This window comes from Spirillospora sp. NPDC048819 (assembly GCF_040650055.1).
Classification (GTDB): domain Bacteria; phylum Actinomycetota; class Actinomycetes; order Streptosporangiales; family Streptosporangiaceae; genus Spirillospora.
The window spans coordinates 178945-236615 of the sequence record NZ_JBEZGN010000005.1 but is presented as its reverse complement, the minus strand read 5'-3'; the positions used below and the strand labels follow the sequence as shown (position 1 = coordinate 236615).

44 protein-coding genes and 1 pseudogene (2 of these 45 only partly in view) are annotated in these 57671 nt (G+C 72.5%); 20 read left to right on the top strand and 25 right to left on the bottom strand.

Annotated elements, in window-relative coordinates; translation table 11 throughout:
* The 4 genes from AB0C35_RS10390 to AB0C35_RS10375 form a co-directional block, all read right to left on the bottom strand.
* Window positions 1-656, bottom strand: the 5' portion of a protein-coding gene (locus AB0C35_RS10390) for a 4-(cytidine 5'-diphospho)-2-C-methyl-D-erythritol kinase (RefSeq protein WP_358452911.1). 265 nt of this gene lie to the left of the window's left edge; 656 of the gene's 921 nt are visible here — the first part of the coding sequence; its start codon is at window positions 654-656; its stop codon lies off the left edge, out of view.
* Between the two features lie 76 nt (window positions 657-732).
* A complete protein-coding gene (locus tag AB0C35_RS10385; RefSeq protein WP_358452788.1) occupies window positions 733-1845 on the bottom strand; it encodes a hypothetical protein in 1113 nt (370 codons plus the stop codon).
* Between the two features lie 104 nt (window positions 1846-1949).
* Window positions 1950-2831: a 16S rRNA (adenine(1518)-N(6)/adenine(1519)-N(6))-dimethyltransferase RsmA gene (rsmA, locus tag AB0C35_RS10380; RefSeq protein WP_358452786.1), complete on the bottom strand. Its 882-nt coding sequence runs from the start codon at window positions 2829-2831 to the stop codon at window positions 1950-1952.
* A gap of 17 nt (window positions 2832-2848) precedes the next feature.
* Window positions 2849-3628 (bottom strand): transglycosylase family protein, encoded by a 780-nt coding sequence (locus tag AB0C35_RS10375; RefSeq protein ID WP_358452784.1) that lies wholly within the window; start codon window positions 3626-3628, stop codon window positions 2849-2851.
* A 339-nt stretch (window positions 3629-3967) separates the two neighbouring features.
* On the opposite strand from AB0C35_RS10375, the gene AB0C35_RS10370 reads away from it, so the two are divergent.
* Window positions 3968-4948: a hypothetical protein gene (locus tag AB0C35_RS10370; protein ID WP_358452782.1), complete on the top strand. Its 981-nt coding sequence runs from the start codon at window positions 3968-3970 to the stop codon at window positions 4946-4948.
* A gap of 37 nt (window positions 4949-4985) precedes the next feature.
* On the opposite strand, the gene AB0C35_RS10365 is transcribed toward AB0C35_RS10370, so the two are convergent.
* Window positions 4986-5810 carry a TatD family hydrolase gene (locus AB0C35_RS10365; protein ID WP_358452780.1) on the bottom strand — a complete coding sequence of 275 codons (825 nt, stop codon included), beginning with the start codon at window positions 5808-5810 and terminating at the stop codon, window positions 4986-4988.
* Window positions 5807-7609, bottom strand: coding sequence for a methionine--tRNA ligase (gene metG, locus AB0C35_RS10360; protein ID WP_358452778.1), 1803 nt, complete (start codon window positions 7607-7609; stop codon window positions 5807-5809). The genes AB0C35_RS10365 and metG overlap by 4 nt, the downstream gene beginning before the upstream one ends.
* Before the next feature lie 128 nt (window positions 7610-7737).
* On the opposite strand from metG, the gene AB0C35_RS10355 reads away from it, so the two are divergent.
* Window positions 7738-9387 (top strand): glycosyltransferase family 39 protein, encoded by a 1650-nt coding sequence (locus tag AB0C35_RS10355; protein ID WP_358452776.1) that lies wholly within the window; start codon window positions 7738-7740, stop codon window positions 9385-9387.
* On the opposite strand, the gene AB0C35_RS10350 is transcribed toward AB0C35_RS10355, so the two are convergent.
* Entirely contained in the window at window positions 9384-11309 is a 1926-nt protein-coding gene (locus AB0C35_RS10350) for a hypothetical protein (RefSeq protein WP_358452774.1), read from the bottom strand. The genes AB0C35_RS10355 and AB0C35_RS10350 overlap by 4 nt on opposite strands.
* A gap of 209 nt (window positions 11310-11518) precedes the next feature.
* Entirely contained in the window at window positions 11519-12898 is a 1380-nt protein-coding gene (locus AB0C35_RS10345) for a glycosyltransferase family 2 protein (protein WP_358452772.1), read from the bottom strand.
* 311 nt (window positions 12899-13209) lie between these two features.
* On the opposite strand from AB0C35_RS10345, the gene AB0C35_RS10340 reads away from it, so the two are divergent.
* Window positions 13210-15081, top strand: coding sequence for a glycosyltransferase family 39 protein (locus AB0C35_RS10340; RefSeq protein ID WP_358452770.1), 1872 nt, complete (start codon window positions 13210-13212; stop codon window positions 15079-15081).
* Window positions 15082-15130: 49 nt separating this feature from the next.
* Here the strand turns inward: AB0C35_RS10340 and AB0C35_RS10335 are convergent, their stop codons facing one another.
* Both AB0C35_RS10335 and rsmI read right to left on the bottom strand, forming a co-directional pair.
* Window positions 15131-15466: a hypothetical protein gene (locus tag AB0C35_RS10335; protein WP_358452768.1), complete on the bottom strand. Its 336-nt coding sequence runs from the start codon at window positions 15464-15466 to the stop codon at window positions 15131-15133.
* 191 nt (window positions 15467-15657) lie between these two features.
* The gene (gene rsmI / locus AB0C35_RS10330; RefSeq protein ID WP_358452909.1) at window positions 15658-16491 is read right to left on the bottom strand and encodes a 16S rRNA (cytidine(1402)-2'-O)-methyltransferase; all 834 of its coding nucleotides are present in this window, start codon (window positions 16489-16491) and stop codon (window positions 15658-15660) included.
* Window positions 16492-16573: 82 nt separating this feature from the next.
* On the opposite strand from rsmI, the gene AB0C35_RS10325 reads away from it, so the two are divergent.
* Window positions 16574-18265, top strand: a complete 1692-nt coding sequence (locus AB0C35_RS10325; RefSeq protein ID WP_358452766.1) for a phospholipid carrier-dependent glycosyltransferase — start codon at window positions 16574-16576, stop codon at window positions 18263-18265.
* A 15-nt stretch (window positions 18266-18280) separates the two neighbouring features.
* Here AB0C35_RS10325 and AB0C35_RS10320 read toward each other — a convergent pair whose 3' ends face one another.
* Window positions 18281-19483, bottom strand: a complete 1203-nt coding sequence (locus AB0C35_RS10320; protein WP_358452764.1) for an MFS transporter — start codon at window positions 19481-19483, stop codon at window positions 18281-18283.
* A 134-nt stretch (window positions 19484-19617) separates the two neighbouring features.
* Here AB0C35_RS10320 and AB0C35_RS10315 point away from each other — a divergent pair, with 134 nt between their 5' ends.
* The 4 genes from AB0C35_RS10315 to AB0C35_RS10300 all read left to right on the top strand — a co-directional run bounded on the left by AB0C35_RS10315 (window position 19618) and on the right by AB0C35_RS10300 (window position 24136).
* Window positions 19618-20673 carry a LacI family DNA-binding transcriptional regulator gene (locus AB0C35_RS10315; RefSeq protein ID WP_358452762.1) on the top strand — a complete coding sequence of 352 codons (1056 nt, stop codon included), beginning with the start codon at window positions 19618-19620 and terminating at the stop codon, window positions 20671-20673.
* Between the two features lie 35 nt (window positions 20674-20708).
* Window positions 20709-21788, top strand: coding sequence for a magnesium transporter CorA family protein (locus AB0C35_RS10310; protein ID WP_358452760.1), 1080 nt, complete (start codon window positions 20709-20711; stop codon window positions 21786-21788).
* Window positions 21789-21894: 106 nt separating this feature from the next.
* Complete coding sequence (gene bla, locus AB0C35_RS10305) at window positions 21895-22878, top strand: class A beta-lactamase (protein ID WP_358452758.1); 984 nt, start codon at window positions 21895-21897, stop codon at window positions 22876-22878.
* A gap of 7 nt (window positions 22879-22885) precedes the next feature.
* Entirely contained in the window at window positions 22886-24136 is a 1251-nt protein-coding gene (locus tag AB0C35_RS10300; RefSeq protein ID WP_358452756.1) for an MFS transporter, read from the top strand.
* 14 nt (window positions 24137-24150) lie between these two features.
* On the opposite strand, the gene AB0C35_RS10295 is transcribed toward AB0C35_RS10300, so the two are convergent.
* Window positions 24151-25800: a penicillin-binding transpeptidase domain-containing protein gene (locus AB0C35_RS10295; RefSeq protein ID WP_358452754.1), complete on the bottom strand. Its 1650-nt coding sequence runs from the start codon at window positions 25798-25800 to the stop codon at window positions 24151-24153.
* A 125-nt stretch (window positions 25801-25925) separates the two neighbouring features.
* Between AB0C35_RS10295 and AB0C35_RS10290 the strand changes: the two genes are divergently transcribed.
* The 4 genes from AB0C35_RS10290 to AB0C35_RS10275 all read left to right on the top strand — a co-directional run bounded on the left by AB0C35_RS10290 (window position 25926) and on the right by AB0C35_RS10275 (window position 32642).
* Window positions 25926-27053 (top strand): LysR substrate-binding domain-containing protein, encoded by a 1128-nt coding sequence (locus AB0C35_RS10290; protein WP_358452752.1) that lies wholly within the window; start codon window positions 25926-25928, stop codon window positions 27051-27053.
* Window positions 27050-27970, top strand: coding sequence for a serine hydrolase (locus AB0C35_RS10285; RefSeq protein WP_358452750.1), 921 nt, complete (start codon window positions 27050-27052; stop codon window positions 27968-27970). Before AB0C35_RS10290 ends, AB0C35_RS10285 begins: the two co-directional genes overlap by 4 nt.
* Window positions 27971-28078: 108 nt before the next feature.
* Window positions 28079-31045: an AAA family ATPase gene (locus AB0C35_RS10280; RefSeq protein WP_358452748.1), complete on the top strand. Its 2967-nt coding sequence runs from the start codon at window positions 28079-28081 to the stop codon at window positions 31043-31045.
* Between the two features lie 52 nt (window positions 31046-31097).
* Complete coding sequence (locus AB0C35_RS10275) at window positions 31098-32642, top strand: toprim domain-containing protein (protein WP_358452746.1); 1545 nt, start codon at window positions 31098-31100, stop codon at window positions 32640-32642.
* A gap of 245 nt (window positions 32643-32887) precedes the next feature.
* Here AB0C35_RS10275 and AB0C35_RS10270 read toward each other — a convergent pair whose 3' ends face one another.
* Window positions 32888-34174 (bottom strand): amidase, encoded by a 1287-nt coding sequence (locus AB0C35_RS10270; RefSeq protein WP_358452744.1) that lies wholly within the window; start codon window positions 34172-34174, stop codon window positions 32888-32890.
* Between the two features lie 568 nt (window positions 34175-34742).
* Between AB0C35_RS10270 and AB0C35_RS10265 the strand changes: the two genes are divergently transcribed.
* The gene (locus AB0C35_RS10265) at window positions 34743-37163 is read left to right on the top strand and encodes a phosphoketolase family protein (RefSeq protein ID WP_358452742.1); all 2421 of its coding nucleotides are present in this window, start codon (window positions 34743-34745) and stop codon (window positions 37161-37163) included.
* Between the two features lie 14 nt (window positions 37164-37177).
* Window positions 37178-38260, top strand: a complete 1083-nt coding sequence (locus tag AB0C35_RS10260) for an acetate/propionate family kinase (protein ID WP_358452740.1) — start codon at window positions 37178-37180, stop codon at window positions 38258-38260.
* A 175-nt stretch (window positions 38261-38435) separates the two neighbouring features.
* On the opposite strand, the gene AB0C35_RS10255 is transcribed toward AB0C35_RS10260, so the two are convergent.
* Window positions 38436-38582: a hypothetical protein gene (locus tag AB0C35_RS10255; RefSeq protein WP_358452738.1), complete on the bottom strand. Its 147-nt coding sequence runs from the start codon at window positions 38580-38582 to the stop codon at window positions 38436-38438.
* A gap of 1285 nt (window positions 38583-39867) precedes the next feature.
* Between AB0C35_RS10255 and AB0C35_RS10250 the strand changes: the two genes are divergently transcribed.
* On the top strand, window positions 39868-41130 hold the full coding sequence (locus AB0C35_RS10250; protein WP_358452736.1) for a DUF222 domain-containing protein: 1263 nt from the start codon (window positions 39868-39870) through the stop codon (window positions 41128-41130).
* Between the two features lie 219 nt (window positions 41131-41349).
* Here the strand turns inward: AB0C35_RS10250 and AB0C35_RS10245 are convergent, their stop codons facing one another.
* From AB0C35_RS10245 to AB0C35_RS10235, 3 genes are all read right to left on the bottom strand, one after another.
* Window positions 41350-41979, bottom strand: a complete 630-nt coding sequence (locus AB0C35_RS10245; RefSeq protein WP_358452734.1) for an alpha/beta hydrolase — start codon at window positions 41977-41979, stop codon at window positions 41350-41352.
* A 5-nt stretch (window positions 41980-41984) separates the two neighbouring features.
* Entirely contained in the window at window positions 41985-42419 is a 435-nt protein-coding gene (locus AB0C35_RS10240) for a hypothetical protein (protein ID WP_358452732.1), read from the bottom strand.
* Between the two features lie 184 nt (window positions 42420-42603).
* Window positions 42604-43005 carry an acyl-CoA dehydrogenase family protein gene (locus tag AB0C35_RS10235; RefSeq protein ID WP_358452730.1) on the bottom strand — a complete coding sequence of 134 codons (402 nt, stop codon included), beginning with the start codon at window positions 43003-43005 and terminating at the stop codon, window positions 42604-42606.
* A 265-nt stretch (window positions 43006-43270) separates the two neighbouring features.
* On the opposite strand from AB0C35_RS10235, the gene AB0C35_RS10230 reads away from it, so the two are divergent.
* Window positions 43271-43483 (top strand): hypothetical protein, encoded by a 213-nt coding sequence (locus AB0C35_RS10230; protein ID WP_358452728.1) that lies wholly within the window; start codon window positions 43271-43273, stop codon window positions 43481-43483.
* Here the strand turns inward: AB0C35_RS10230 and AB0C35_RS10225 are convergent.
* From AB0C35_RS10225 to galE, 8 genes and pseudogenes are all read right to left on the bottom strand, one after another.
* Window positions 43439-43735 (bottom strand): annotated as a pseudogene (locus AB0C35_RS10225) (acyl-CoA dehydrogenase family protein); the annotation flags it as partial. The gene AB0C35_RS10230 and the pseudogene AB0C35_RS10225 overlap by 45 nt on opposite strands.
* Complete coding sequence (locus AB0C35_RS10220; protein ID WP_358452726.1) at window positions 43732-44940, bottom strand: acyl-CoA dehydrogenase family protein; 1209 nt, start codon at window positions 44938-44940, stop codon at window positions 43732-43734. The pseudogene AB0C35_RS10225 and the gene AB0C35_RS10220, both read right to left, overlap by 4 nt.
* A gap of 34 nt (window positions 44941-44974) precedes the next feature.
* Window positions 44975-46192 (bottom strand): phosphotransferase, encoded by a 1218-nt coding sequence (locus tag AB0C35_RS10215; protein ID WP_358452724.1) that lies wholly within the window; start codon window positions 46190-46192, stop codon window positions 44975-44977.
* Window positions 46193-46383: 191 nt separating this feature from the next.
* Window positions 46384-47103: a TetR/AcrR family transcriptional regulator gene (locus AB0C35_RS10210; protein ID WP_358452722.1), complete on the bottom strand. Its 720-nt coding sequence runs from the start codon at window positions 47101-47103 to the stop codon at window positions 46384-46386.
* Window positions 47104-47110: 7 nt separating this feature from the next.
* On the bottom strand, window positions 47111-48370 hold the full coding sequence (locus tag AB0C35_RS10205; RefSeq protein ID WP_358452721.1) for an acyl-CoA dehydrogenase family protein: 1260 nt from the start codon (window positions 48368-48370) through the stop codon (window positions 47111-47113).
* Window positions 48371-48488: 118 nt separating this feature from the next.
* Entirely contained in the window at window positions 48489-48986 is a 498-nt protein-coding gene (locus AB0C35_RS10200) for an Lrp/AsnC family transcriptional regulator (RefSeq protein ID WP_358452719.1), read from the bottom strand.
* A 313-nt stretch (window positions 48987-49299) separates the two neighbouring features.
* A complete protein-coding gene (locus AB0C35_RS10195; RefSeq protein ID WP_358452717.1) occupies window positions 49300-50403 on the bottom strand; it encodes a hypothetical protein in 1104 nt (367 codons plus the stop codon).
* A gap of 1591 nt (window positions 50404-51994) precedes the next feature.
* Window positions 51995-52999 carry a UDP-glucose 4-epimerase GalE gene (galE, locus tag AB0C35_RS10190; protein ID WP_358452715.1) on the bottom strand — a complete coding sequence of 335 codons (1005 nt, stop codon included), beginning with the start codon at window positions 52997-52999 and terminating at the stop codon, window positions 51995-51997.
* A gap of 321 nt (window positions 53000-53320) precedes the next feature.
* Here galE and AB0C35_RS10185 point away from each other — a divergent pair, with 321 nt between their 5' ends.
* From AB0C35_RS10185 to AB0C35_RS10170, 4 genes are all read left to right on the top strand, one after another.
* Complete coding sequence (locus AB0C35_RS10185) at window positions 53321-53983, top strand: response regulator transcription factor (protein ID WP_358452713.1); 663 nt, start codon at window positions 53321-53323, stop codon at window positions 53981-53983.
* Between the two features lie 125 nt (window positions 53984-54108).
* Window positions 54109-55542, top strand: coding sequence for a hypothetical protein (locus AB0C35_RS10180; RefSeq protein ID WP_358452711.1), 1434 nt, complete (start codon window positions 54109-54111; stop codon window positions 55540-55542).
* A gap of 4 nt (window positions 55543-55546) precedes the next feature.
* The gene (locus AB0C35_RS10175; RefSeq protein WP_358452709.1) at window positions 55547-56695 is read left to right on the top strand and encodes a DegT/DnrJ/EryC1/StrS aminotransferase family protein; all 1149 of its coding nucleotides are present in this window, start codon (window positions 55547-55549) and stop codon (window positions 56693-56695) included.
* Window positions 56696-56697: 2 nt separating this feature from the next.
* On the top strand, window positions 56698-57671 hold the 5' portion of the coding sequence (locus tag AB0C35_RS10170) for a polysaccharide biosynthesis protein (protein WP_358452708.1). It continues 229 nt past the right edge of the window; only the first 974 of its 1203 coding nucleotides appear in the window; the start codon lies at window positions 56698-56700; its stop codon lies beyond the right edge, outside the window.

Below are 57671 nucleotides of genomic sequence, written 5' to 3'. Positions count from 1 at the left end.
CCGGTGGCGAGCGCGGTCATCAGCTCCTCGGACACGCCCGGCCGCGGCGCGCCCTCCCCTTCGGCCTCGCGGATCCGGTCGCATTCGGCGTAGACGGCGGGGGTGGACAGGCCGCCGTCGGCCGTCGCGAACACCCAGTGGAAGGTTCCGCGGGTGAGGGCGGAGGTGAGGCGCTCGCCGCGTCCGACACCGACCGCGGTGCCGCCGAGGACGGCGAACGGGACGTCGCTGCCGATCTCCGCGCCGAGCTCCATCAGGTCGTCCCTGCCGAGAACGGGCTGCTCCCGGTCGTCCCACAGCCGCGCGCAGGCGACGAGCGCGGCGGCGGCGTCGGCGCTGCCGCCCGCCATGCCGCCCGCGACGGGGATGGCCTTGCGGATCCGGAGCGCGACGTTCGGCTCGACGTCCAGCCGCGCGGCGACGAGCCTGGCGGCCCTGGCGGCGAGGTTGTCGTCGTCGTCGGGGACGCCTTCGACCGCGACCCGCGAGTGCGGGGCGGCCTGGACGCGCACCTCCAGCCGCCCGGCATGCGCGGCGGTGACCTCGTCGAACAGGGACACGGCGTGGAACACGTTGACGAGGTCGTGGTAGCCGTCATCGCGGATCGGCCCCACGCCGAGCTGAAGGTTGACCTTGGCGGGGACGCGTACGGTCACTGCGCTCACGCCCGAAACCCTACGGCCTGTTGATATTTCCCGGGCACGTCCCCCCGCGACTCACACCGCCCGCGGGTCAGCCGCCGCTGGTCACCGGCAGGTTGCGGGGGTTGAAGTAGGGGGTCGTGGCGAGCTCGCGGAGCGCGGAGACGGCGTGCTTGTCACCGGTCACCGAGTAGGCGCGGCGCTTGTCGCGGGCGTTCTCGGCCTGCTCGTCGGAGTTGAAGTAGACGACGGCCTTGACCTGCGGGTCCTGGAGCGTCTTGGCCGCCTCACGGAACCATTCGGCGCGGCGCTCACCGTAGGACCGCGGCACGCCGAACTCGGCGATCATGATGGGCTTGGGACGTTCCCGCGCCCACTCCATGAACGACTTCACGTCCTCCGACAGGTCGCGGTAGTCGGACCCGCCGGTCCGGGCGTCGGCGCAGATCCAGTCGACGTGGTCGTCGCCGGGATAGAAGACGCCGGCGCCGTCGGCGCCGCCGAACCCGCGGGCGGTGGGGCACCACACCCAGGCGACGTTCTGGACCCGCTCCTGTTCGAAGATCCGCCGCAGGTGCTTCCACGCGGCGATGAAGTCCGCGGGCGAGTGGACCTGCTTCCTCGCGGGCGCCGCGTCCATGTTCCGCGACCAGCGCAGGAAGATCGGCTTGCCGAGGTCCTTGACGGCGCGGGCGCGCCGCTGGATCAGCGCGTCGTACTCACCCTGGACGATCTTCCTGGTGTCGGCGCCGCCCCAGGTCAGCAGCAGGTAGCGGTTGCCGTCGACGACGGACTTCTCCAGCCCCGCCGGGAAGTCGGACGTCCAGCCGCGGTAGCTGTGCACGACGTCGAGCCGCCGCCCGAGTTCCCCCTCGAAGCGGGCGATCGGCGCCATGCCCGGCTTGCCGGCCTCATCGCCGGACGGTGAACCCGGCGGCGACTCGGAAGGGGACCCGGACGGGGACTCGGTCGGGGACCCGGACGGCTTCGCGGACTCCTCCGGCGGCACCCAGGCCCCGAAGTAGGCGCCCTCCTCCGGCGGGACCGGCGCCACGCCCGCCCGCGCCGTCGTCGTGATCGTCGGTGCCGCGCCCGCGCCGTCACCGCAGCCCGCCGCCACCGTCGCGATCATCGCCGCGGTGGCGAGCAGGGCCGTCCCCGCGATCGGCAACCTCGCCCGCGCCGTCCGCGAACGCGCCTTCACCATCGACCTCCGCTTGTACCGATGTCGGTGTCCCCGGAGCGATGTGTCGCCCAGTCCACCTCGTAACACGCCGGCCGCATTGCGCACCAGCTTCAAAAACACATCTAGGGAGCCTCGGGATCAACTGCCCGGACTGAAGGACCATACTCGGCAATGCGGGCGAAGGCGGCCACGTCCAGAGCTTCGCCCCGCGCGCGCGGGTCGACGCCCGCGGCGCGCAGCGCCTCCTCGGCGGCGGCCGGGGATCCGGCCCAGCCGGCGAGGGCCGCGCGCAGCGTCTTGCGGCGCTGCCCGAACGCGGCGTCGATCACCGCGAACACCTGCTCGCGGGTCGCCGTGGTCGGCGGCGGCTCACGTCGGGTGAACGCGACGAGCCCCGAGTCCACGTTCGGGGCGGGCCAGAACACCGCCCGCCCGACCGCCCCGGCGCGGCGCGCCTCGCCGAACCAGGCGAGCTTCACCGACGGCACGCCGTAGATCCGGCCGCCGGGCGGCGCGACCATCCGGTCGGCGACCTCGGCCTGCACCATGACCAGCGCGGAACGCAGCGACGGCAGGGTCGCCAGCAGGTGCAGGACGACCGGCACCGCGACGTTGTAGGGCAGGTTCGCGACGAGCGCCGTGGGGCCCGGCCCCGGAAGATCTGTGATCTTCATCGCGTCGGCGTGCACGACCTCCAGCCGTTCCGCGCGGCCCGGGGCCCGCGCCGCGGCCGTGGCGGGCAGCTCGGCGGCGAGCGTCGCGTCGATCTCCACGGCGACGACGCGCCGTGCCTCCGCCAGCAGCCCCAGCGTGAGCGATCCGAGCCCGGGCCCGACCTCGATGACGACGTCGTCCGGGCTCAGCCCGGCGGCCCGGACGATCCGCCGGACGGTGTTGGCGTCGATGACGAAATTCTGCCCGAGCGTCTTGGTCGGCCTGATGCCCAGCCGCTCTGCCAGCTCCCGCACGTCCGCCGGCCCGAGCAGGCTCGATGTCTCCCCCACAAGACAAGTGTCCCAGCTCAGGAGAACAGGAACTTGCCGCAGTTGGGCCACTGCCCCTGCCAGCGGCCGTTCACCTTCTTGTAGAGGAGCTGCGCCCGGTAGGTCTGCTCGCCCGCACTGGCGTCGGACGGCCGGCCCTTGCCGCCGACCGACTGCCACGTGGCCATGGAGAACTGGTAGAGCCCGTAGTACCCGGCCGGGTTCACGGCCTTCGGGTTGTTGCCGGACTCGCATTTGGCCAGCCCGCGCCAGTTCAGCCCGGCGGCTGCGCCGCTGCCCGCCGACTTCGGGCCGACGGCGAGGATCCGCGCGACGGGCTTGCGCTTCACCTTCTGCGCGAGGACCTTCGCGACCCTCCTGGTCTTGCCCTTCTTGTCCTTGCGCGGGACGTACGCCCACTGAATCACCTTGATTCCGGGCTTGCCCTCGCGCAGCACCTTCTCGCTCCACGGCGGCACGGAGGAACTGCTCTTGCGGATCGTCTTGGCGGGCGTCTTGACGGTCTTCAGCTTCGGCTTCGACAGCAGCCGCACGATCTTCACAAGGTCCCCGGCGGGCTGGTCGACCGCCGGTTTGACCAGGTCGTACGGGTTAAGTGTGATCTTGGCCTGGTCGAGGACCTCCCGGACGGTGGTGCCGGTCGTCATCGTCTGCGTCTTCTCGCCGTCGACCACGATGAGGACCTGGCGCGGCGCGGGCGCGCTGGTGCGGGGGGCGTCAGCGGCGGCCATGCTCTTCGGGTCCGTCCCGCCTCCGCCGCAGCCCGCCAGCAGCGCGGCCGCCACCAGGACGGGCACCGCGGGAGCCAGGGAGCCGCGGCGCCCCCTGCTCCAAAGCGCCCTGTTCCGGGGCACGGGGTTCGGGGGCACGGGTTTCCAAGGCACGGGTTTCCTCCAGGGGGGCCGGGCTCGGGGGCGCCCGCTCAACGGCCAGAGATTAGAGCCACCCGCCCGTCCTCCGCCACCTCATCACCCACATGCGCCCCCGCCGCACCCCGGAAATCGCCACAGAACCCGATTGATCCGGAAACGGAACGCTAGGCTACCGGCCCGTGGTCCGGTGGCTCGCAGCGGCCGGCAGGCCCGCTCAGCCGCACCGCCGCGGAACCTCCCCGTGAGAGGCCACGTCCCAGGATCATGCGCCGCCGACTTCTGATCACCGGGCTCTTCGTCATCGTCTTCTGCGCCTGGGCGTTCTATCCGGCCGTCCTGGCGTACACGTTCACCGGCGGCGAGCGCGCCACCGCCACCGTCGCCGAATGCTCCGGGGGCGGCGGGGGGCCGCGGCCGACCACCGCGACCTGCCACGGCACCTGGCGCACCGAGGACGGAGAGCGCGGCGAGGGCGAGATCTACGGGCTCGACTACGACCAGACCCATGGCCGCGACGACGACGCCGTCCCCGTCCGGATCGGCCCGCTGGGCCCCCACGCGAACGGGTGGGGCGGCTCATGGAACTACTTCCTCAGCCTGCTGCCGATCCTGCTCTTCACGTTCCTGTTCGCCTGGACCCGCCGGCGGTTCATCCTCCCCGGGCGAAGGCTCGCCGAATCGCTGCTCACCGCGTCCGGCGACGTCCTCGTGATCTCCGAAAGCGAAGGGGTCCGCCGCCCGGACGGCTCCCCGTACGCCACCGTCACCACGAGCCTGGAGCCCCCGCCCGGCCACCGGCGCCTCCAGTTGCCGGGCCGCCCCCCGTACACCCGTGACCAGCCGACGCTGGGGTCGCGCGACAGCCTGCACCGGTTCCAGCCCGTGGTGGACGCCGCCGGCCGGCCGCTGATGCATCTGGAGCACCGCTCCGACCGCGGGCTGCACCCCGAGCACGTGCTGCTCGACCCGTCGGGCGCCCCGAGGCTGCTCATCCGCCCGGACACCGAGCGGGGCCCCTTCCGCTACCGGCTGCTGGACCCCGCCGGTGCCGGTGTCGGCACCGCCGGGCCCGCTGAGAACGGCAACATGACGACGCTGGAGGTCCGCGACGCCGGCGACAGGCCGGCCGCCACCGCCGCCAAGCTCCGCCGCCGGCGGGTGCTGCGGATCGAGGACGGCGTGCCGCCGCTCCTGCGGAACGCCGCCATCGCCCTCGTCCTCATCAAGTTCGTCAACATCGACTGACGCCGGCTGACACCCGCCCGCCCCGGACCGGGGGGGCTCACCAGGGACCGAAGACGCGTTCTCCGTTCGCGGCGATCGCGGTGCACAACTCGGCCACGTCCACGCCCTTCACCTCCGCCATCGCCCGCACCGTGTGCGGGATCAGGTACGAGGCGTTCGGCTTGCCCCGGTGCGGGATGGGCGTCAGGAACGGCGCGTCGGTCTCCACCAGCAGCAGGTCGAGCGGGGCCGCCTTCAGGGCCTCGCGGAGCGGCTCGGCGTTCTTGAACGTGACGTTGCCCGCGAAGCTCATCACGTAGCCGTGCTCGACGCAGATCTCCGCCATGGCGGCGTCGCCCGAATAGCAGTGGAAGACGACCTTGTCGGGCGCGCCCTCCTCGCTCAGGACGCCGAGCACGTCGTCGTGGGCGTCGCGGTCGTGGATGACCAGCGCCTTGCCGGTCCGCTTGGCGATCGCGATGTGCGCACGAAACGCGCGGTGCTGGTCGTCCTTCGGCGCCCAGTCGCGGTAGTAGTCCAGGCCCGTCTCGCCGATGGCGCGGACCTTCGGGTGCGCCGCCAGCCGCTCGACGTCGTCGAGGACGGCGGCGGACACCCCGGTCGTCTCGTTCGGGTGGATCGCCACCGCCGCATACACCTCGTCGAACTCGCCGGCGGCCTCCACCGCGAAACGCGACGACGGCAGGTCGCAGCCGATCGTGACGATCCGGGCGACGCCCGCCGCCTTCGCCGACCTGAGCTGCTCCTGCACCGGCGTGTCGACGATGTCGAGGTGGCAGTGGCTGTCGAACACGTCGACCGGAAGGCGTTCGGGAAGCGGCGGGAACGAGCGTGAGCTCTGCCCGTCCCCGTCGGGGCTCACCGGTTCTCCAGCCGGGCGAGTTCCTCCTCGACCACGGACGTGTCGAGCTTCTTGAACAGCGGCGTCGGTTTGGTCAGCGGAACGCCCGGCTTGATCGGCATCGACTCCCAGCGCGCCTCCGTGGCGTAGTCGCCGGTCAGGATGCGGTAGTCCGGCCCGCCCTCCTCGGAGACCGTCTTCAGGTCCGGCATGCCGCTCCACACGCCCCGCCCGCCGAGCATCTCGTACACCTTCTGCGACGAGTTCGGCAGGAACGGCGTCAGCAGCGTCTTGGCGTCGTCGACGACCTGCAGCGCGGTGTGCAGGATCGACTGGACGCGGGCCGGGTCGTCCTTCAGCTTCCACGGCGCCTGGTCCGACAGGTACCGGTTGGCGTCGCGGACGACGTCCAGCGCCTCGGTGATCGCGTTCTTGAACCGGGACCGTTCGAGTTCGGCGCCCACCGCCCGGAACGCGTTGCGGCTGCGCTCCATCAGCGCCCGGTCGGCGTCGGTGAGGTCGCCCGCCTCCGGGACCGCGCCGAAGTTCTTCGCCGCCATGTTCACCGAGCGGTTGACGAGGTTGCCCCACGCGGCGACCAGCTCGTCGTTGTTGCGGCGGACGAACTCCGCCCACGTGAAGTCGGTGTCCTGGTTCTCCGGCCCGGCGATCGCGACGTAGTAGCGCAGCGCGTCGACGTCGTAGCGCTCAAGGAAGTCCTGCACGTAGATGACGACCTGGCGGGACGAGGAGAACTTCTTGCCCTCCATCGTCAGGAACTCCGACGACACGACCTCCGTCGGCACGTTCAGCGCCCCGAGCGAACCGGCCGTGCCGCCCTTGTCGCCCTGGCCGGAGTAGCCGAGCAGCATCGCCGGCCAGATCTCGGCGTGGAAGACGATGTTGTCCTTGCCCATGAAGTAGTACGACAGGGCATCCGGGTCCTGCCACCAGGCGCGCCACGCCTCCGGGTCGCCCGCGCGCCGCGCCCACTCGACGGACGCCGAGAAGTACCCGACGACCGCGTCGAACCACACGTACAGCTTCTTGGCCGGGTTGTCGCGCCAGCCGTCCAGCGGGATCGGCACGCCCCAGTCGAGGTCGCGGCTGATCGCCCGCGGCTGCAGGTCGTCCAGCAGGTTCAGCGCGAACTTCAGCACGTTCGGCCGCCACGCCAGCGACCCGCCCTGCTTGCCGCGCAGGTACCGGCCGAGGACCTCGGTGAACGCGGGCAGGTCGAGCATGAAGTGCTCGGTCTCGACGAACTTCGGCTTCTCCCCGTTGATCCGGGACACCGGGTTGATCAGGTCGACGGGGTCGAGCTGGTTGCCGCAGTTGTCGCACTGGTCGCCGCGCGCCCCGTCGTACCCGCAGATCGGGCAGGTGCCCTCGATGTAGCGGTCCGGGAGCGTGCGGCCGGTGGACGGCGAGATCGCGCCCATCGTCTTCTGCGGGAAGATGTAGCCGTTGTCGTGCAGGCCCTTGAAGATCTCCTGGACGACCGCGTAGTGGTTCAGCGTGGTGGTGCGGGTGAACAGGTCGTAGGACATGCCGAGGCCGTGCAGGTCTTCGGCGATGACGCCGTTGTAGCGGTCGGCGAGCTCGCGGGCGGTCACGCCCTCCTTGTCGGCCTGCACCTGGATCGGGGTGCCGTGCTCGTCGGTGCCGCTGACCATCAGGACCTTGTTGCCCGCCATCCGCTGGTAGCGGGCGAACATGTCGGCGGGCAGCGCGAAACCGGAGACGTGCCCGATGTGACGGGGCCCGTTGGCGTACGGCCATGCGGGCGCGGTCAAGATGTGACGGCTTGACGAGGACATGGAATCAAGGGTAGTCGCGTCACGGGGGCCCATGTACGCGAGTAGCCTGGTCCGGCGTCCCGGCGGGACGCCCGCCCCGTAAGAGCAGGCTCCGCGAGTCGCACGACGCTGGAAGGCAGAAGCGAGGCATGGCCCACACGCAGGCCGACCAGCAGGCCGACCAGCAGGGCGTCGCGCAGGCGGCGGGAGCGGGAGAGGACCGGAGCCCCGGCGGACACGGGCGGTCGCTGACCGGGCGTGTGATCTCCCGGTTGCGGCGGACGCGCCGGGTGGTGTGGCTGACCCTGCTGGTGGCGGCGTCCGCGGTGCTCGTGCAGTGGGTGATCATGACGCCGCCGCTGTACTTCGACCCGTACTACGTGTGGCTCGCCGCCCGCTCCTGGCCCGACATCCCGCTCACGACGTGGCCGTACGACGAGGTCCCCCACCAGGTCACCCGGATCGGCCTGGTGCTGCCCGCGCGGCTCGTCCAGGAGGTTCTCGGGCCCGGCGAGGCCGGCTACTTCGCCGTCGCGGCGCTCGGCGGCTGCGCGTTCTTCGCCGGGACGTACCTGGTCGTCCGGTCGCTGTTCGGGGACGCGGCGGGGCTGGCGTCCGCGGCGATCCTGCTCGTCCACCCGTTCTTCACGATGACGAACCCGTTCGGCCACGAGATCACCTGGTCGACCGGGGTGGTGCTGCCGGACATGCCGGGCGCCGGGCTGTTCGCGATCGGGATGGCCGGCCTCGTCGTCGCGAGCCGCAGGACCGGGCGGGCGCAGACCCGCATGCTGCTGGCCGCCGGGGTGTTCCTCGGCGCGTCGTTCCTGGTCCGGGAGTTCCTGGCGTTCCTGTTCCTCGCCATCCCGGTGTACCTGGCGCTGCTGCGGATCCCGTGGCGGCGCAACGTCACGGTCGGCGCGCCGATGCTCGCGATCCTGGTGGTCAACCTCGTCCACAACCAGCTGGTCTGGGGGACGCCCCTCGCCGGCCTGGTGTCGGCCGCCACGCACGGCGGCCAGTCCCGCGACTACGTGACGCGCGAACTCGCGCTCCGCTCGTTCACGCGCGCGATGCACGACTGGCATCCGCTCGGCCTCGTCTTCACCGTCGCGCTGGCGCTCACGATCGTCGGCTGGGCCGTCACCCGCGACCGGCGGCTCGCACTGGTGCTGGTGTGGTTCTTCACGCTCGCCGTCCCGCTGACGCTGTTCTCCGGCGTCCTCGACCCGAACGACATCAAGCTGCGGGCGTGGCTGCAGCGGTACTGGTTCGCGGTGCTGCCCGCGCTCCTCGCCGGCGGGTTCGGGTCGCTGATCCTGATGCTGCGGATGCTGCCCGCCGGGCTCATGTCCCGGCTGCGCCCGCTCGCCGTCGTGCTCGTCGGCACCGTGCCGGTCGCGCTCGGCGGAGCGTACGCGGCCGCCGCCGTCCGCGCCGTCCCCGACCTGCCGCGCGACACGGCGTGGGACGAGTTGCGCGGCTACATCGGCGAGCACCGCGAGCTCACGCTGATCTGCGCGGACCGGCGGCTCGCGCAGACCCTCACGTTCTACACGCGGGACGTGTGGGGCGACCCGGTGTGGCGCGGCGAGATCCGCGACTTCCCGCACTACCTGCCGAAGGTGCCGAGGAACGCGACCGAGGGCCCGATGCTCTACACCCGCTGGCGCGGCATGGAGTCGCAGATCGGCGGCGGCTGGCGGCCGTCCACCGAGCAGGGCTGGACGCTGATGTGGCGCTCCTCCGACGGCGTCCTCCAGATCTGGAACCCGCCGCCCTCGCCTCCGGAGGACTAGCGGGACCAGGCGACCCAGTCGCCTTCGACGGTGCGGCGGCTGTCGACGACGCGCCAGCCGGGCGGGGCGCCGTGCGGCCAGGACGCGGTCGCGGGGACGTCCTTCGGCCACGCCAGGACGACGACGTCCGCGTTCTGCGGCGGCGGGGTCCACCGGGCGTTGAAGACGCCGCCCTCGCTCCACCACGCCCAGTAGTAGTGCGAGAGCCGGATCGTCCACGGGACGTTCCAGTCGATGGCGATGGACCGCTGGGCGGGCAGGTCGACGCTCGGCCGGATGTCGGTGTGCGCGGTCGCATCGCGCACGAGCGGGCGCGCGATGCGGTCGGTGGCGGTGAGGCACATCCCCACGGCGACGACCGCCAGCACGACCGCGAGCAGCAGCGGGCCGCGGCGCCGCAGCCGGACGAACACGACGGACGCGAAGAGCAGCACCAGGCCGGCCAGGGTGGCGTGCCACAGGCGGAACGCCGTCCAGTCCCAGGTGAGGAACGCCGTCTCGGGAAAGTCGTAGGCCGTGTAGGTGTACTGGGTGAGCAGGTCGCCCGCGTACCACTGGACGATGCACGCGGCGGTGAGCGTCAGGGTGACCGCCGCGGCCGACGCCCACAGCAGCGCCCGCTGCGACGCGCGCAGCAGGACCGCGACGCCGGCGATGAACAGGACCGGCGTGATGCAGGCGAGGTAGCGGCCGTACACGTAGTTGCCGATGCGGTACTCGACCGGCAGGGCCGCCGAGGTGGCGAACGCGATGCCCGCCACGATCGCGACGACGGCGAGCGCAAGCGCCCGCGTCCGCCCGGACGCGCCCGAGGTGCCGGACGCGCCCGAGGTGCCGGACGCATGCGCGCCGGGCGCGCCGGGCGCGCCGGGCGTGCCGGGTGTGCCGGGTGTGCCGGGTGTGATCGACAGGGCGGACGCTGCGGCGGCGGGGCGGATCGCGACGAACGCGACGGCGACGAGGCCGACCGCGGCCATGCCGCCGGTGGCGACGGCCTGGTACCAGACCTGGCCGGTCCCGAGCGACAGCATCCAGGCCCACCCGTCCACGCTGGTGAGCCGCCGGGCGACGTTGCCGCCGAGGTCGTTGTCGCCGTGCGGGTACATGTGCGGGAGCAGCGAACGGTTCAGCAGCGTCGCCGCGGCCGTCCCGGCCGCTGCGGCGAGCGCGGCGGCGGACACGCCCCGCCACGACCGCCACCGGAGCAGCAGTGCGGCCGCCAGCAGCGCCGCGTGCACGACCAGCAGGATCGCGCCGCGCGAATGGCAGGCGTAGGCGTAGGCGGCGAGGAGCGACGCGCCCGTCCCGGCCAGGTGCAGGCGGGCGGCCGAGCGGCGGTCCGCCGGGGGCGGGGCGTTCAGCCAGGTGTGGACGAGCAGCAGCCAGCCGGTCAGGATCAGCGGCAGGATCGCGTCGGTCAGGACGAACGCGGAGTAGAACAGGACGCTCGGCAGCATCGCCGTCACGTGCGCGAAGACGTACGACCAGCGCCGGCGGACCCGAAGGCGGCGCAGCAGCAGGAAGGCCAGCGGCAGCATCGCCGCGCTGACCAGCGCGTTGATGAACAGGGCGCCGCGGTAGACGCCGACCGGGTCGTCGCCGAACCAGAACGCGGGCGTCAGCAGCAGCGGGTATCCGCCCCGGTAGATCGTCCCGGACGACATGTCGGCGTCGGGTCCGCCGGTCAGGACGCGGGCGGCGAACAGGTAGCCGGACTCGTCCGGTGTCGCCACCGGCACCGTCTGCCCCGAGCTCAGCCAGAGCCGCACCGCGACCTGCGCGATCCAGCCGAGGGCGAACAGCCAGGCCCAGCGGCGGCGGCTCGTCCCGGCGCGGGCGGCGGCCGGATCGGCGGGGGCGACGGGTGGGCGTGCGACGGCCGGGGACGTGGTGCCGGCGTCCGCCGGTATTCGCGTGCTCATCGACGTACGGGCCCCCCGGGCACGGACTGGCAGAAAAACGAAGATCCCTCGCGAGTCAAAGCCTGGCACAGCCCGGGCGGGGCACCGGCCCGGGTCGGGGGAACACTCAGGGACTTGTCGGAATTCGCCACGGTGTGCCCTGGCGCGATCTCAGCTGGTGACGATCATTCGCCGGGGCACCCGCGGCGCTCCGCGTGGCGGGCCGTCCGTCAACTCCCGGACGGGCCGTCCTCGTCGCCGTCGCCCTTGGGCGCCCGCACGCCCGTCTTCGCTGCGGCGCGCCCGGCGGGGACCTTCGCCGCGGCGGCCTTCCCCGCGGGGACCTTCTCCGCCTCGGTCTTCTCGGCGGCTGCCGCGGCGTCCTCGGCCTCGCCCTTGGCGACCTTCTGCGCGGCGGCGTCCACGACCCCGGCGGCCTCCTCGGCCGCGTCGGTGAGCGGCGGGTGCTGGCGGCGGCGGATGCCGAGGATGCTGACGAACAGCGAGGCGAAGATGGCCTGGAAGCTCATCACGAGCGCGGTCGCGGCGGGGACGACGATGCGCAGCGACTCGCGCGGGTCCAGTTCGCCGAAGCTGTTGACCCGCCAGTGCAGCAGCGACGCGACGAGACCGGCCAGACCGGCGGCCGCGAGCAGCCCGCCGAGCAGGAGCCCGCGTTCCAGGCTCCACCAGTCGATGATCTTCTGGACGCGGCCGTCGTGCGGCAGGAATCCCTCCTGCATCGCGTACACCTTCGTCAGCAGCGCGAACAGCACCGCCTGGAAGCCGATGACCAGCGCGGCGCCGGCGCCGACGAGGGTGTCGACGTCGAACGCGATCTCCCCGACGGTGACCGGCCCGGTCGACAGCGCGATTCCGGCGACGAGTCCGAGAGTCATGAAGACGAGACCGGGGATAAGGAACAGCCAGCGCGGGCTGTAGAGCATGAGGAAGCGGAGATGACGCCACCCGTCACGCCAGGTGTTCAGGTGCGGGGCACGCGTCCGGCCGTCCGGCGACAGCGTCGTCGGGACCTCGCGGATGTCGTATCCCTGCAGGGTCGCCTTGACGACCATCTCGCTGGCGAACTCCATGCCGCCGGTCTGCAGCCCGAGCCGCAGGATCGCGTCCTTGTCGAAGGCGCGCAGCCCGCAGTGGAAGTCGCCGCTCTTGCTGCCGAAGAACAGCCGGCCGACGAAGCTGAGCACCGGGTTGCCGAGGTAGCGGTGCAGCGGCGGCATGGCCCCGTCGGCGATGCCGCCCTTGAAGCGGTTGCCCATGACGAGGTCGGCGCCGTCGCGCAGTTCGTCGAGGAACGGCCCGAGGGTGGCGAAGTCGTAGGAGTCGTCGGCGTCGCCCATGGCGACGTACCGGCCGCGCGCGGCGGCGATCCCGCCCATCAGGGCGTTGCCGTAACCCTTGTCGATCACCGGCACGACCCGGGCCCCCGCGTCGCGGGCGAGCTGCTGGCTGCCGTCGGTGCTGCCGTTGTCGGCGATGACCACCTCGCCGTCGATGCCCTTGTCCTCGAAGAAGCCGATCGTCTTGCGGACGCAGGTCTCGACCGTCTCGGCCTCGTTCAGGCATGGCATCACTACGGAGAGTTCCACGCGATCTCCTTCGTTACCCCTGGTGACCGTCTGCGGTGTTTTCCACTAATCTCTTGGGTTCCGCGGGGCGGCCCGTCGTCAGTTCATGATGCCTGCCGGGGACGGGTAATGATGGCCGCTCTCGTCAAGAGCACCCGTATCGTGTTGCTCACTTGCAACCGAAAGACCCTCTCCGCCACGGTCGCGGGCGGCAGGCTAGGACGTCAAGCATACGGGCACAGCGGCCCGGAAAGGTTGGGTCGGCTGTGACGCGCGCCGGAGAACGCAGTGCCACCGGACCGGGGGCCGGACACCGAAGGGGAGGTGCGGCAGTGGCGGGCGAATCGCCGCAGGGCACGGCCCTCGGCACGGCGCCGGGCACGGCGCTCGACGGCCCTGCGTCGCGCGGGGACACGTCGGGCGGCGACGCGGGGGGCGGCGGCGACGCGGGCGCCGGGGACGGATCCGCCGAGGTCACCCCCGCCTTGCGGCCGGGCGTGGCGGACACCGCGGCACGCCGCGACACGCCCGGTGGGACGACGACCGCCGGAAAATCGGCCGACGGCATTAAGGACGGGCCGAAATCGGCCATACGACCCGACCCCCAGTCCGGTCCGGTGCGCACCGCGGACACCGGCGACGGGCCAGGCCCAGGCGGCGACACGCCTGACGAGAGCGCGGATTCCGGACGCCGGCGACGCGCCCGCGGGCTGTGGACGCTGGCTCGCCGGCATCCGGCCTTCAGTGTGATCATTGCCATAGCGGCGCTGCTCCGGGTCGTCGCGATGCTCGGCTACCAGCCGGTGATGTTCTTCAACGACAGCTTCGACTACCTGCACGTCGCGACCGACCCGTACCCGCACCCGCTGCGTCCCGACGGGTACGCCTTCCTGCTCCTGCTGCTCAAGCCGTTCCACAGCTTCGCGCTCGTCGCCGCCGTCCAGCACCTCATGGGCCTGGCCATGGGCGTGATGATCTACGCGCTGCTGCGGCGAAAGTTCCGGCTGCCCGGCTGGGGCGCCGCGCTCGCCGCCGCGCCCGTCCTGCTGGACGCCTACCAACTGCAGCTCGAGCACCTGGTGCTGTCCGACACGATGTTCATGTTCCTGGTGATGAGCGCGGTCACGCTGCTGCTCTGGCACGACCGCCCGTCCTGGCGGATCGCGGCGGCGGTCGGGCTGATCGTCGGGCTGTCCTGGCTGACCCGCTCGGTCGGGATGCCGGTCCTGCTCGGCGTGCTGGTGTTCATGCTGATCCGGCGCAGCGGCTGGAAGATGATGGGCGTCACGCTGGCGGCCTGCATGCTGCCCGTCCTGTCCTACATGGGCTGGTACAAGCTCGACAGCGACAAGTTCGCGATCACCGAGAGCAACGGGATCTTCCTGTACGCGCGGGTCTACAAGTTCGCCGACTGCCACCGGATGGACGACCTGCCGGTCCGCGAGTACCCGCTGTGCACCGAGCCGGCGAACCGGCTGCCCAACTCCCAGGACGGCATCTGGAACGCCCAGTCCCCGCTGAACCGCTACACCGGCACGCGGTTCGGCCCCGAGAACAACGCGCTCGGCAACGACTTCGCCAAGCGGGCGATCATCGCGCAGCCCGCCGACTACCTGCAGGTGGTCGCCTACGACTTCTTCCGGGTCTTCCGGTGGGAGCGGACGGTGTTCCCCGACCCGGACACCTACCGGCAGTACGAGTTCCGCACGACCACCAGCAGGACGCTTCCCGACTGGAAGATGGACGGCAACTCGATCGCGTCCGCCGAGGCGAAGGCGTACGAGAACGGCGACGCCGAGACCCGGGTCGTCGAGCCGTTCGCCGGTGTCGCCCGCGGCTACCAGGACGTCTTCTACCTGCGCGGGACGATGGTCGGCGGCATCCTGCTCATCGGCCTCGCCGGGCTCGTGCCGCTGTGGCGGCGCTTCGGCGGCCCGGCGCTGCTGCCGTGGACGCTCGCGACCGGGCTGCTGCTGGCCCCGGCGGCCACCGCCGAGTTCGACTACCGGTACATCCTGCCCGCCGTCCCGCTGGCGGCGCTCGCCGCCGGGATGGCGTTCGCGCCGGAGGTCCGCGGCACGGTCGCCGGGTGGGGACGCCGGCTGCGGCGCGGGGCCGGTTCGGGCACGGCCGCGGCCCCGGACGCGCCCGAGGTCCCGGCCGAACCCGCCGAGCCCAAGATCCCGGAGGTCGCGGCCAAGTAAGCCCGGCCGCGGCCAAGTGAGCCCGGCCGCGGCCACCAGGCGTGCGCGGCTACCAGGCGTGCAGGCGGCGGAGGTGGAACACCATCGCCACGTCGTCGCCGCTGCGCGCCTCCGGCACCTCGCCCCGCTTGGCCGGTACCGCCGACAGCGCCTTGACGTTCTGGCTCTGGCAGCGGGGGCAGCACCGGTCCATCCAGGGCGTCATGCAGGGGTGCCCACCGCGCTCGTAGATGACGGCCTCGTGCCCGTGCCCGTCACCGCAGTGGCGGACCTCCAGCTCCTCGTTCCAGGTCGTCGAGCAGTTCAGACACTCGAAGACCCACGCTTCATGGGTCGACCATGCCTCCCGCACGGCCATCACCCCCTCGGTGACGCCCTCTCCCACATGTCGCCTTCCACGGATCCGTGTTCCCCGTCCGCGGAAGGCCCGTGACGGGCGCACACCGCGCCCGCCGTCCGCCGCTTCCACGTTATTCCCAGGACGAGCCGATTGGATCGCTCCGAAGCCGGTCAGTTTCCTAGCGGCACTGCCAGCATTTCCCAGCCGCGCTGCCAGCAGGACCGCGTCCGGCGGGGTTACTTCTTCGCCTGGACGACGGCGTCGTAGACCACGCGTTTCGGGGTGCCGTTCTCCTTGGCGACGTCCACGATGGCCTGCTTGCGGGGCGTCCCGGCGTCCACCCGCGCGGCGACGGCGGCCGCGAGGTCGGCCGGATCCGACAGCCCCTCCGGCTCGGGCGCGCCGCCGACCACCAGCGTGATCTCGCCGCGGACGCCGTCGTCCGCCCACGCCGCCAGGTCGCCGAGCGTCCCCCGGCGGACCTCCTCGTAGGTCTTGGTCAGCTCCCGGCAGACGGCGGCCGGACGGCCGGCGCCGAACGCGTCCGCCATCGCGGTGAGCGTGCCGGGCAGCCGGCGCGGCGACTCGAAGAACACCATCGTGCGCGGCTCGCCGGCCAGCGCGGCCAGCCGCCGGGACCGCTCGCCCGGTTTGCGCGGCGGGAAGCCCTCGAAGCAGAACCGGTCGGTGGGCAGGCCCGACACCACCAGCGCGGTCGTGACGGCGGACGGCCCGGGCAGCACCGAGATCGGCACCCCTTCGCCGATCGCCGCGCGGACGAGCCGGTATCCGGGGTCCGACACGCCCGGCATCCCCGCGTCGGTGATCACGAGGACGTCCCGCCCGGACAGCAGCTCCTCCAGCAGCTCCGCCGCCCTGGCCTTCTCGTTCTGGTCGTAGTACGACACGATGCGCGCGGTGAGCTCCACGCCGAGGTCGCCCGCGAGGCGCCGCAGGCGCCGGGTGTCCTCCGCCGCGATGACCGGGGCGTCCGCCAGCGCGGCGCGGAGCCGCACGGACGCGTCCTCGGCCCGCCCGATCGGCGCGGCCGCAAGCAGCAGGGTCCCCATCACGCTCCCATTCTCCCAGCGGGGGGACCCGCGAAAGCCCATGAGGCGCCTTGCGGCTTGGGCGACGCAATAAACTCGCCCAATGGCGACAACGGATCTGGTCCCCGCCCCGGCCGTTGGGTCCCGGCGAAGGCCGCCCCCGCTCCGGGAGTGGCTCGCGCCCGCGATCCCGGGCAGCCCGCTGCTGGCCTGGCTGGGCCCGCTGCTCGTGACGCTGTTCGCGGGCTACCTGCGTTTCGACGGGCTGGGGACGCCGAAGACGGTCGTCTTCGACGAGACCTACTACGCCAAGGACGCCCTGGCGCTGCTGGAGTTCGGCTGGGAGCACAACACCGTCGAGAACGCCGACAAGATGCTGATCGCCGACCAGAACGCCGACATCTGGGGCGAGGGCGCCGCGTTCGTGGCGCACCCGCCGTTCGGCAAGTGGATGATCGCGATCGGCGAGTGGATCTTCGGCGCGACGCCGTTCGGGTGGCGGTTCATGGCCGCCCTCGTCGGGACGCTGTCGGTGCTGATCCTGTGCCGGGTCGCCCGCCGGATGACCGGCTCGACGCTGCTCGGCTGCGCCGCCGGGTTGCTGCTGGCGCTGGACGGCCTGCACTTCGTGACCAGCCGCGCGGCGCTGCTCGACATCTTCGTGATGTTCTGGGTCCTCGCCGGGTTCGCGTGCCTGGTGAACGACCGCGACCGCTCCCGCCGCGTCCTCGCCGAGAAGATCGAACGCGGGGACGCCTCGGTCTACGGGCCGTTCCTCGCGCACGGCTGGCGGTACGGCGCGGGGATCTGCCTCGGGCTGGCCTGCGCCACCAAGTGGACGGGCGTCTTCTATGTCGCCGCGTTCGGGCTGATGGTGGTGCTGTGGGACTACGGCGCCCGCCGCGCGGCCGGGGTCCGGGCGCCGTTCGCCGGGACGATGCTGCTGGAGGCGGTTCCCGCGTTCGTCCAGATCGTCGTGGTGGGGCTGGTCACCTACGTGGCGACCTGGTGGGGCTGGATCTTCAGGCCCGGCGGCTGGGGACGCGGCGACGTGTCCGGCAATCCGCTGTGGCGGCCGTTCGAGGCCCTGCCGGACCTGTGGCGCTACCACGGGCAGATCCTCGGTTTCCACAGCGGGCTGGACGACAAGCACCCGTACCAGTCGTGGCCGTGGGACTGGCCGATCCTGCGGCGTCCGGTCGCGTTCTTCTACACCGAGCCGAAGAACGCCTGCGGCGAGGCGGGGCGCTGCTCCCGCGAGATCCTCGGGATCGGCACGCCCGCGCTGTGGTGGGGCGCGCTGGTCGCGCTGATCGCCGTCGCGTTCATCTGGGTCATGCTGCGGGACTGGCGGGCCGGGGCGATCCTGCTCGGGTTCCTCGCCGGCTGGCTGACCTGGTTCCCGTCGGCGTTCAGCGAGCGCACGATGTTCCTGTTCTACGCGACGCCGGTGATCCCGTTCATGGTGCTGGCGATCGTCCTCGTCATGGGGTACCTGATAGGGTCGGCACCCGCCGCGGTGGGGGGCGCGCACGCGGCCCGTCCGGGCGAGGACGGTTACGACGATGCGTATGGACCCGGCTCACCCGGTCCCGACGCGTTCGGGCCGTCCGGTGCGCACCGGCCGGAGGCAGTCCAGGCGGCGGGGATGCGGCGGCTGATCGGCGCCGCGGCCGCCGGGGCGTTCCTGCTGGTGGTGCTGGCGAACTTCGCGTACTTCCATCCGATCCTGTCGGCGCAGACGATCCCCTACGACGACTGGCACGAACGGATCTGGTTCCGGTCCTGGGTGTGACGGTCCGCGGCGCGTTCAGGCCGTGGCCTCGGCGGTGAGGGCGGGCGCTGTGCGGGGGCGGAGCGTCCGGGCGCCGAGAAGGCAGAGCGCCAGGGCGAGGACACCGCCGATTCCGGCCCCGGCGAACGCGCCCGGGACGCCCGCGACGTCCTGCCCGACGCCGGAGACGAAGGAGCCGACGGAGCCGCCGGCGCCGACCGCCGCGACGACCCACGCGAAGGCCTCGGTGACGGTCCCGCTCGGCGCGAGCCGGTCGACGAGCGCGAAGCTGCACGCCAGCACGGGCGCGAGGAAGACGCCGCTGACGAACGCGAGCAGCGACATGACCGGCAGGCCGGGCGCGAGGACGAGCGGGATGTACCCGGCGGCGAGCGCGGCGAGCAGCCACGCCAGCCGCCGGTGCGGCTCGCCCGCCCATGGCCGGGCGCCGTAGACGAGCCCTCCCACGAGCGCGCCGCCCGCCATGCAGGCCAGCAGGAGCCCGGACGCCAGGTCGCGGCCGTACCGTTCGGCGTAGGCGACGACGGCGACCGCGTAGACGCCGAGCGCGATGCCGGCGCAGGCGAGCGACAGCAGCAGGATCCGCAGCCCCGGGGACCGCAGCGGCCCGGCCCAGTCTGCGGCGCGCGGCCGGCCCCGCCATCTGCGCGACGGCCCGGACAGCGCGACGACCAGCGTCCCGGCGATGCCGAACGCGCCGGTGAGCAGCAGCGCCGCCTCGGTGTTCACGACGGCCGCGGCGACGACGAGCAGCGGGCCGACGGTGAAGAGGATCTCCTGGGCGGCGGCGTCCAGCGCGTACGCGGCGTCGACCTGCTCCTGGCCGTCCAGGACGTCCGGCCACAGGGCGCGCAGCCCGGCCTCCAGCGGCGGGGTGGCGAACCCGGCGACGACCGCCGCGATGACGGCGACCGGCAGCGGTTCGGCGCCGACGACGGCGAGGAGGCCGAAGCCGGCGGCGGCGACGCACGCGGCCGGAAGCAGGACGCGCGGCTGGCCGAGCCGGTCCATGGCGCGGCCGAGGACGGGCTGGCCCGCGGCCGTCGCGAGGCCGAAGACCGCGGCGAGCGTCCCGGCGAGGGGGTATCCGCCGCCGTCCGCGCGGATGTGCAGCACGACGGCGAGCATCCCCATGCCGTTGGGCAGCCGGCCGAGGAGGGTGCCGCCGAGCAGCCTTCCCGCATACGGCCTCCGCAGGAAGACGACATAGCCGCGCATCGAGGCCCCCGAAGATCCAGTCATACGTATTACGCCCAGGGTCATACGTACCACTTCGGAGGCGTCCGGCTCTAGTCTGAATTGGACCCAATCCGGTCCGCGTTGGTCCCGAACCACTCCGCAGGGAGGCGCAGGTGTCCTTAGTCGGCCGTCCTACCAGCAAGGACGTGGCTCACGAGGCCGGGGTCTCGCAGTCCACGGTCTCGCTCGTGCTCGGCGGCAAATGGCGGGGCCGGGTCTCCCCCGCCACCGCGCACAGCGTGCGCGGCGCGGCCGAACGCCTCGGCTACCGGCCCAACCAGGCCGCCCGGAACCTGCGGCTCGGCACCACCCGGACCGTCCTGCTGATGGTCCCGACCCTGACCGCGCCGTTCTTCGGCCCCGTCTACACGGGCGCGGCGCGGGTCGCGGCGCGGCACGGCTTCGGCGTCGTCGTCTCGACGTGGCCGGACGACGCGGCCGGGCCCGCCGACAGCCCGTTCGCGGCGCCGGACGAGGCGATCGACGGGATCCTCGCGTCCTCGATGGCCGTGGAGACGCTCGGCCGGTTCCGGGAGACGCCCGCGGTGATGCTCGACAGCGGCCCCGCCGCCCGCTCCGGCGGCTCCGTCGCCGCAGCCGGCGTCCCCACGGTCGACTTCGGCGTGCCCACGGTCGACTTCGGCGTCGCCGACGGGATGCGCGCGATCGCCGGCCACCTCACGGGCCTCGGCCACCGCCGGATCGGGCATGTGGCCGCCGCCGTCGACCAGTGGACGTTCCACGCCCGCGCCGGCGCCCTCGCCGCCGCCGTCGCCGCCCTGCCCGGCGGCCGGCTGACCCGGTCCACGTGCGCGATCGACGTCACCTCGGCCAAGGAGGCGGCCGGGCGGCTGCTGGACGGCCCCGACCGCCCGACCGCGCTCGTCTGCGACGACGACCTGATCGCCGCGGGCGCCTACAAGGCGGCGCGGGCGCGCGGCCTGGACGTCCCGTCCGACCTGTCGGTCACCGGGTTCGACGACGTGCTGCTCGCGATCGCGCTGGAACCCGAGCTGACCACCGTCCGGCTCCCCGCGGAGGAGCTGGGCGCGCAGGGCATGACGGCGCTGCTCGACCTCCTCGCCGGCGGCCGTCCCGCTCCCCGCGTCCTGCCCGGCGAGCTGATCGTCCGCGATTCCACGGCGGCCCCGGCGGCCGGCACCGGGTGACTCGTGGGCCGGGCGAGGCCGGGTATGAGCGGCCCATGGATTCTCGTCCGCCCCGTCCGTCCCGATCGCCCCGGCCGTCGCGGACCGCCCGGCCGTCTGAAACCGACATCGAGGCGCATCCGGCGAACCGCATCGGCGCGGCGCCGCCACGGACGCGGGCGTGGCGGGGCGGCAGGCTCCAAGCCGAGGGTTTCCCCGTCCACGAGCTGCGCGAGTACCTGCGGCAGCCGGACGTCGTCGTGTGGCTCGACCTGTGCGGTCCGCGCCACGAGGATCTCCACGTCATCAGCGACGAACTGGCACTCGACCCGGTCGCGGTGGAGGACGCCGTCTCCCGGGACGAGCGGGCCAAGCTCGACCGCTACGACGGGTACTCGTTCCTCAACGTGTACATCCCCGTCCTGGACGGCACCGACCTCACGCTGCACGAGCTGTCCGCGTTCGTCTCCGAGCGTGCGCTGGTCACGGTGCGGCAGAACCCCGACCTCGACATCGACGAACTCGTCCGGCGCTGGGACGGGACCGCCGGCGCCGACCTGGGCGACACCGGCGCCTCCTGGCTGCTGCACGGCATGCTCGACCTGGTCGTGGACCGGCAACTGGAGGCCGTCGAGGCACTCGACGACGAGGCCGACGCGGTGGAGGAACTGGTGTTCGGCGATGAGTTCCCCGTCAAGGAGATCCAGCGCCGCAGCTACCGGCTGCGCAAGGCCCTGGCCGGCCTGCGGCGGATCGCGCTGCCCATGCGCGACGTCCTGAACACGCTGCTCCGCCGCGATCTGCGACTCGTCCCGCCGCCGCTGGTGCCCTACTTCCAGGACGTCGGCGACCACGCATGGCGCGTCGCGGAGTGGACGGACGCCGTGCGCGAACGCGTCTCCGACCTGCTGGAGACGCGGCTCGCGCTGCAGAGCAACCGGGTTAACGAGGTGATGAAGAAGCTGGCGGGCTGGGCGGCGATCGTCGCGGTGCCGACCGCCGTCACCGGTTTCCATGGGCAGAACGTCCTGTTCCCCGGTGCCGAGGACCGCTCCGGTTTCATCACCAGTACCGTCATCATCGTCGTCTCCTGCGTCACCCTCTACCTGATCTTCAAGCGCCGGGACTGGCTGTAGTACTGCCGTATCCGCAGTTCACCCCATATCTATATTCAAACGGATATCAATGTTTCTCCAATATCAATATTGGACATCGCCGTCGCGGCTCTGGTGTGCTCACCGCATGCGAACGAGATCAACCCGCCTCGGAACCGTCCTCGGAGCCACCGGCCTGACGCTCTCCCTCCTCTTCGCCACCGCCGGATGCGGCGGCGGCCCGGAGACCGGGGCCGCTACCGCGACGCCCCAGAGCGCCACCGCTCCGCTGCACGCGGGGACGGACCGTCCCGCCCCGTCCCAGGGCACGGTCAGCACACAACTCCGCGCACTCGAGAAGGCCCGCCAGGTCCGCATCGGCGCGTATGCGATCGATACCGGCAGCGATCGCGCCGTCGGGTATCGCGCCGGCGAGCGCTTCCCGTTCCTGTCCACGTTCAAGGCCCTGGTGTGCGGCGCCGTCCTGCAGAAGGCCCGCCGCTCGGATCCCGGCCTGATGGACCGCGTCATCCGCTACGAGGAGACCGACCTCGTCGACTACTCCCCCGTCACCGAGAAGCACGTGAAGACCGGCATGACCGTCGCCGAACTCTGCCACGCGGCGATCACCGTCAGCGACAACACCGCCGGGAACCTGGTGCTGAAGCAGATCGGCGGCCCCGCCGCGCACACCGCGTTCTTCCGCTCGCTCGGCGACCCGCTCAGCCGGCATGACCGCTGGGAGACCGCGCTCAACGACTGGAAGCCGGGCGAGCGGCGCGACACCCTCGTGCCGCGCACCTGGGCCCGCAGCCTCCGGGCGCTCACCGCGGGGGACGCGCTGGCGCCCGCCGACCGGGCCCGCCTGATCGGCTGGATGAAGGCCTCCGAGACGGGCGCCGACCGTATCCGCGCCGGGCTGCCGGCGGGCTGGACGGCCGGCGACAAGACCGGCACGGGCGGCACCTACGGAACCGCGAACGACATCGCGGTCGCCTGGCCCCCGTCCGGCGGCGCGCCGCTGGTCATCGTGGTGACGACCAACCGGCGGACGGCGGACGGCGCCGCCGACGGCGCGGCGATCGCCAAGGCCACCGCCGTCCTGGTCCGCGCCCTGCGGCCGGCCGGCTAGAGGCGCGATGGTCCCGGGCCGAACCAACGCCTCCGCGCGTCCCCTCCCGGCCCGGGGCCCGTCCCCCGGCCCGGAGGCGCCCGCCGGGAGATCCGCCGACCGCCGGATCATCCTGGTGGTCGCCGCCATCCAGATCGCCATCGGACTCGGCTTCTACGCCGTGTTCGGGCACGTCGTCGCCCATATGCGCGACGGCGTGGGCCTGGCCGCCGGGACGATCGGCCTGGTGCTCGGCACCCGGCTCCTCATCCAGTACACGCTGCTGCTGCCGGTCGGGGCGCTGACGGACGCGCTCGGCGCGCCCCGGGCCGGGACGCTCGCGTGCGTCATCCGCGCCGGCGGATTCGGGCTGCTGGGCACGGCGGACGGCATCGCCGGGCTGGCCGCCGCCGCCGTCCTGCTCGGTGTCGGCGGCGCCCTCTACCATCCCGCCGCCCAGTCGCTGGTCGCGGGACTGTCGCCCGCCCGCCGCCCGGGCGGCTACGCGACCTACCTGATCAGCGGGCACGTCTCCGCGGTGATCGGCCCGCCCGCCGGACTGGTGCTGCTGGCCGGCGGCGGCTTCCCCGTCCTCGCGGCGGCCGCGGCGGCCGCGTGGGGCATCGCCGCCGCCCTCTTCCTGCTGCTGCCCGCGGGCCCGCGCGTGCCCGGCGCCCCGGAGCCCCGGACGCTGGCGCGGAGCCTCGCCGCGGTGGGCCGCGACCGCCGGTTCCTCCGGTTCGCCGTGGTCGTCGCCCCCTCCACCCTGCTCGCGACCGCGACCACGACCGTCGTCCCGCTGAAGGGCTTCGGCTCCGGCTGGGCGACGGTGTTCTTCTGCGCGGCCGCCGCCGTGATCGCCGCCGTCCAGCCCTGGTGCGCCACCGGCGGCCGGGCCGGCAGTCCCCGCGTCGTGCGTGCCGGGCTGCTCCTGTCGGGCGCCGGATACCTGGCGCTCGTCCCGCTGGACGGAACCGGGCTGACCGGCGGGGACGCCGCGCGGGTCGCGGGGCTGCTGACCGCGGCCGTCCTCAGCGGGCTGGGGGCGGGCCTCCTGCAGCCGTCGATCTTCCAGGTCGTCGCCCGGCACGCGCCGCCCGGACGGGTCGGCGCGTACCTCGGGACGTCGTCGTTCCTGGCCGGGATGGTGGCCTTCGCCGGCGGCCTGGCCGTCGGCGCGCTCTTCGACGCGGGGTCCGCCGGCGCGGCGGCCGCGCTCACCGGCCTGGCCGTCCTCGCGCTGCTGGCCGCCTGCGCCCGCCCGCAGACGACGCCGTGACCCCCGCCCCCGGGTCAGAGGGCCTTCAGGAACTTCGCGGCGATGGGCGCGGCCGCTTCGGCGCCGGTGCCGCCGCCCTCGACGATGACGGCGAAGGCGACGTCCTTGCGGTAGCCGATGAACCAGGCGTGGGTCGGCGGTTCCTCGCCCGACCCGTACTCGGCCGTCCCGGTCTTGCCCGCCGTCCCGGACGGGAAGCCGGCACCGGACGCGGTCCCCTCGCTGACGACGGCGGGCATCAGCGCCTGCAGGGCCTTCTCGACCGCCGGCTCCAGCTTCTTCGGCGGCACGGGCTTGCGGCCCTCGGCGTCGGCTGCCTGCGAGGCGACGTCCGCCTCGACGACGCGGGGCGAGCGCCAGGTGCCGTCGGCCGCCGCCGCCGCGACGCTCGCCATGTTGAGCGGGCTGGTCAGCACCTTGCCCTGGCCGAACGACGCGGACGCGAACGCGGTGTCGTCCGCGTTGCCGGGGAACGCGGCGCGGACGGCGGGCAGCCCCGCGATGATCGGGACGTTGAACCCGAACTGGCCCGCGACCTCGGCGAGCCGCTTCTCGCCGAGCTTGTCCACGGCGAGCCGCGCGAACGTGGTGTTGCACGAGTGCGCGAACGCCTCGCGGAACGGGATCGTCCCGAAGTCCTCGTGCTGGTAGTTGTGGAAGGAACGGCCGCCGATCGTGGTCGTGGCCGGGCAGGCGACCTTCGTGCCGACGCCCAGACCGTCCGCGACGAGGGCGGCGGCGGTGACGACCTTGAACGTGGAGCCGGGCGGGTACTGGCCCATCAGGGCGCGGTTGTACCCGCCGGGCTTGTTCGCCACGGCGAGGATCTCGCCGGTGGACGGGCGCAGCGCCACCATGGACGCCGGCTTGCTCGCGTCGCCGAGCGCCTTGCCCGCGGCGGCCTGCACCTTCGGGTCGATGGTCGTCTTCAGGGGCTCGCCGTCGGCGCCGCCGAAGCGCTGCAGGGTCTTCACCTCGTCGTCCTCGGCGTCGACGATCTGCGCGGCGAGGGCGGGCGTCCCGGCGAGGCGGCGCTCGTACTGCTGGTGCAGGCCGCCGGTGCCGACGGCGTCGCCCTCGCGGTAGGGCGCGCCGAGTTCCTTCGCGGCCTCGGCGGACGCCACCCCGAGCTGCCCGGCGAGCTGGCGGGCGGACCCGGACGGCGATGTGCTCAGCACGCTGCCGTCCGCCGCGAGGACGGCGGCGCGGTCGGGCCAGTCGCGGGCCACGCGCAGCCGCTGCCCCTCCTTGAGCCCGGGATGCAGGAGCTGCGGCGACCACCGGACGAGCCACTCCCCGTCCCGCTCGACGAGCGGGAGAGCCCCGTCGTACTCGAAGGTCCGGTCGCCGGCGAGCGTGAGTTCGGCCGTGTAGGACCCGCCCGCCTCGCCGTCGTCCGGATCTCCCACCGAGGCGACGGTGTAGCGCTGGCGGACGACGCCCATTTCTTCCCGCATGCCGGTGACGCGCTTGTCGAAGTCGGCGGGCGGCCGGTCGGTCAGGGCCTTCATGGCGGCGGTGTCGCCGCCGCTCCAGGCCGCGAGGTAACGCTCCGCGGTGTCCCTCGGGTCGTCCCCCCGGCGCAGGAACCACACCGCCCCCGCCCCCACGATCACGACCACCACCGCGACCGCCGCGGCGATGATCACACGGGTTCGGTGCATGTCGAACTCCCTTCCCCTGTGGCAGGGCTCCTTGGATGAAGACACAAGAACACCAGCCGCACCCCGGAATGTCCAAGATTGATATCAGTGTCACAGAGATACGAATATTGATATCGTCGCTGGTCGTGAACGTCGTGGGGCATCTGCGCTGCTTCGTCGTCGTGGCCGAGGAACTGCATTTCGGCCGCGCGGCGGAGCGTATCGGCATGGCGCAGCCGCCGCTGAGCCAGCGGATCCAGCGGCTGGAGCACGAGCTCGGCGTGCGGCTGTTCGACCGGTCCAGCCGCAGGGTGGAGCTGACCGCCCCGGGAAGGCTGCTGCTGGACGAGGCCCGTGACATCCTCACCCGCGTGGAACGCATCTACTCCGTCGCCGAGCGCGCCAGGCTCGGCGAGATCGGCACGGTCCGGGCGGGCCTGCCGAGCGACCTCGGCGGGCCGATCGTCGCCGCGCTGATCGCCGCGTTCCGGGACCGCCGCCCCGACCTGCGGCTCGACCTGCGGGAGACGGGAACGGCCGAGCAGGTCCGCGCACTCGCGGAAGGCGCGCTGGACGCCGGGATCGTCCGGCACCCGTGCGACTCCCGCGACCTGGAACTCGGCCCGATGCTCGCCCAGCCGCTCGGCGTCCTCCTGCCCACCGGCGAACCCCCTACCGGCGCAGACCCGACCAACGCACCCCCTGCTGGCGTAGACCCGACCGGCGCACCTCCTGCCGGCGCAGACCCGGCTGGCGCATCCACTGCCGGCGCAGACTCGACCAGCGTATCCACTGCCGGCGTAGGCCTGGCCGGCGCTGGTTCTGCGGGCGCGGGGCTCGCCGCAGGTCCCGAGGTGCATCTCGTCGACCTCGGCGGGCACGACCTCGTGGTGTCGCCGCGCGAGGAGGCGCCCGGCGCGCACGACGAGCTGCTGGCGGCCTGCCGCAGGCACGGCTACGCGCCCGCCGCCGTCCACGAGGCGCGGCACCCGCAGTTCGCGCTCGGCCTCGTCCTCGCGGGGACGGCCGTGGCGCTCGTTCCCCGGGTCGACGACACGGCGGGCGTGACGTGGCGTCCGCTGGTGGGCGAGCCGCTAGTGCGGCGGACGTCGTGCGCGTGGCGGCGGGCCGCCGACCCCGAGCACGCCCGCGCGATCGCCGACTTCACCGCCGTCGCGACCGCCGTCCTGCGCAGCGAGGCCGGTATGACACCGCTGGACGCCGCACCGGCCCGCCGTGTCATTCCCCGCCCGTCCTCGGGATTCCTGGCATGAGCGGGCCGGGGATGCGGGGGTCGCAGAACATCCGGGTGGACGTGACGGAGCGCATCGAGGCGGAGTTCCATTCCGCAGGTGTGACCGGTTTCCTGCACGTCACGGACATGGACACCGGGCGGGAGGTCGCGGTCCGCGCCGACGATCCCGTCGTGCTCGCGTCGGTGTTCAAGGTGCCGCTGCTCGTCACGTTCCACCGGCAGGCCGCCGAGGGCCTCCTCGACCCCGCCGAGCCGGTCACGCTGCGTCCCCAGGACCGCACCGCCGGCCCGACCGGGATCTCGGCGATGCAGGACGAGGTCCGCATGTCGCTGCGCGACCTGACCCTCCTGATGATCACGGTGAGCGACAACGCGGCCGCCGACGCCGTCCTCGACCGGGTCGGCCGCGACGCCGTCAACGCGACGGCCGCCGCGCTCGGGCTCCGCGACACCGTCGTCGAGGTCAGCGGGCGCGAACTGCACGAGACCCTGCTGGCGGACGCCGGCGCCGACACGTTCGCGGACGTGTGGACCCGGCTGGACGAGCCCGGCGTCGCGGCGCGGCTGCGCGCCCTCGACCCGCTGCGCACGAGCCGCAGCACGCCCCGCGACATGACCCGGCTGCTGTCCATGATCTGGCGGGACGAGGCCGCGCCGCCCGACGGGTGCGCGGCGATGCGGCGGCTTTTCGGGCTCCAGGTCTGGCCGCACCGCCTGTCGTCCGGGTTCCCCTACGACGACGTCGTCGTGAGCGGCAAGACCGGGACGCTGCCGACCCTCCGCAACGAGGTCGGCGCCGTCGAGTACCCGGACGGGGGCCGTTACGCCGTCGCGGTGTTCACCCGGTCGCTGCTGCCGATCGCCGTCCTGCCGCACGCGGACGCCGTCATCGGCACCGCCGCCCGCATGGCCGTGGAGTCTCTTCGGCGCCCCTGAGCATTTTGCGAACGGTCCAATATCACCGATCCGCGTGACCGCTAAGCCAGCACTCCTTCGGGAAACATAAGCTGTACCCCGGCTTTGATCACTCATGGGGAGAATTCGTTGCGGCTGCCGGATCATCTGGAGCTACTGCTCACCGACGAGCCGGTGCTCGACGTCTACTCGCACGGTCCATGGCGCGTCCCGGACGGGCTGTTCGAGGAGATCTCGGCGCGGATCGACGGGCTGGCGGCCGACCCTCGGGCCGCGGAGCTGACGACCGACGAGCACAAACTGCTCACGCTGCCGGCGGCGCTGGTCACCGCGGAGATCTTCGGCATCCTGGCGTTCCTGCCCGGCGGCGGCGCGATCAAGGCGGGCTCGTGGTCGCAGCTGCCCGAGCGCCTGCTGTACCGGCATCTGGTCAATCCGGGGCCGCTCAGCACCCGGATGACCCGCTGGGACGCGCCGGGCGGCCGGTGGCGTCCGCCGGTGGACTGGCTGATCGAGGCGCCCGACCGGGAACTCGCGATCGACTTGGCGCGCGACTGCCTGTCCGTCCTGGAGGGCATCGAGCCGCTGGAGGAACGCCGCAAGGCGCTGCTGCGGCTGTACGACGACGCGCCCGTGTGCGACGTGAACCTGCCGAAGATGGAGCTGCGGGAGCACTGGCACGCGCACGCCGGCGACGACATCGTCACGGCGCTGCCCGAGCTGCTCGGCCCGGTCGGCTACCTGGAGTGGGTGTGCGCGGGGCTGCTCGCGTCCTACGAGAAGCTGACGGAGGCGGCGCCGCGCGACGAGAGCGTCGAGGTCCACCTGATCCAGCTGCTCCTGCAGGGCAGCATGGAGCACGTCCCGGCGGAGCTGTCCGCGGCGCTGGGCGAGGACCGCTACCGCGAGCTGCAGCAGCGCTTCGTCGTCGAGCGCCGCGGGTTCAAAGCGGGCGCGTGGCAGGAGCGGACGCGGGCGTGGCTCGTCCGGGCGATGGTCGCGGGCGCCGCCGACGCCTGCCGGGGCTGGCTCGACATGGCGATGCGGTTCTGCGCGATCGTCCAGGGCCTGCCCGGCGACCCGTGGTTCCCGAAGGCCGAATGCATCCCCGTCGGCCAGTTCCAGACGGACCTGCGGCGCCTGTACGCGCCGCGCCGCCGCGTCGTCAACCCGCTCACCGAGACGTTGAAGAGCGTCCCGGAACCGGCCGGGGACGCCGAGATGCGGCGGGACGGGCGGGCCGCCGCGCGGGCGGAGATCGCGACATCGCTGGTCGAGCAGCCCGAGGTGGTCGAGGCGCTGGACGAGCTGACCCGCGGCAACGAGCCCGTCCGGCTGCTGATCTCCGGTCCCGACGGCACCGGCAAGCGCGACGCGGCGCAGGAGCTCGGCAGGGCCCTGGCGTTCGGCCGCGACCCGCACTGGCTCACCGACAACCTGTTCACGGGCCAGCGGCTGTCGGACGCCGTCGCCAAGCTCCACGCCGACGCCCGCGACTGCGCCGGCGACCGGCTCCTCATCATCGAGGGCCTCGACGGCATCGTCACCGACCCCGGGAACGGGGAGGCCATCGCCGCCGAACTGCACCGGCTGCTGGCCGTCCACCCCGATCTGCACCTGGTGGCGCTGTGCGGCACCGACGGCGAGGAACGGATCCGCGACATCAACCCCGTCCTGCCGCAGCGGTTCCGGATCGCGCGGACCCGGCCGTTCACCGCGCAGGGCCACGCCGAGCTGTTCCGCCGCGCCCTGGCCGCACGCGGGGCCCGCGGCACCCGGCAGGCGGTCGAGGCGGCGGGCGCGCTGCTGGCCGCGACGCCGCCGATGCAGACGCTCCGCAACGCCCGCCTCGCCCCCCACCTCGCCGACCAGGTCGTCGCCGCGGCCCGGGCACGGACGACACCGGACGCGAACGCAGCGGGCACCGGACCGGATGCCGCGGTCCCGGCCGCCGCAGCACTGGACACCGCAGTCCCGGCCGCCGCAGTCCCGGCCGCCGCAGTCCCGGCCGCCGCAGTCGCAGACACCGCGGCAACGGACACCGCGGCATCAAACGCAGCAGCTTCGAACGCAGCGGCGCCGGCCGTGGCGGCCGGGCTGGTCATCCGCAAGCAGGACATCCCGGAGACGCTGGACACCTCGCAGGCCACCGGCAACCCGCTCGCCGAACTGCGCGACCTCACCGGCCTCGACACCGTCAAGCACGAGATCGCGCTGCTCGTCGCCGGGACGCACGCGGCGCGGCTGCGCAGCGAGTCCGGGCTGACGATCACCCCGCCGACCCGGCACATGGTGTTCACCGGCAACCCCGGCACCGGCAAGACGATGGTGGCCCGGCTGCTCGGCCGCATCTACAAGCGGCTCGGGGTGCTGTCGTCCGGGCATCTGGTCGAGGCGTCCCGCGCCCACCTCGTCGGCGAGTACATCGGGCAGACCGCGCCCCGCACCCGCCGGCTGGTGGAACGCGCGATCGGCGGCGTCCTGTTCATCGACGAGGCCTACACGCTCACCCAGTCGCCGCTGAAGGGCGACTACGGGCATGAGGCGATCGCCGAGCTGGTGAAGCTGATGGAGGACCACCGCGACGACCTCGTTGTGATCGTGGCCGGGTACGAGCAGGAGATGGCGGAGTTCCTCGTCGCCAACCCCGGCCTGGACTCCCGCTTCCCCAAGCAGATCCACTTCCCCGACTACACCGACGACGAGCTCATCACCGTGTTCGGGCAGCTCGCCGCCGCGGACGGCTTCCGGCTCGCCCCCGGCACCGAGGAGGTCCTGCTGACGATGCTGCGCCGCGCGCCGCGCGGCCCGTCGTTCGGCAACGGCCGCCTGATGCGCAACATGCTGGACGTGGCCGTCGCGAACCAGGCCGACCGTGTCGCGTCCGCCGCCGTCGCCGCCGGCAGGGACGGCGGCGCGAAGGCCGGCAAGGGCACGAAGGTCGCTAAGGGCGGGCGGGGCGGCGAGGACGGGCGGGGCGGCAAGGGCCGCAAGCCCCCGAAACCGCCCACCAAGAAGGAACTGATCACGCTCACGGCCGACGATCTGCCCCCGCTCCTGGACCATCCGGAGGAGTTCTTCGGCCTGTACCTCTGAGCGGGTATGACCTCAGGCGGCTTCCCCGCCCGCCGACGGCGAGGAGGCTGCCATGGCGCACGGTCTTCCGGGGGACGAGCGCTTCCTGCGCGGCATCGCCGACCGGGAGACGGCCCGGCTCCGGGACGGCACGCTGCCCTGGTCGTGGTGGCTGGAACGCGCCGTCCTGCATGGGCGGCGGCACGGCTACCTCGGCATCCTCCTGATCTGCGCCCAGTGGCGCGGCGCCGTCGACGTCCGCTCCTACGAGGAGTGGCGTTCCGCGGGCCGCCAGGTCAGGAAGGGTGAGACGGGCATCCGTGTCCTCGGCCGGGCCGGTGCGCCGCGAGCCGTCTTCGACGTGTCGCAGACGGACGGGCTCCCGCTCCCGGCCGCCACGGCGCCACCCGCCGAGGCCGCGCGCCGGTTCGCGGCGTCGCGTCTCACCGTGGACGGCTCTGGCCAAGGCGTGCGGCGGGTGGAGGCCGACTCCGTCGCGTTCCTGGTGGCGGCCTGGCTCGGGTTGGCGCCGTCCATGCCCGTCTTCCCGGCGAGAGCGTTCTGGGCGGGCCCCGGCATGGGCGACCGGATCCTCCGCACGGCCCGGCGCATGTACGAGCAGGCGTCGGGCGCGTCCGAGCACGGGATCATGCCCGACGCGCACCGGTTCTTCCGCGCGCGGCTCGCGGAGAGCTGGGTGCCCGGCTACCTCGCCGGACGCGGATTCCCAGCGGGCGTGCAGCGGCGATGGCGGATCGGGTACGCGCCGGACGACGCCCGTTCGGACGCCCGTTCGCTCACCGGGCATCTCCGCACGCTCGGGCACGGCGACGACGAGATCGTCGCGTCCGGCCTGGCACGTCGCGGGCCCGGCGGCCGGCTCCGCGACACGTTCCGCGACCGGGCGGTGTTCGCGATCCGGACGGCGGACGGCGCGGTCGCGGGCTTCATCGGCCGCCGCCGGGACGGCGCCCGCGGCCCCAAGTACCTGAACGGGCCCGACACCTCCCTCTTCCACAAGGGTGAGCTGCTGTACGGCCTGCACGAGGCCCGCGACCGGCTGGCCGCCGGCGCGCGTCCCGTGATCGTCGAGGGGCCGCTGGACGCGATCGCGGTCACCGTCGCGGGACCCGCCGAGTACGCGGCCGTGGCGACCTGCGGGCTCGCCCTCACCTCGCCGCAGGTCGACGCGCTCGCGACCATCGCGGACCTGGACGGCGCCGGTGTCCTCGTCGCGCTGGACGGCGACCCGGCGGGACGGTCGGGAGCCGTCCGCGCATGGGACAGACTCGCCGGGATCGGCGGCCCGGTCGACACCGCCGCGCTGCCCACCGGACGCGACCCCGCCGGCCTGCTGCACGCCGGTGGCCGCGCCGCCGTCCTCCGCGCGCTCCGCACCCGGACCCCGCTGATGGACGCGGTCGTGGACGCCGCGCTCGAACGAACCGGCGGGGCACTCGGCGGCCCGGAGGAACAACTCGCCGCGCTCCGCGCCGCCTCCAAGATCATCGCGACCCGCCCGCCGGAGGCGGCGCACCAGGTCGTCCGCGTCGCGGCGCGCATGAACGTGCCCACCGCCCTGGTCACCGAGATCCTGATCGACACCGTCAGCCCATGACCCGAACAGGCCGCCTCGTGCGAACCGCATCGTGCGGACCGCACCAAGCGAGCCGCATCGTCCGAGCCGCACCGTCCGAGCCGCCTCAGAGCGGGCCGCCTCAGAGCGGGCCGCCTCAGTGCGTGGCCGCGCGTGCGGGCCGCATCAAGCGGGCCGGGTCAGTGCGGGAGGCGGGCCGCATCGTGCGGGAGGCGGGCCGGGTCAGTGCGGGAGGCGGGCCGGGTCAGTGCGGGAGGCGGGCCGGGTCAGTGCGGGAGGCGGGTGGCGGCGTCGAAGAGGAGGGTTTCGGCGCCGGGGCGGGTGATGAGCTGCGCGCCGACCGGCAGGCCGTTGACCGTCCCGGCGGGGACGCTCAGCGCCGGAAGGCCCAGCACGTTCCACGCGCACGTGAGGCTCACCAGCGTCGACACGTGCGGGCCGAGCGGGCCTTCGATCTCGCCGATCTTCGGCGCGGTGATCGGGAGGGTGGGCATCGCCAGGAAGTCGTAGCGGTCCAGCAGCCCGGCGACCTCCCGCGCGAACCGCTCCCGATCGCGGACGGCACGAAGGTAGCGCCAGCCGGAGGTCCGGCCGGCGTTCTTCAGGCGCTCGAGCGTCGGCGCCTGATACAGGCCGGGGGCCTCCGCGACCCGCTCGGCGTGCACGTCGTACGCCTCGCTGTCCTGGATCGCGCGGAAGACCCGCCGAATCTCGAGCAGGTCGATCCGCTCGGACGGCGCGTCCGGGAACAGCGCCCGGACGGTCCGCTCCACGTCCGGGTCGATCTCCGACGCCTCGATCCACGCGACACGCCCGTGCGGTGCGCTCTCGTCGACCGGCGACGGGACGGCCTCCGCCGGGCCGGTCAACGCGTGGTAGGCGATGCGGCAGTCGGCCGCGGACCCGGCGAGGACCCCGACGTGGTCGAACGACGGTGAAAGCGGGAACACGCCCTGGGTGGGGATGGCGCCGTAGGCCGGTTTGAACCCGGCGATGCCGCAGAACGCGGCGGGGATCCGCACCGACCCGCCCGTGTCGGTGCCGAGCGCGAGCGGGACCACGCCGGCGGCGACGGCGACGCCGCTGCCGCTGCTGGAGCCGCCCGACATCCGCTCCCGGTCGCGCGGGTTGCGGACCGGCCCGTTCACCGACACGTCACCGGTGCCGCCGTACGCGAACTCGTGCGTGCCGGTCTTGCCGACGATCACGGCTCCGGCGTCCCGCAGCATCGTCACGCAGACCGCGTCGGTCTCAGCCACATTCCCGTCGAAGTGCGCCGAGCCCATCCCCGTCGGGAGGCCGGCTACGTCGATGATGTCCTTCACCGCGACGGGCACGCCGTGCAGCGGGCCCCGGTCGACGCCGGAGGCGAGTTCCTCGTCCGCCCACCTGGCGGCGGCCTCGGCGCCCTCGGGGTCGAGGGTCACGAAGGCGTTCAGGTCCGGGTCGACCGACTCCAGGGCCCGCGCCACCAGCCCGGTCGCCGACTCGTCGCCCGCGCGCAGGCCACGCCCGATGTCCGCAAGCGTCCGTCCCGTGAAGAACCCGCCCATGTAGCCTCCCGTCCGTCCAGCCTCACTGTCTGCGTAGCATGACAGACCACGCATGACTGCCCGTCGGCGTGGCAACGGATCCGCCCGTCGCTCTCCGTCGCGCGCTCGTCGCTGAGCGTCAGCCTTTTGTCGCGGAGATGCGACCGCCGACCGACCCTCCGTCCGGACGCGTAAACCTACGCGCGAGTAGGCGGCAGGCTTCAACGCACCCAATGGAGACGCTCCCACCGGTTCGCTGGGGGGCGGGGCGGAGACCGCGCACGCTTCCGGACGCGGTCTCCGCCCCCGTAACCGGTGACGTCCACATCCAGGTGGGGGGGACAAGGCCACGGCGGTACGCATGCGCCGCCGTGGCCTTGCTGATTCCTCCGGTGCCTCCGGCCCCGGGTACGCGATCCCCTGGGCGAGCCCCCTTGGCGAGCGCACCGGTGCGCGGGTCGGCGGGCGGGTGATGGGCTTTCGGTGATGGTTGAGGAGGCCGATCGGGGGGACGTGATGCTGCCAGGGCGGAACCGACAAACCCGGCCCGGGCACCGGCCCCCGGCATCGAAGGGACAAGGGACGCGCCATGACCGAGTCCGTCTCCATGACCGACGACGAGGTACGCCGGATCGACGCGTACTGGAGGGCGGCCAACTACCTGTCCGTGGGGCAGATCTACCTGCTGGACAATCCGCTGCTCCGCGAGCCGCTTGAACGCCGGCACATCAAGCCGCGGCTGCTCGGCCACTGGGGCACCACGCCGGGCCTGAACTTCTGCTACGCGCACCTCAGCCGGGTGATCAAGGCGCGCGAGCTCGACATGATCTACATCATGGGTCCGGGGCACGGCGGCCCGGCGGCCGTCGCGAACGCCTGGCTGGAAGGCACCTACAGCGAGGTGTACCCGGACGTGTCGCTGGACGAGGACGGCATGCGGCGCCTGTTCCGGCAGTTCTCCTTCCCCGGCGGCATCCCCAGCCATGTGGCGCCGGAGACGCCGGGCTCGATCCACGAGGGCGGCGAGCTGGGGTATTCGCTGGCCCACGCCTACGGGGCGGCGTTCGACAACCCCGATCTCGTCGTCGCGTGCATCGTCGGGGACGGTGAGGCGGAGACCGGGCCGCTGGCGGCGAGCTGGCACTCCAACAAGTTCCTCGACCCGGTGAAGGACGGCGCCGTCCTGCCGATCCTGCACCTGAACGGCTACAAGATCGCGAACCCGTCGGTGCTCGCGCGGATCCCCGAGGAGGAACTCGTCCAGCTGCTCGACGGCTACGGATACCAGCCGTTGCTCGTCGGCGGAGCCGGCGGGGTCGGCGGGATGGGCGGGGTCGGCGGAGCCGAGCCGGCGTCCATGCACCGCAAGATGGCCGCCGCGCTCGATCAGGCGCTCAACGAGATCGCCGACATCCAGCGCGGCGCGCGGGAGGGACGGGCGTCCGGGCGGCGGCGCTGGCCCATGATCGTCCTGCGGTCCCCGAAGGGCTGGACGGGCCCGGAGGAGGTGGACGGCAAGCCGGTCGAGAACACGTGGCGCTCCCACCAGGTCCCGCTCGCCGGCGTGCGCGACGACCCCGGGCATCTCGCGCAACTGAACGAGTGGCTGCGCTCGTACCGCCCGGACGAACTGTTCGACGACGAAGGGCGTCCCGTCGCGGAACTCCAGGCGTCGGCGCCCGCGGGCGAGCGCCGCATGAGCGCCAATCCGCACGCCAACGGCGGGCTGCTGCTGAAGCCGCTGGCCCTGCCCGACTTCCGTGACTACGCGGTGCCGGTCGACAAGCCCGGCACGACGTCCACCGAGCCCACCCGGGCCTTCGGGACGTTCCTGCGCGACGTCGTGAAGGCCAACCCGTCCAACTTCCGCATCATGGGCGCCGACGAGACCGCGTCCAACCGGCTCGGGGACGTGTTCGAGGCGACCGACCGCGTCTTCCAGGGCGAACGGCTCCCGACCGACGAGCACCAGGGTCCGTCAGGCCAGGTCATGGAGGTGCTGAGCGAGCACCTGTGCCAGGGCTGGCTGGAGGGCTACCTCCTCACCGGACGGCACGGGTTGTTCAACAGCTACGAAGCGTTCATCCACATCGTGGACGCGATGTTCAACCAGCACGCCAAATGGCTGAAGGTCACCCGGCACCTGCCGTGGCGGCGGCCGATCGCGTCCCTGAACTACCTGCTGTCGTCGCACGTGTGGCGGCAGGACCACAACGGCTTCACCCACCAGGACCCCGGCTTCCTCGACATCGTCATGAACAAGAAGCCGGAGATCGTCCGGGTGTACCTGCCGCCGGACGCGAACACGCTGCTGTCGGTCGGCGACCACTGCCTGCGGTCCCGCGACTACGTCAACGTGGTCGTCGCGGGCAAGCAGCCCGCCCTGAACTGGCTGCCGATGGACGAGGCGATCGCGCACTGCACCCGCGGCATCGGCATCTGGGAGTGGGCGTCGCATTCTCCCCGGCCGGGCGGCCCCGCCGGCGAGGTCGCCGAGCCCGACGTGGTCCTCGCCTGCGCGGGCGACATCCCGACGCTGGAGACGCTCGCCGCCGCCGACCTGCTGCGGCAGCTGTTCCCCGACCTGCGCGTCCGGGTCGTGAACGTCGTGGACCTCATGCGGCTCCAGCCGTCCAGCGAACATCCGCACGGGATGCCGGACCGCGACTACGACGCGCTGTTCACCACCGACAAGCCCGTCATCTTCGCGTTCCACGGCTACCCGTACCTCGTCCACCGGCTCACCTACCGCCGCGCCGGGCACCCCAACCTGCACGTCCGCGGCTACAAGGAGGAGGGCACGACCACCACGCCGTTCGACATGGTCATGCTGAACGACCTGGACCGCTACCACCTCGTCATGGACGTCATCGACCGCGTCCCCTCGCTCGGCGGACGCGCCGCCCACATCAGGCAGCGGATGGCCGACCGGCGCCTCGCGGCCCGCGCCTACACGCGGGAGCACGGCGAGGACGCACCGGAGATCCGCGACTGGACCTGGCCGTACTGATGACGGACGAACCGATGGCGAGTGAACCGATGCGGGTCCTCACGGTCAATCCCGGGTCGAGCAGCCTGAAGGTGAGCCTGCTCGACCTCGACGACACCGTCCTCGCCGTGGAGTCGGGCACCGGCCACGAGATGGCCCCGATGGTCACGGACATGCCGAAGCCCGACGCGATCGGCGTCCGGTTCGTCCACGGCGGCACCGACTTCACCGAACCCGTGCTCATCGACGCCAAGGTCACCGAACGGCTGCACGACCTCGCCGACCTGGCCCCCCTGCACCAGCCGGCGTCACTGCACGCACTGTCGGAGATCACCGGCGCGCTGCCCGGCGTCCCCGCCGTCGCCTGCTTCGACACCGCCTTCCACGCCACCCTGCCGGACGCCGCCGCCACCTACGCGCTCCCCGAGGAATGGCGGCGACGGTTCGGGCTGCGCCGCTTCGGCTTCCACGGGCTGTCGTTCTCCTATGCCGTCCGCCGCACCGGCGAACTCCTCGGCACGGTCCCGTCCCGGATGGTCGTCTGCCACCTCGGCTCCGGCGCGTCCCTATGCGCGGTCGCCGAAGGCAGCTCCATCGACACCACCATGGGCTTCACCCCACTGGAAGGGCTCGTCATGGCGTCCCGGGCGGGCAGCATCGACCCTGGCATCCCGCTGTGGCTGATCAAGCACGGCCTCTCCGCGCAGGACGTCAACTCCGCTCTCGACCGCGACTCGGGGCTCCGCGGCCTCACCGGCACCGGCGACATGCGCCGCATCCGCGAACTGGCCGGAGACCGCGACATGAACGCCCTCGCCGCCCTCGACGTCTACCACCACCGCCTCCGCGCCTGCGCCGCCGCCATGACCGCGTCCCTCGGCGGCCTCGACGCGCTCGTGTTCACCGGCGGCGTCGGCGAGCACGACCCGTCCGTCCGCATGCGCCTGGCCGAAGACCTCGCCTACCTCGGCGTCTCCGTCGACCCCGGCCGCAACGCGGAAGTGGACGGCGACGCCGACATCACCTCGGCCGGCGCCTCCGCCCGCACCCTGGTGATCGAGGCCCGCGAGGACCTGGAGATCGCCGCCGGCACCCGCCGAGCGCTCGCCGGCGAGTGAACCCCTGCCCTCGCGCCCACGAACGCCTTCACACGGGGTACTCGATCAATGCGGGCTCCTCGTTCCCGTCGGCGTAGACAAACAAGACCGGCGGCCACTCCACATACATCTTGAGCCGCGCCCGGCCGCGCGCCTGCATCTCCCCGAGCCACCCCGAGCCGACTACGTGGAACCCTCACTCGCCCAGCCGCGCCCACGTCACCTTCCCGCCACCGGCCAGCGTCCGTACACCCCAGTCCTGGACGAGCAGGCGCATCATCAGCAGCCCTCCCCCGGACACGGCCAGGTCGCTCCCTGCATCGCTCTTCGCGTCGCCCTTCACGTCGTCCTCCGCGTGGGACGAGCGGCAGGCCGTCGGAGCGGTGCTCCACCTCCACCACCGGATGGCCGCTCTCCAGAAGTAGACGTACGGGTGAACTCCGTGTCGGTGTGCCTGTGGACGTTCGTGACATTCACTGACGACCGTACGTCCGACGTAGTCGTCCCGCCCTGACCCGGGACAGTGCGCTGTACTCGAAGAGCAGGATCGGCTCCTTGGAACGCGGGGAGTCACGGCCCGACCGGCTCCTCGCCGTCCACGCCGACCGCGTCCTCGACACCCGCGAGGCGCTGGCCCACACGTGGAACAGCCTGTTCAGGGGACCAACGCCGTCCCGACATGGTTCGCCGACGCGGGAAAACCCGAGGTGATGCGTGACCAGCTCCAGCACCTCCTGACGATCTCCTGCCGTCGTACCCGCATCAGGTCGCCCTGCCCCGCCCGCACGAGGGCATCGGCGGAGCCTTCGCCATAGGCAACGCAATCAGTGGCGACACGACCACCGATCGCCTCGAAATCAACGGCTCACCGGGCTGTACGCGTCAATTCAGTCCGCCGCGTACCCCGTGAACCAGACCCTCGAACTGTTACCAAAGGGTGGCGCAGGAGAAATGGACCTGAGCACCGCCACATGGCGCAAGTCACGTCCACAGTTCCGGTAACCGCGGCGACTGCGGCAAGCTCGCAGGTATCGGCAACACTGTCGCTATCCACGACACCCCCAGCGGACCCAAACTTCTCCTCACCACGACTTCAGGCAGATGACCCAGAGTCTGAAGAACGCCTGATCCAGGAAAGCGCCAGCCGTTTTTATCTCGGGTGCTGATTCGGTGCTCGTAGCCCGGAGTTCGTGAATCGGTGCCGTGCGGTGGGGGCGGCGCTGCGTACGGGGCCGCCCCTCCAAAGTCAAGGGCGCCTTCGGCGTCGCTTCGCGATGGGACTCCGTCCCACCCTTGACTTCGGAGCCTCTGCGGCCCCTGAGTGCAGCTTTTCGTCGGGCAGGCTCCGCCTGCCCTCTGCCCGACGCGCCGCCCCCACCGCCAGCCAAGAAGCTTCACCGTCATACCTTAAAAGGCACCGGCTATTTTTTGTGAATCCGGCGAATGGGATGGGACGGCGGATGGGATGGGTCGGGAGGGGATGGGGACGGCGTATTCCTTGGGCGATGCCCGATTTTTCGGACTCGTTCCTTTGTTAAATGCCGTCAAACTCCGACGTGGCGCGGTGGTGACAATATTGAAGCCTGATATGGACTGCAAGTGGGGGCGGGAGCCTTTAAAATGGAGGCATGGAAACAGTCGCGGTCGATCTGGCGGGGGCGTCCACCATGGAATTGGTGAACGCCGCGTCGGCGATCGCGGCCGAACTCGCCCGGCGCGAGCCGCCCGAATCGGCGGCCGCGTGCCTGGAACTCACCGAGGTTCTTTCCGCGGCCGGTGACATGAACGAGGCCGCCCTCGCCGGCTTCGTCTCCGTCGTGGACGCCGGTCGTGAGGTGCAGCGGTGGGGCTTTCCCTCCACGCAGTCGTGGCTGCGCAACAGGCTCGGCATGCGCGACACCCGGGCCAGGGAACGCCTCGCACTCGCCCGGCAGCGGCACCGGCTCACCCAGGTCATGAGGCGGTGGAGCACCGGTGACCTGTCGCTCGGGTACGCCGCCACCATTGCCGGTGCAGTCGTCCGGCTGGACGATGACGACTGCGCCGCCGCCGAAGAGATCCTGCTCGGGATGGTCGACCAGGACTTCTCGGCCGGGAAGGTCGCCTCGTTCGGCAAGCGGATCCGCGACGTCATCGCCGAGCGGGACGGCACCGAACAGGCACCCGGCGACGCCCAACGCGGCTACGAGCGCTCCTGGATCGATTCGACGCGATCCCTGGACGGCGGCCGGTACATAAAGGGGTGGCTGAACGCCGAGGACGCCGCCATCTGGGACGGCACGCTCGGGCCGTTGGCCAAGCCCGCCGGAGCCGACGACGATCGTGACCTGTCCGAGCGGACCGCAGCAGCGTTGTCCGCTGTGCTGTCGGGCGGGCATAGGGCCACCAAGGTCACCGTCATCTGCGACCTGGACACCCTCACCGGCGGCCACGCCCCCGCCCGTCTCACCGACGGCACCCCTATCCCCGCCGAGCAGGCCCGGCGGATCGCTCTGGCGGCCGGGGTCTCACCCCTGCTGCTGGGACGCGGTCACGTGCCGCTCTACCTCGGATACCGGGAGCGGTTCGCCACACCGGGGCAACGACGTGTCCTTGAGGCCCTCTACCCCACCTGCGCCGTCGTGGGCTGCGAAGTCCCCGGGACGTTGAGCGAGGTCGACCACGTCCACGGCTGGGCCCTTGGCAACAGTCCGACCGACATCGACCAACTCACCCTCACCTGCGGATTCCACAATCGGTACAAGGCCGCCAACCCCGGTCGGGTCACCGTCCACCGAGACACCGAAGGCCGCTACAGCTACCGCCTCCGGCACCCCGGAACCGACAGCGGCGGCGAGATCAGGACGCCCATCGCGACCGGCCGTCCACCGCCCTGGAACCAGGCCGCTTGAACTGCGGCCGAACCGGCGAGGCCGCTCGCCACGCCGGGCCGACGTGGCGGTCGGCGCCCCGTACGAGGAACTCGGGGAGCTCATCGATACCGGCGCGGTCAGCGCGCCCAAACGGTGGCGACTCCGGGCTGGCCGCCACCGGAGCCAGGGAGATCATCAGCCAGAGTACGTCCGGCGTGCCCGGAGGCTCCGACCGCTTCGGGGGTATGGAGGCGGCCTTCAGCTTGAGCTCCGTCGGGCGGCCGCGTCCAGGATCTCTCGCAGCTTGTGCGCGAAGGCCTCGGGCTGCCCGGCATGGCCGAACTCGCCGTCGAGGAACCCGCCGTGGTTGCTCGGGAATACCGTCGCCGTCTGACCGAGCAGTTCGGCCGTGGCGACCGCGGTGCGTGCGGTGAAGGCGTCCCCGGTCTCCTCGCCCACCGCGATCACGACCCGGGTCGGCGTCGCGGCGAGTGCCTCGGCGTCGGGCCGGTAGTCGCTGACCGCCCAGGACCGGTCCGAGAGCAGCGGATCGTCACGGGAGCCGTCGTCCTCGGCCGGTATCCCGAACGTGGCGGGATCCGGTGCGGGCTGGGCGAAGTAGTCGCCGGTGAACTCGCCCTCCCAGGACGTCATCCTGATGAAGGCCGCCATGCCGGCGCCCCAGCCCCTGTCCTCGTAGGCGTCCCGGACACCGGCCCGGGCGCGCTCGGCGGCCCGCGCGTCGGGGAGCACCGGAATGAGCGGCGGCTCGTGCGCGACCAGGGTGGTCACGTCGCCGGGGCAGGCCGCTATGAGCGCGAGCGCGGTCACCGCGCCGCCGCTGCTGGCGAACATCTCGACCGGGCCCGCGCCGAGCGCCTCGATCACGCCGCCTACTTCGCCGCCAGCGGCACCCCCGCACCCCCGCATCCCCCCCGCATCCCCGCATCCCCGCATCCCCGCATCCCCGCATCCAGCGGAGCCTGACCGACAACGCCAAGAACTGCCGCGACAGCCACGCTTTCCAGCAGGCGGGCGCCGACATCGGCGCCCGGCAGAAGTTCACCCGCCCGGGCGTCCACGTCGGCGGCCTGGGTCTCGGGGGCGTGGTCTACTCGGCCGTCCTCGCGGACGCTGCGGCTCAGGCCGCGCGGGTCGTAGGTGATCACGGTGCGGTCGGGGAAATGAGACGCCGGCGCGCGGAAGCCGGCCGCGTCCATGGGCTGGCCGATCATGACCAGCGGCGGGCGTCCGCCGACGGCCGGCAGCGGACCGTGGACGTCGTAAGCGATGTCGGCCTCGGGAGTCTTGAGAATCTGCGTGCTCATGACCGCGTAGGCCCCGTCCCCGTCGAAAACTTATCGCCGCCGACGCACCGACCGTCGCGAACCGGGGCGCCAGCGGTCAGGGCCGCCCGCAGGTCGGCGTCGATCACGTTCCTGCGGGTGCGGGCGGTTCATTGTGGGTGTCGGGACATCCGTGTCGCGGGCGGGAAGGGGACTTCGCCGGTCGTCACTGGACCTCTGGGTGGTTGTCCAGCAGTTGGTCGGCGAGGCGGGCTCGGTGGGCTCCGGGAGGGCCGAGGAGCAGTTCGCTGCTTTTCGCGCGCTTGTAGTACAGGTGGGCGTCGTGCTCCCACGTGTAGCCGATGCCGCCGTGGTAGTGGACCATGGCGGCCGCCGTCTCGAAGAACGCCGGGCCGATGTAGGTCTGCGCGAGCGAGGCCGCCGCCGGCAGGCCGGGCCGGTCGTGGTCGGCGGTCCACGCGGCGAAGCGCAGCACCGACACCGCCTGCTCCCAGGCGCTGTACATGTCGGCGCAGCCGTGCTTGACGGCCTGGTACGAGCCGATCGCGCGGCCGAACTGCATGCGCGCCTTCGCGTACTCGACGGTCAGCTCCATCGCCCGCCCCATGCCGCCGACCTGCTCGGCGGCCAGCGCGACCGCCGCGAGGTCCGCGACGGTCTCCAGCGACGCCCCCGCGTCGGGTGCCGACAGCGGACGGGCCGGTGTGCCGGCGAAGGCGAGTTCGGCGAGGCGGCGGGTCGGGTCGAGGCCCGTCAGGACGGTGCGGGTGAGGCCGACCGCGTTGCCCTCGACGGCGAACCAGCCGGGGCCGTCCGGTGTGCGGGCGTAGACGAGGACCAGGTCCGCCGAGTCGCCGGCGAGGACGGGTGTCTTGACGCCGTCCAGCCGCCACGTCGTGTCGTGTCCCGTCGCGGTGGTCGTCCCGCCGGCGAGGTCCCCAGGCGCCGCCGCCCTCCGCGGCGGCGACCGTGCCGACGAGTTCGCCCGCGGCCAGCCTCGGGAGGAGCGCGGCGCGGGCGGGCTCGTCCTCGTCGAGGGTGAGGAGGGCGTCGGTCGCGAGGACCGCCGATGCGAGGAACTGTGAGGGCGCGAGCGCGCGGCCCAGCTCCTCCAGCACGACGGCGCGTTCCGTGTGGCCCGCGCCGGAGCCGCCCAGGTCCGCCGGGACGACCAGGCCTAGGACGCCGAGTTCGCCGAGCGTCCGCCACAGGTCGGGGTCGTAGCCCGGCACCGAGTCCATGACCTCGCGGACCTTCGCGGTCGGCGAGCGGTCGGTCAGGACCTTGCGGACGGTGGCGCGCAGTTCTTCCTGTTCGGGGTCCAGTACGAGTTTCACCGGCCGCCCTCCTCACGCTGGGTGCCGACCTTGAGTTCGCGGAACGGGACGTCCCGATCGACCCGCGGTTCCTTCGGCAGGCCGAGGATGCGTTCACCGATGATGGTGCGCTGCACCTCGTCGGTGCCGCCGGCGATGCCGGACGCGGGCGCCGCGTTGACGCCGAGTGCGAGAGCGTCGCCGTGGACGTCGCCGGGCTTCCAGGCCACCGCGTTCGCGCCCGCCAGCTCACCGGCCACCGCGATCGCGCGACGCAGTTGCAGCGCGCCGGCCAGCTTGGCGACGGAGCCGCGCGCGCCCGGCGGGCGGCCCGCGGCGGCCTCCTGCCGCATCCGCGCGTTCAGCAGGTCGAGGGCCCGCTCGTGCGCGTACAGTCCGGCGAGCCGTTCGCGCTGCGCCGGGACGTCCGCGACGCCTTCGCGGCGGGCCAGGTCGAGCAGCGCGGCGAAGGCGAGCGCGCTGTTGCGCGACGGACGCGATCCGCCGATCGACACCCGCTCGTGCCCGAGCATGGTCACCGCGGCCCGCCAGCCGCCGCCGACCTCGCCGATCACCGCGTCCGCGGGGATGCGCACGTCGTCGAAGTACACCTCGTTGAACGGCGCCTTCCCCGTCATGTCCTTGAGGGGGCGGACGGTCACGCCCGGCGCGTGCATGTCGACGATGAACATGGTGAGGCCCGCGTGCTTGGGGACGTCGGGGTCGGTACGGGCCAGCAGGGCGCCGAAGTCGGCCCATTGGGCGTTGGTCGTCCACACCTTCTGCCCGTTCACCACCCAGCCGTCGCCGTCGCGGACGGCGCGGGCCTGCAGGCCGGCCACGTCCGAACCGGCGCCCGGCTCGGAGAACAGCTGGCACCAGATCTCCTCGCCGCGCAGCAGGCCGGGCAGGTGGCGCCGCTTCTGCTCGGGCGTGCCGAGGTCGACGAGGGTCGGCCCGCACATGCCGAGGCCGACGATGAACGGGTAGGTGGGGAGGTCGAACTCGGCGGCCTCCTCCGCGAAGATCTGCTGCTCGGCGGTGCCGAGCCCTTGACCGCCGGCCTCCTCGGGCCAGGTGATCCCGGCGTACCCGGCGTCGTACAGCGCGGCCTGGAACTCCTTGGCGCGGCGCAGATGCTCGTCGGGCGTGACGTCCGGGTCGGGGGCGGGCGCATGCGCGCGCAGCCAGGCGCGGACGCCGGCCCGGTAGTCGTGTGAGGTCATCGGCTGTTCCTTCCGGTCGCTCGTCACGTCGCTTTCATGCCGCCGGGCCGCGGACGGCGTCGCGGGCGGCCTCGGCCAGGCGGATCTCCTGGTCGGCGCGGGCCTGCGCCTCCTCCCGGTAGCCGTCGTCTGCCATGTGCCCGGCCGCGTAGCGGGCCCGCACGCCCACGCTGATGCAGGCGGAACGCCACTGGGCGAACGCGACCCAGTACGGGACGTCCGACACGTCGCGGGACGACAGCCGCGCATACCGGTCGACCAGGTCCGCTCTGGACGGGAATCCGGGCACGACGGTGGGGCCGGGGGTGCCCACCGGCTGCGGATCGTCCGGTTCCTGCCAGGTCGCCAGGAGGTAGCCGACGTCGGCCAGCGGCTCACCCGAGGTCGCCAGCTCCCAGTCGAAGACGGCGCGGACCGTGCCGTCGGGGCCGAACGCCAGGTTGCCCGGGCGGTAGTCGCCGTGGACGATCCCGGTCCGCTGCGTCGGGACGTGCGCGGCGAGCAGGTCGTGCACCTCGTCGAGCAGGGCGAGATGCGCGACGTCGGACTGGCGGATCTGGCGATGCCAGCGCCGCAGCTGCCGCTCGGCGTACCCGGTCGAGCGCACCATCGCGTCGAGGCCCTGCTCGTACGGGTCGAGGACGTGCAGCGCGACGAGCACCTCGACGAGGCTCTCCCCCGCCCGTGCCCGCGCCGCCGGATCCAGGCGCGCCGCCGCGTCGGCGTCGGCGAGCACGAGTCCGTCCACGAAGCCCATGACGTAGAACGGGGCGCCGGCGACGCCGGTGTCGTCGCAGAACGCCAGCGGCGGCGCGACCGGGACACCGGTGCCCGCCATCGCCGTCATGAACCGCCACTCCCGTCCCATGTCGTGCGCGGTCTGCAGCACGCCGCCCATCGGCGGGCGGCGCAGCGCGTACGCGGCGCCCGCGGCGTCGGTGACCCGGTAGGTGAGGTTGGAACGGCCGCCCGAGACCAGCGCGAACTCGACCGGCGCGACCAGCCCGTCGACGTTCGCGCTGAGCCAGCGCCCGACCCGTTCCCGGTCAATGCCCCATACGGGTTGGGCCCCGCCCGGTTCAGCCCCGCCGGGTTCAACCCCGCCCGGTTCAGGGCCGCCCGGTTCAGCGCCGCCCGGTTCAGCGCCAAGCGGTTCGGCCCCGCTCGGCTCGGCCCCGCCCGGCTCGGCCCCGCTCGGCTCGGCGTCAACCGGCTCGGCCCCGGTGCCGGGACGGGATTCAGTGGGCGACATGGTTCGGCTCCCTCTTCTCCAGCAAGGAGCGGACGCCTTCACGGTGGTCTTCCATGCTTTCCTCCCTGGTCGGCTCGCCGGCGCCGGGGGCGGTGGTCGCGGGCGAAGCCGGTCTCAGTCGGTGACCACGCTTTTCCGTAAGATTTCCTGTACGAACGTTCGGTCTTGCCGTCTCCTCCGGAACGCGGGCGTCAGGGGAGGCGGGCGCCCACCATGTCGAGCGCGAGCCGCCGGTAGTTCCGCGCGACCTCGGTTCGGCTGAGCGGACCGTCCGGCGAGAACCAGGCGGCCACGCCGGTGCACATCACGACGATCGCCCTGGACGCCTCCAGCGGGATCGGCGTGGTGAAGACGCCGAGTTCGGCGCCCCGCGTGATCACACCGTCGAACAGCCGCTGCTGCTGGTGGCGCTTGGCGATGTGGCGGGTGCGGACCGGCTCGTGCAGCGCGCGCAGTTCGCTGGTGCCCAGCATCGTGCCGCGCTGGTCCCGCAGATGGAACAGCACGTGCGTCTCGACGAGCGCGCCGAGCCCGCCGGCCGGCTCGTCACCGGCCGCGGCGAGCGCCGCGCGGCTGTCGCGGAGCAGGGCCTCGATCCCCCGCTCCATGATCGTCGCCAGGACCTCCTGTTTGGACTCGAAGTGGTAGTAGAGCGCGGGCGGGCTGATCCCCGCGCGCATCGCGATGTCCCGGACCGAGGTGCCGTGGTAGCCGTGCTCGGTCATCACGGCGACCGCGGCCCGCAGGATCCCGGCCTCGCCCGGTCCCTGCTGCGCCCTGGGCCCGTGGCCGGCCCTGGACGCGCGCGGCGCCCTGACCGGTCGGCCGGTCGGCGCCTCCTCCCCCGCCGGAACGGCTCCGGCGGGGGCCGAGGGCGGGAACGCGTCCGGGTCGGGCACCAGTCGGTCCATGATGGGCTCAGTCCTTCGCCCTGTTCGGACCGGCGAAGCCGAACAGGTAACCGGCGACCTTGCGCATCTGGATCTCCTCCGACCCTTCGGTGATCCGGTACCGGCGGTGGTGGCGGTAGATGTGCTCGAACGGGGTGTGGCGGGTGTAGCCGAGACCGCCGTGCACCTGCATCGCCCGGTCGGCGGCCTCGCAGACGAACCGGTTGGCCCGGTAGTTGCACATCGAGACGCGGTCGCTGATCTCCATGTGGGGCAGCCGGTCCAGCTCCCACGCCGTCTTGCGGATCAGCCCCCGCAGCATCTCGGCCTCGGTCTGCAGCTCGACCAGCGGCCACTGGATCGCCTGCCGCGTCGCCAGCGGACGGCCGAACGTCTCGCGCCTGCGGGCGTACTCGACGCTGCGGTCCACGCAGTACTGCCCGGCGCCGACGCCGGAGGCCGCCTGCCGGATCCGGTTCTCGTGGACGAACGTCTGCGCCACCGCCAGGCCCTCGCCCTCCGCTCCGAAGACCGCCGAGTCCGGCACCCGCACGTTGCGGATGGTCACCTCGGCGTGGTCGGTGGGCATGTTGAACGTCCACCAGTGGAAGTCGACCGAGAAGCCCGGCGCGTCGGTCGGGACGAAGAACGCGGTGATCCCCCTGGCGTCGCCCGGTTCGCCGCTCGTCCGGGCGAAGACCACGTCGTGGGTGGCCGAGTGCATCCCGGAGTTGAACCGCTTGGCGCCGTTGATGATCCAGTCGCCGCCGTCGCGGACGGCCGAGGTCTCCATCCAGGTGGCGTCGCTGCCGTGCTCGGGTTCGGTGAGGCCGAAGCCGATCCGCTTCTCGCGGGCGAGCATCGGCTCCAGGTACTCCTGCTTCTGCTCGGGCGTCCCGAACTCCAGGAGCATGTGCGCGAACGGGAAGTTCCCGACGACGGACGCCTCGTTCTGCAGGTCGTTGTGCAGGCCGAGGCCCTTGTGCGCCAGGTGCTCGCGGATCACCGCCATGTCGAGGTTCGTCCCGTCGGAGCCGCCGACCTCCTTGGGCAGCCCGTAACGCAGCCACCCCGCCGCGTCGGCGCGCCGGAACATCTCGCCGAGCAGCTCCTCCCACTCGGGACGGGGCACTCCGCCGTTCTCGAAGTCGGTGCGCGCGTACTCGCGGCGGTGGTCGAAGAAGCGCTCGTTGTCGTCCTGGGACTGGAGCGGCGCGATCTCCCGTTCGATGAAGGCGTCCAGCTCCGCGAGCCGCCGGGTCAGCTCCGCGGGGAGGTGGAAATCCATAAAATCTCCTTAACCTTTGTTCAGTCAGCATGCCACCGACTTCACCCCGGAAGGAAGAGGGCGGAAGGCGGTCCGGCCGTGACCCCGGCCGGGGGGCGGGGGGCTGCGGACCCGCGCGTCAGCGTCCCGGCTTCTGGTCCTCGCGGGCTCGGCGCTCCTCGTCCTCCAGGAGCGGGCCCACACGGAACGGGACCTGGTGGGTCAGGACGATCGAGGTGGTGCTGCGGCGGACGCCGGGGCAGGCGAGGATCGAATCGATCACCTCATGGAGCTGCTTGCCGTTCGGCGCGACCGCGCGGACGAGGAGGTCGCCCTGGCCGGTGATACCGAGCACCTCCAGGACGCGCGGGATCGCGGCCAGCGCGACGGCGGCCTCGCGGAGGCGGCCCTGGGCGACTTCGAGGGTGACGAACGCGGTCAGTTCGAAGCCGATGGCGCCGAGATCGACCTCACGGCCGCGGTGTCCGATGACGCCGTCGCGTTCGAGCTTGTCGACGCGGGAGTGGGCGGTGTTGCGGGCGATGCCGAGCCTGGCCGCCAGTTCGGTGATACCGATGCGGGGCTGCTCGACGAGGCGGCGGAGGATCTGCAGGTCGAGGAGGGTGGGGCGGGTCACGAACGCTCAGCTCCGTCACGCGGTCTGTTCCTACCTGAGCGATCCGCTCAAGTATCGACCCACCATCCTGCACGAGCGCCCATCATGGGCGGGCCGGCGCCTCGGACGTCCAGTACCGCCATCTCGACAAGGTCATGCCCCGCCGACGTCCATCGGCGAGGCATGACGTGGGCTCTTGCGCTCGCCGCCGCACCGTCGCCGAGCCGGGACGCTGGGCGGATCACCCATCCCTACGAGAGGGAGGGCCGGCAAGAGAAGCCCACTGGCGCGGTTCCGGCGTACCCGCCGGCCGCTGGACATTTCTCGAACCGGGTTACAGCATGCCCTGGTTCTGGGCCTCGTACTGAGCGGCGCCCTGCTGCTCCTGGGCAGCGCCCTGAGCCTCGGCCGCCGCAGGCTGCTGCGCCTCAGCAGCACCCTGCTCCTGCTCCTGCACGGCAGCGCCCTGCTCCTGCTCCTGAGCGGCACCCTGAGCCTCGGCCGCCGCAGGCTGCTGCGCCTCGGCCGCCGCCGGCTGCTGCTCCTGAGCAGCGCCCTGCTCCTGCTCCTGAGCGGCACCCTGAGCCTCGGCCGCCGCAGGCTGCTGCGCCTCAGCAGCACCTTGCTCCTGAGCGGCACCCTGCGCCTCGGCCGGCTGCTGCTCCTGAGCAGCACCCTGCTCCTGCTCCTGCTCCTGCGCGGCAGCGCCCTGGGCCTCGGCCGCCGCAGGCTGCTGCGCGGCACCCTGCGCCTCGGCCGGCTGCTGCTCCTGAGCAGCGCCCTGCTCCTGCTCCTGCACGGCAGCGCCCTGCGCCTCGGCCGCCGCCGGCTGCTGCGCCTCAGCGGCTGCCGGCTGCTGCTCCTGAGCAGCGCCCTGCTCCTGCTCCTGCGCGGCAGCGCCCTGCGCCTCAGCCGCCGCAGGCTGCTGCGCCTCAGCAGCACCCTGCTCCTGCTCCTGCGCGGCAGCGCCCTGCGCCTCAGCCGCCGCAGGCTGCTGCGCCTCGGCAGCACCCTGCTCCTGCTCCTGCGCGGCAGCGCCCTGCGCCTCAGCGGCCGCCGGCTCCTGCGCGGCGGCGCCCTGCGCTTCGGCCGCCCCCTGCTCCTGGGCGGCGCCGGCCTCGACGTCCTGCTCCGGGCCCTCGACCTCGAGCGCTACGGGGCCGACCTTCTTCCCGTGCACGTTCTGCTTGATGTCACCGGTCTTCACGGGCTTGAACCCGTTCTTCGCCGAGGTGCCGGGCGACTTGTTGATCTCGGCGTAGTTCTGGTCGCCGGGACCGTTCTCGGAGATGTAGTGCGGGTTGATGGTGTAATGCGGGTTGATGTAGATGTTGATGTCCTGCGGCGCCTTGGCCTCGGCCGACGCTGCGGGAACGGCCAGAAGGCTGCCCCCCATGGCCAGCCCCACGACCGTCGCCACGCGAGCGATGCGATTCATTCCTTCTCCCCCTTGTGGTGAATCGATTCGCGTTCTGCGAACTCGTTGATCATAGCAAGGCGGTTGCGCGAGCTTAAATCTCGGCGGCCATTATCGCAACATACCCCAAACGGTAAGAATCAGACTTACCGTCACTTTTACAGAACGAGCAACTTCACTTTTCCGGTGCCATCGGCGTATAGGGCCGGACGGCCGGAGTAAGCGCCCTGAGCCCCTTCACTAATGGCCGCGAGTGTGGTGTGGCGGCCTACGGTTCGGTTGTCATCCGCACCGCTGCGACACCCGCACTTCAGGCAGGCTCCTCGTCATCCGGCACAGTGGAGGCCGATCCATCGTGCGGGCGTGTCCACGACGCCCTCGCCGTCGGCCCCGCTCCGCGGGGAAGGCCCGAACGAGTTCTCCGGCCCCCTCTCGGCACCCAGAGGACGCGGACTGCCCTCGGTCTGGAGTAGCGACCCGCAGCGCCCGCCCAGCGCCCGGTTCCACGGAGGCGGACGAAGGAGGGGCGCCTGATCACGGCGCGGCCGAGCACCGCCGCACAGCCCAGGTGGCTGACCGAGTGCGCGGGCGGGGCGCGGGAGTTCCAGTCGTCCGGGACGCTGCCGAACATCCACGTCCACACGTCGGAGAGGCCTCCCAGGGGGACCTTGACGGTGTAGGCGGCGGCGACCTTGAACTCTGTGCCAAGACTCCATGACCTCCGGGTCATCGGCGCCTCGGTCCGCCCCCGGACGTCTTCCCCGGTCAGCGAAATCGACCGGGACCGGAAACGTGTACGGAATTGACCGGTCTTGGCGTCCATATAAGCCTGCAACGTGCCGTCCCCGGAGAGCGTGAGACCGAAGTCAGGCGGCCTGACAAGGCGGAACCGGCTGTTCATCGAGGCTCGCACCTCGAAGGAAAGTCCGGCTTCCGGGCGTCCACCGACGGAGCCCACGGAAAATGACCCGCCGACACCGGCTCCACCCTCGAATGTGAGCGCCAGACCATCCTGGGTCAACGAACTTGTCACGCCGCCGCCAAGGCCCCGATAGAGACTTAACTTAAACGCGACGCCGCCGTCGTCCACTGGTATTGAAATGGCTCGATCTTGGTCGAGATTCCCGCCCTCGGCAAAATGGCTCTCCGGCGCCGTCCGCCCGCCGGAGGGCGGAACGCTCTCCGGGACGGGCCCATCGCCGGGTGACGCCGTCGAGGAACAAGATGGATCGACGGCACAGCCGCAGGCGCGAACGAGCTCCGTTCGCGCCTCCAGGACGATCACCATCGCCGACGCCGCCAGGATCACCGCGGACACCTTGATGATCCGGACACGCCTGTTACTACACGCTCGTTTCATGAGTCCTCAGCCCACACACCTGGCCCATGCGTACAGAACAGCGACACTACAACGGTACGCAGCTAAATGAACACATAGAGTAACCATCGACTTCTTTACGCGACATAGCAGGCGTCTGCCGGGGACGTCCTGACGGCCGGTTCCGTGGGGGCTGTGCGCGCCCGGCAGGGCATGAAGCGGACCCGATGAGTCAGGCCCGCCGGGCCCATCCGGCGGAGACCGCGGATGGGCCCGGCGGGCCTGGGCGACGGATCAGGACGCGGTGAGTTCGCGTCGGCGGGCGGACCACTGGAGGGAGTGGCGGATGGCGTCTTCGATGGTGTATTCGGGCTTCCAGCCGAGCAGTTCGCGCGCCTTGGCCGGGTCGACGTAGGCGCCGACGACGTCGCCGGGGCGGGCGGGGGCCTCCTCGACCTGGAACGAGTCGCCGACGACCTCGCGGAACGCCTCGACGAGTTCGCGGACGGTGGTGCCGTCGCCGGTGCCGAGGTTGATGACCTGGTAGCCGGGCCGGCTCCCCAGCGGCGGGATGATGGAGTCGAAGCGGAGCGCGGCCTCGTAGAAGGCGCGGGCGATGTCCCAGACGTGGATGTAGTCGCGGATCGCGGTGCCGTCGCGGGTCTCCCAGTTCACGCCGGTGATCTTGAACGGGACGCCGAGTTCATGGCACTCGATCATCTTTCCGAGGGCGTGCGTGGGCTTGCTGTTCTGAAGTCCGGTGCGCAGCTGCGGATCCGCGCCGATCGGGTTGAGGTAGCGCAGCGAGATGACGCGCAGGCCGTAGGCGTTGGTGAGGTCCTCCAGGAGGATCTCGGCCATCATCTTCGAGCGGGTGTAGGGGTTCTGCGGTTCCAGGGCCGACGTCTCGGAGACCGACAGGTCCGGCTCGGGGCGGTACATCCCGGCGGTGGACGCGAAGATCATCCGGTCGCAGCCGTTGCGGACGAGGTGGTTCGCGAGGTCGAGGGTCCTGCTGAGGTTGACCCGGTAGTAGCGCAGCGGGTCGGTCATCGAGTCGGGCACCACGATCAGCGCGGCGCAGTGGACGGTCGCGATGATGTCGGGGTGGTCGCGGAAGATCTCGTCGACCAGGTCACCGTCGCCGATGTCGCCCCGGTAGAAGATCTTTCCGTCGGCGAACTCCGGCCGGCCCGTGATCAGGCTGTCGAGCACCACGGGCGTCACCCCGCGTTCGGCGAAGGCGGAGGCGATGGTGCTGCCGATGAACCCGGCTCCCCCGGTGATCAGGACTTTCATGTGGCATCCCCTGATAGCCAGTGCGTCCCCTGAATGGTCACGCACAGGATCAGCAGGCGAACCCGGACGGTCAACGTCCAGCACGCCAGGTGACCGGCACCGGACGCGGGTGAACCCGCGCTAACGCCGGAGCGTCCGCGCACGAGTTCTTCCGGGGCCGTCACCAGCGAAGATCGCGGAGCGTGGCGGCGCGGCATACGGACGTCCAAAACGAACGGCGTCCGAACGGGCGTCCGGACGGGCGTCGTCCGGGAGCGTCGTCCGACGCGAGTACAGCGTTTGCGGGATCCGCTCGGCTCCGGCGCCGGTCATCGTCGGTGCATGCAACCGATCCGCGTCCTCATCGTGGACGATCACGCGCTCTTCGCCGAGGCCCTCGCGGCGCGGCTGGGACGCGAGCCCGATCTGGTGATCCTGCCGATCGCCTCCGACGTGCGGCGCGCACTCGCGCTGACCGCCACCGAGCGCCCGCAGGTGCTCGTTCTCGACCTGACGCTCGGCGCGGAGAGCGGCCTGGACGTCCTGGACCGGGTCCGCGAGTCGCACCCGGACCTCCGGGTGGTCGTGCTGACCGCGATGAGCGACCTGGACGCGCTAATGCAGGCCGTCCGGCGCGGCGCCGTGGGCTGGCTGGAGAAGACCGAGAGCGCCGACCTGGTCGCCCGGGTGATCCGGTCGGCGGCCCGGCGGGGCGGCTGGATCCCGCCGGACGTGCTGGGCGAGGTGCTGCGCCGCCTCATGCGGGACGACGGGGAGCCGGACGGCGGCGCGCGGCTGCTCGCGGAGCTGACGCCGCGCGAGCGGGAGGTCCTGCAGTGCATGGTGGACGGCCTGGGCCGCGCGGAGATCGCCGAACGGCTGGGCCTTTCGGCGAACACCGTCCGCACCCACACGCAGAACCTGCTGGCCAAGCTCGACGTGCACTCCGCGCTGGAGGCGATCACCCTCGCCATGCGGGCCGGCATGCGGCCGTCGCACCGCTGACGCGGGCCCCGCGTTCCCCGGGGTCCTTCCTGGTGCAAACGGCGTAGGCCGGGGTCGTCTTTTGGGCGATTGCTCCGGTGCCGGGCCTTCTTACGCTCGCCGTGACGGAAGCCGGAGGGAAGCTCGTGGAGATCGACGAAGTCGCGGCGCGGGTGGTTCGCAGCTACTGGGCGGTCCTGCTGATCATGACAGTTCTCCCGCTGACGCTGGTGGCGCTCCTGATGAGCGCGCAGCAGCCGCCGTCGGTCGCGAAGTCGCGGCTGCAGGCCGGCGGCGAGGCGACCGACGCGGCGACCGGGGACGCGGGCGTGAGCATCGTGGTCAGCCAGGTGAAGGCGTTCGCGACCGGCGACACCCTGCTGCGGGAGGTGCTGCGGCGGCAGGGGATCGACCGGTCGGTCCCGAAGCTCGCGAAGGCCATCGGCGTGTCCGGGCTCGGGACGTCCACGGTCGTGGAGCTGTCGGTGAAGGACGCCGACCCGGTCGTGGCGCGGAAGCTGGCGGACGCCATCGGGGCCGAGGTCGTCAAGGAGATCAACGCGTCCAACCAGGGCGCGATCAGGCAGCGGCTGAACGAGATCGACAAGCGCGCCCGGCAGCTGGAGGGCCGTCTCGGGCCGCTGTCGCGGCGGGCGGCCGGGCCGGTTCCGGACATCGGGGCCGCGAACGAGCGGGAGCGGGTGCAGTCGGAGCTGACGGACCTGCGGTCGAACCGCTCGGATCTGCTGACGCAGCTCACCTCGGCCGGGACGGCGTCGGTGGTGCAGCCCGCGGTGCTCGCCCCGAAGTCGGATCCGATGGTGATGATGTCGGCGATCGCGGGGCTGGTCGGGCTGGTCGGCGGGATTCTGATCGCGGTCGTGACGGAGATGGTCCGGCCCACGATTCCGGGGCAGCGGCGGGTCGCGCGGCGGCTCGGCGTCCCGCTGCTCGGCTGGGCCGACGGGGGTCCCGCGCAGCTCGCCGACCTCGGCCGGCGGGTGCGGCTGGCGGCGAAGAAGGAGGACGTCGGCCGGGTCACGCTGGTCGGCGCGCCGGGGCCGCTGCCCGCCGAGCTGGTGTCGTCGGTGGCCGCGGCGGTGTACGGGAACGAGACGAAGCTCGTCGCGGCCCGGCCGGAGCACGGCGAGCCCGGGGAAGGCGGCGTGGGCGGCGAGCCCGGCACGAGCGGTCCGCCCCGAGCGGACGGCGACGGGCCGTCGCTGAACAGCGGCGGGCACGGCGGCCGGAGCGGCACGTCGGTGGTCCGCGCCGGCGGGAGCGCCGCCGTCATGACGAAGAGGTCGGGCGGGGTGTCGCCGTCGGAGGTCACCCAGCCGGTCCCGGTCCGCCGGCTGTGCCACGTGCACGCGTTCGAGGACATCGACCCCGGCGCCGACGACACGGTCGGCGTGGTCGTAGCGGTCGGGCCGGTGACGACGGTGTCCGGACTGGAGACGGTCCGCGACCTGGTCGCCGCCTCCGGCTGGCCGCTGCTCGGCGTCGTGGCCACATCACGCAAGGCGACATCACGGTCGACTTCGCGCAAACCCGCCAAGGGGCGGAAGAACAAGGAGTAGCCAGATGAGTCCAGCCGTTCCGTTCTGCGTCCCGCCGCTCACCGACGGGGTGCCCGACGCGGTCGCCAAGGTGCTCGACTCCCGATGGCTCACCACGGGCCCGGAGACCGCCGCGTTCGAGCAGGAGTTCGCCGACCACCTCGGCGCCGCACACGTCGTCGCGGTCGCCTCGTGCACGAGCGCGCTGGAGCTGAGCCTCCGCGCGATGGGCCTGCCGCCGGAGTCGCCGGTGCTGACGCCCAGCCTGACGTTCTGCGGCGCGATCAACGCGATCCTGCACGCCGGGCACCGTCCCGTCCTGGTCGACATCGACGAGGAGACGCTGGTGCCGAGCCCGGAGACGGTCGCCGCGGCCGCGGCCCGGGTGAAGCCCGCCGCGATGGTCACCCAGAACCAGGGCGGCTACCCGGTGGACGTGCCGGCTCTGGCCGCGGCTGCCGGCCTCGACCGGAGCAGGGTGGTGGAGGACACCGCCCACGGACCGGGCGCGGCGCGCGGCGGCGCCCCGGTCGGGTCGTCGTCGTATGCGGCGTGCTTCTCCTTCTACGCGACGAAGAACATGCCGATCGGCGAGGGCGGCGCGGTCGCGACGAGCGACGAGGAGTTCGCCGACCGGGTCCGGTCGATGCGGCTGCACGGGATGAGCAAGGACTCGTGGAAGCGCTACCTGCCGGGCGGAAGCTGGCGGTACGACGTGAAGGACATCGGGCTGAAGGCCAACATGACCGACGCCCAGGCGACGATCGGACGCGCCCAGATCCGCTCGCTGCCGGGCTGGCAGCGGGACCGCGCCGAGCTCGTCGCCCGCTACGACGAGGCGCTGGCCGGGGTGCCCGGAGTCGTCCTGCCGCAGCGCGGCAGCCTCGACGGCGTCCAGCACGCCTGGCACCTCTACCAGGTGCGCATACCGGAGCGCGACGCGGTCGGCGACGCGATGCAGGCGGCGGGCATCGGGACGTCCGTCCACTTCATCCCGGCCAACCAGCTGACCGCCTACCGGCGGCTCCTCGGCGAGGAGGAGTGCGGGCTGCTGCCCGTGACCGACCGCGTCGGGGAGGAGCTGCTGTCGCTGCCGCTCTATCCGGGACTGACGGAGGACGGCCAGCACCGGGTCGTCGCCGCGCTCACCGAGGCCCTGCGGACCCGGAACTGACCGTGCGCAGGTTCTCGCCGCACCGGCTCCGCCGGATCCTGGGCGCCACGGGGGCCGCGCCCGCCGCGGCCGCGCCGCCCGCCGACCCGTTCGCGCTGCTGCTGGACCGGGACGAGATCGTCCTCTCCGACCCGCGCGGGCTGCGCCTCCTCCGCGGCCGGCGGGTGCTCGTCACCGGCGCCTGCGGGACGGTCGGCGGCGCGCTCTGCCGGCGGATCCGGCGGCTCGGCCCGGACGCGCTGTGCCTCGTCGACAAGGACGGGCGCGGGCTGGAGCGGCTCGCCCGTGAGCTGGCCGAAAGGCCGGGCGGCGGCCCGGACGTCCGCGTCACCCTGGCCGAGGCGGACGTTCGGGACGCCGACCGCGTCGACTGCGTCGTCGGGGCGGCGCGGCCCGAGCTGCTCTTCCACGCGGCGGGCCAGAACCGGCTGTCGGCGGTCGAGGACGACCCCTGCCGCGGTGTCGCCGACAACGTGCTCGGCACCCGGCACGTCGTCGACAGCGCGGTGCGGCACGGGGTGCGGCGGCTCGTGCTCGTCTCGTCCGACCGGGCGGCGGAGCCGACGTCGGTGCTGGGCGCGACGATGCGGCTCGGGGAACTGCTGCTGCAGACGGCGACCGGCGGCCCGACGTGCTTCGCGGCCGTCCGCGTCGGCGACGTCATCGGCGCGCCGAGCGCGCCGCTGGGCCTGCTCGGCCCGCGCGCGAGCGGCGGGCTCGCGCACCGGATCGCGGCCGGAGAGGTCATCACCATCACGCATCCGGAGGCGGCGCGGCACGTCATGACGGTGACGGAGGCGGCGGGCCTGCTGATCGAGGCGGCGGCGCTCGCGGAGGAGGCGGAGACGTTCGCGCTCGACATGGGACGTCCCGTCCCGGTGCTCGACCTCGTGCAGCGGTACGCCGCGCAGCTCCGCTCGCCCGCGCTGACGATCAGGTTCAGCGGGCTCGGGCCCGGCGAGAAGCTCACCGAGAA

What these genes read in the sequence shown, in the direction of transcription:
- AB0C35_RS10260 (WP_358452740.1), top strand. Translation starts at nt 37,178, where the DNA reads ATGGCGAGTGAACCGATGCGGGTCCTCACGGTCAATCCCGGGTCGAGC.
- AB0C35_RS10195 (WP_358452717.1), bottom strand. Translation starts at nt 50,403, where the DNA reads ATGAATCGCATCGCTCGCGTGGCGACGGTCGTGGGGCTGGCCATGGGG.
- AB0C35_RS10185 (WP_358452713.1), top strand. Translation starts at nt 53,321, where the DNA reads ATGCAACCGATCCGCGTCCTCATCGTGGACGATCACGCGCTCTTCGCC.
- AB0C35_RS10210 (WP_358452722.1), bottom strand. Translation starts at nt 47,103, where the DNA reads ATGGACCGACTGGTGCCCGACCCGGACGCGTTCCCGCCCTCGGCCCCC.
- bla (WP_358452758.1), top strand. Translation starts at nt 21,895, where the DNA reads ATGCGAACGAGATCAACCCGCCTCGGAACCGTCCTCGGAGCCACCGGC.
- AB0C35_RS10285 (WP_358452750.1), top strand. Translation starts at nt 27,050, where the DNA reads ATGAGCGGGCCGGGGATGCGGGGGTCGCAGAACATCCGGGTGGACGTG.
- AB0C35_RS10355 (WP_358452776.1), top strand. Translation starts at nt 7,738, where the DNA reads ATGGCCCACACGCAGGCCGACCAGCAGGCCGACCAGCAGGGCGTCGCG.
- AB0C35_RS10325 (WP_358452766.1), top strand. Translation starts at nt 16,574, where the DNA reads ATGGCGACAACGGATCTGGTCCCCGCCCCGGCCGTTGGGTCCCGGCGA.
- AB0C35_RS10220 (WP_358452726.1), bottom strand. Translation starts at nt 44,940, where the DNA reads ATGACCTCACACGACTACCGGGCCGGCGTCCGCGCCTGGCTGCGCGCG.
- AB0C35_RS10275 (WP_358452746.1), top strand. Translation starts at nt 31,098, where the DNA reads ATGGCGCACGGTCTTCCGGGGGACGAGCGCTTCCTGCGCGGCATCGCC.
- metG (WP_358452778.1), bottom strand. Translation starts at nt 7,609, where the DNA reads ATGTCCTCGTCAAGCCGTCACATCTTGACCGCGCCCGCATGGCCGTAC.
- AB0C35_RS10250 (WP_358452736.1), top strand. Translation starts at nt 39,868, where the DNA reads ATGGAAACAGTCGCGGTCGATCTGGCGGGGGCGTCCACCATGGAATTG.
- galE (WP_358452715.1), bottom strand. Translation starts at nt 52,999, where the DNA reads ATGAAAGTCCTGATCACCGGGGGAGCCGGGTTCATCGGCAGCACCATC.
- AB0C35_RS10370 (WP_358452782.1), top strand. Translation starts at nt 3,968, where the DNA reads ATGCGCCGCCGACTTCTGATCACCGGGCTCTTCGTCATCGTCTTCTGC.
- AB0C35_RS10270 (WP_358452744.1), bottom strand. Translation starts at nt 34,174, where the DNA reads ATGGGCGGGTTCTTCACGGGACGGACGCTTGCGGACATCGGGCGTGGC.
- AB0C35_RS10310 (WP_358452760.1), top strand. Translation starts at nt 20,709, where the DNA reads ATGGATTCTCGTCCGCCCCGTCCGTCCCGATCGCCCCGGCCGTCGCGG.
- AB0C35_RS10300 (WP_358452756.1), top strand. Translation starts at nt 22,886, where the DNA reads ATGGTCCCGGGCCGAACCAACGCCTCCGCGCGTCCCCTCCCGGCCCGG.
- AB0C35_RS10205 (WP_358452721.1), bottom strand. Translation starts at nt 48,370, where the DNA reads ATGGATTTCCACCTCCCCGCGGAGCTGACCCGGCGGCTCGCGGAGCTG.
- AB0C35_RS10215 (WP_358452724.1), bottom strand. Translation starts at nt 46,192, where the DNA reads ATGTCGCCCACTGAATCCCGTCCCGGCACCGGGGCCGAGCCGGTTGAC.
- AB0C35_RS10295 (WP_358452754.1), bottom strand. Translation starts at nt 25,800, where the DNA reads ATGCACCGAACCCGTGTGATCATCGCCGCGGCGGTCGCGGTGGTGGTC.
- AB0C35_RS10350 (WP_358452774.1), bottom strand. Translation starts at nt 11,309, where the DNA reads ATGAGCACGCGAATACCGGCGGACGCCGGCACCACGTCCCCGGCCGTC.
- AB0C35_RS10235 (WP_358452730.1), bottom strand. Translation starts at nt 43,005, where the DNA reads ATGGGGCGGGCGATGGAGCTGACCGTCGAGTACGCGAAGGCGCGCATG.
- rsmI (WP_358452909.1), bottom strand. Translation starts at nt 16,491, where the DNA reads ATGGGGACCCTGCTGCTTGCGGCCGCGCCGATCGGGCGGGCCGAGGAC.
- AB0C35_RS10175 (WP_358452709.1), top strand. Translation starts at nt 55,547, where the DNA reads ATGAGTCCAGCCGTTCCGTTCTGCGTCCCGCCGCTCACCGACGGGGTG.
- AB0C35_RS10320 (WP_358452764.1), bottom strand. Translation starts at nt 19,483, where the DNA reads ATGCGCGGCTATGTCGTCTTCCTGCGGAGGCCGTATGCGGGAAGGCTG.
- AB0C35_RS10265 (WP_358452742.1), top strand. Translation starts at nt 34,743, where the DNA reads ATGACCGAGTCCGTCTCCATGACCGACGACGAGGTACGCCGGATCGAC.
- AB0C35_RS10240 (WP_358452732.1), bottom strand. Translation starts at nt 42,419, where the DNA reads ATGAGCACGCAGATTCTCAAGACTCCCGAGGCCGACATCGCTTACGAC.